The sequence below is a fragment of the Achromobacter sp. genome, from assembly GCF_050285565.1.
GTDB lineage: Bacteria > Pseudomonadota > Gammaproteobacteria > Burkholderiales > Burkholderiaceae_B > Achromobacter.
The window spans coordinates 56,294-112,669 of the sequence record NZ_JBLZXG010000005.1; the positions used below are offsets into that span (position 1 = coordinate 56,294).

A 56,376-nucleotide genomic window follows, 5' to 3' on the forward strand; every position below is an offset into this window, starting at 1 on the left:
GCCGAAGTGATCCGCGACCCGCGCCTGCGCCTGCACCCAGTCCTCCACCGTCAACACCGGGAAGGCCGCGCCCCAAGGCTTGCCGGTGGCCGGATTGATGCTGGCCGGGCCGGTCGAGCCGAAGCACGACCCCAGGTTGTTGACGCCGATGACGAAGAACACGTTGGTGTCCACCGGTTTGCCCGGGCCCACCATGTTGTCCCACCAGCCGACATCGCTGGGGTTGTCCGCCGCCTGGCCGGCCACGTGGTGCGAGGCATTCAGGGCGTGGCAGATCAGCACCGCGTTGCTGCGGGTGGCGTTCAGCGTGCCATAGGTCTCGACCGCCAGCTCGTAGCTGGCCAGCGACTGCCCGCTGAGCAACGGCAGCGGCTCGTCGAAACGCAGGAAGACGGGAGCGACCAGCCCGACGGAACCGGGATCAGCGGCATCGGACTGGGTGGGGGCGGCGGCGGGCAGGGCCGCGGGCGCGACACTGGCCGGATCACCGGCCAAATTCTGGGCAGGAGTGGTCATACGGACCTCTTTAGCTGGATTTATTGGAAGGCGCCCGCAAGCGGATCAGGCAAATCGGCGCCGAAATTAGGTAGTGCGGCAGGAATTCTAGCACTGCTGGCGGCGGGGACGGCAAGCGCACGGGCGCGGCGCCGCGCGGCGGCCGCGCTCAGGCCCCCGCTTCCCAGGGTTCGTGGCCCAGGTACTCGTAACGCTCGGTGTTGACGCGCGAGATGCGCCATTCGACCGGCTGGCGGTTGTACGAATAAGCCACGCGGCGGATCTCCAACAGCGCCGCGCCCTCGGCCACGCCCAGCCAGCGCGCGTGGGCGCGGTCCGCCAGGCAGGTGCGCAGGCGTTCGTCGGTGGCGATGACGTTGACGCCGAACACATCCTGGTACAGCGCATACAGGGTGCTGGCGCGCTCGCGCAGATGCGCCTCGGTCATGCCGGGAAAGCGCGCTTCCGGCAGGCAGATATCGTCGACCATGACCACGTCGCCGTTCAGCGACAGCATGTTGAGGAACTCGAACACGTAGGCGCCGCTCGGCAGGCCCAGCTTGTCGCGCGCCTCGGCCGAGGCCTTGACGCGGCGAAAGCGCAGCAACGCGGTGGTCGGGTACGACTTGTGGCCGTCCTGGCGCAGGATGCGGAAGAACTTGAAAAAGTGGTGGTTGCGGGTGTGCACCGCCACATAGGTGCCGCGGCCCTGGTGGCGCACCAGGATGTTCTCGGCGGCCAGTTCGTCGATCGCCTTGCGCAGCGTGCCGATCGACACGCCGAAACGCTCGGCCAGGTGCTTCTCCGGCGGAATCGCCTCGCCCTGCTTCCATTCGCCTTGCGCCAGCGCGGCAAGCACGGCCTGCTTGACCTGCTCGTACAAGGGACTGCCCAAAGGCACAGTCGATGACAGGCTGGTGTTCATGGGTGCATCGCAATAAATCCGGGCCTCCAGTGTAGCGGCGCGCGCGGCCCTCTCTCAAGTCATGTAATTCATATATATGATTTAGTTGACATGAGAAAAAGCCCGCCCTAAGATTTGCCGGACGTTGTGATCGGAAGCGCCCGCGGCACTCCGCCGGGGGCTCACCCAGGAGAGGAAGACGATGATTCACGCCGTATTGCACGATGCCAAGGACACGGTGGCGGTCGCCGTGGTGGAGGGCCTGACCGCCGGAACGGAGCTCAATGCCTGGATCATGGATGAGGACAAGATCGTCCATGTGCGGGCCTCGCAGGACATCCCCATCGGCCACAAGGTGGCGATGAAGGACATGGCCGTGGGCGACACGGTCTACAAGTACGGCGTGGACATCGGCCGCGTGGTCGCGCCGATTCAGGCCGGCCAGCACGCCCACGTGCACAACATCAAGACCAAGCGCTGGTAAGCCGCCCCCCTCGCCCACACAGGAAACCATCATGTCCGTCATCAATGCTCAGACCACCTTCCAGGGCTACCGCCGCGACAACGGCCGGGTCGGCGTGCGCAACCACGTCATCGTGCTGCCCGTGGACGACATCTCCAACGCCGCGGCCGAGGCCGTCGCCAACAACATCAAGGGCACGCTGGCCCTGCCCCACCCCTACGGCCGCCTGCAATTCGGCGAAGACCTGGAATTGCACTTCCGCACCCTCATCGGCACCGGCTGCAACCCCAACGTGGCGGCGGTGGTGGTGATCGGCATCGAGGAAGGCTGGACCAAGCGCGTGGTCGACGGCATCGCCGCCACCGGCAAGCCGGTCATGGGCTTCAGCATCGAACTGCACGGCGACCACGACACCATCATGCGGGCCTCGCGCTGCGCCAAGGAATTCGTGCACTACGCCACCGCCCTGACCCGCAGCACATGTCCGATTTCGGATCTGTGGGTCTCGACCAAGTGCGGCGAATCCGACACCACCTCGGGCTGCGGCGCCAACCCCACCGTGGGCAACGCCTTCGACAAGCTCTACGCGCTGGGCTCGACGCTGGTGTTCGGCGAAACCTCGGAGCTGACCGGCGGCGAGCACATCGTGGCCGAGCGCTGCGCCAACGACGCGGTGCGCGAGCGCTTCATGTTCATGTTCGACCGCTACCAGGCCATGATCGACCGCTGGAAAACCAGCGACCTGTCCGAATCGCAGCCAACCAAGGGCAACATCGCCGGCGGCCTGACCACCATCGAGGAAAAGGCGCTGGGCAACATCCAGAAGATCGGCAAGCAGTGCCGCGTCGACGGCGTGCTGGACAAGGCCGAGATCCCCGACGGCCCGGGCCTGTGGTTCATGGACTCATCCTCGGCCGCGGCCGAGATGGTGACGCTGTGCGCGGCCTCCGGCTACGCGGTGCACTTCTTCCCGACGGGCCAGGGCAACGTCATCGGCAACCCGATCCTGCCGGTCATCAAGATCTGCGCCAACCCGCGCACGGTGCGCACCATGTCGGAACACATCGACGTCGACACCAGCGGCCTGCTGCAGCGCGAGATCGACCTGAACCAGGCCGGCGACAAGCTGCTCGAATGCATGCTGGCCACGGCCAACGGCCGCTGGACCGCGGCCGAAGCCCTGGGCCACCGCGAGTTCGTCCTGACCCGCATCTTCGAAAGCGCCTGACGGCGTGGCGGCCGGCCAATGCCGGCCGCGGCATTCTTCATCACGGATCGGGCCGGCGCTGTCGCGGCCGCGCCCGATCCCGCAGCACCCATGGCGGCTACGCCGCGTCGCAGTTCCCTCGCAGCACACGCACAAAAGCATGCAGACCCGGGCGCGAGCCGCCACGGCAGCACAGGCGTAAGCATTCCTACCCGGGCGCCACCCCAAGGAGGAAGACAGATGAATCGCGAGCAACACCCCCCTATCGACGACGCCCAGCGCCGCCGCGTGCTGACCGCCCTGGGCGCGGCCGGCCTCTGTGCGCTGGCCCCCTGGCAACGTGCCATGGCGCAGAAAGGCGCATGGCCGGACCGGCCCATCAACTACGTGGTGCCGTTTCCGCCCGGCGGCCTGACCGACGTCGCCGCGCGCCAGGTGGGCAAGGCGTTGAGCGATGCCGAACGCTGGAACATCGTGGTCGAGAACCGCCCCGGCGGCAGCGCCAACATTGGCGCGGCCCATGTATCGCACGCCGCGCCCGACGGCTACACCTGGCTGGCCATCACCCTGTCGCACGCCGCCAACGCCACCTTGTTCGCGGGCAAGGCCGGCTACGACCTGACCCGCGACCTGGTGCCGCTGGCCGGCCTGGCATCCTCGCCCATCATGGTGGTGGTCAACGCCAAAAGTCCCATCAAGAACATGGCCGACCTGGCGCGCGCGGCCGCCGCCAAACCGCTGGCGGCCGGCTCCAGCGGCAACGGCACGCCGCCACACCTGACGCTGGCGCTGTACCAGAAGCTGACCGGCACGCCGCTGATGCACGTGCCTTACAAGGGCGGCGCGCCGTCGCTGACCGATCTCATCGGCGGTCACCTGGACGTGGTGTTCTCGAACTACCCCGAGTCGCTGTCACACGTGAAGAACGGCTCATTGCGGGCCCTGGCCATCACCACGCGGGAGCGCAGCGCTGATCTGCCCGACGTCCCGACGGTGGCGCAAGCGGGCCTGCCGGACCTGATCGTGGAGAATTTCACCGGCGTCATGGCGCCGGCCAACACGCCGCCGGAGCTGGTGCAGCGCATCGGCGAGGCCATCGTCAAGCAGGTCTCGCAGCCCGCCATGAAGCAGGCGCTGATGCAACTGGGCTTCGTGCCGCAGCCGCGCGGGCCGGCGCAGTTCGGCGCTTACCTGCGCGCCGAGGTGGATCGCTGGGCCAAGATCATCCGCGACGCCAACATCCAGATCGCCTGACGCCGGAGCCGACCCATGCATGTGCTTATCTCGGAATTCATGGACGCGCCCGCCGTTGACGCCCTGCGGCAACGTTTCGACGTGCGCTACGCCCCAGACCTGGTGGAACGGCGCGCCGACCTGCTGCGGGCCGCCGGCGCCGCCGACGCCCTCATCGTGCGCAACCGCAGCCAGGTGGACGCGGCGCTGCTGGCGGCCGCGCCGCGCCTGCGCGCGGTCGGCCGGCTGGGCGTGGGGCTGGACAACATCGACCTGCCCGGCTGCGCCGCGCGCGGCATCCAGGTGGTGCCGGCCACCGGCGCCAACGCGCGCGCGGTGGCCGAATACGTCATCGGCACGCTGCTGGCGTTGCTGCGCGGCGCGTATGGCGCCAGCGCCGCGGTGGCCGCCGGCCAGTGGCCGCGCCCGGCCCTGTCGCAGGGGTTGGAGGCGCACGGCCGCACCCTGGGCGTGGTGGGCTTCGGCGGCATCGGCCAATTGACGGCGCGGCTGGCCGCCGGCCTGGGCATGCGTGTCGTGGCCTGCGACGCGGCGCTGGCGGCGACCCATCCGGCGTGGGCCGAGAGCGGGGCCGCGCGGCTGGACCTGGACGAACTGCTGGCCCAGGCCGACGCCGTTACCCTGCATGTGCCGCTGACCGCCACCACCCGCCACCTGCTGGACGCCGGCCGCATCGCCGCCATGCGGCCGGGCGCGGTGCTGATCAACACGGCGCGCGGCGGCATCGTCGACGAGGCCGCGCTGGCGGCGGCGCTGCGAACCGGCCACCTGCGCGGCGCGGCGCTGGACGTGTTCGAGCACGAGCCCCTGCCCGCCGGCAGCGCGCTGGCCGGCGTTCCCAACCTGATCCTGACCCCGCACATCGCCGGCCTGACGCAGGAAGCCAACACCCGCGTTTCCGATATGGTGGCCGCCGGGGTGACAATAGCGCTTACCGGCGGCGCCGAATGAAACGCGGCGCGCCTCGCTGACAGGAAGGATATGGCTCACATCTATCTGGACGAACTCCAACACCTGGCCGCGGCCAGCCTGGCCGCCGCGGGCGCCAACCCCGCCATGGCCGACAGCACCGCCCGCGCGCTGGTCTTCGCCGAAAGCCAAGGCCTGAGCTCGCACGGCCTGTCGCGCGTGCCGTTCTATGCCGGCCACCTGCGCACCGGCCGCGCCATCGGCAGCGCCGTGCCGCGCATCGTGCACGAGCGCGGCGGCGCGGCGCTGATCGACGCCGGCTCGGGCCTGGCGTTTCCGGCTTGCGCGCTGGCGGTGGCCGAAGCCGGCCGCCGCGCGCGCGAACACGGCGTGGCCTTCATCGGGGTCGCCAACAGCCACCACTTCGGCGAGGCCGGCTATCACCTGGAAGCCCTGGCCGACGCCGGCCTGGTGGCGCTGGCGCTGAGCAATTCGCCCGCCGCCATGCCGGCCTGGGGCGGCAAGCGCCCGCTGTTCGGCACCAACCCCATTGCCGCCGTGTTTCCGCGACGCGGTGGCGGCCGCATCGTCATCGACCTATCGCTGTCGCAGGTGGCGCGCGGCAAACTGATGATCGCGGCGCGCGACAACCAGCCGATTCCGCTGGGCTGGGCGCTGGACGCCGACGGCCAGCCCACCACCGACCCCAAGGCCGGACTGGCCGGCAGCATGCTGCCGGCCGGCGGCGTCAAGGGCGCGATGCTGGCGCTGATCATCGAACTGCTGGCGTGCGCCTTGACCGGCTCGCACTTCGGTTTCGAGACGGAGTCGTTCTTCGTCGACGCAGGCGGCCCGGCGCGGCTGGGGCAGGCCTTCATGGCCATCGACCCCGGCGCGCTGGCCGGCAACGACGCCTATCTGGAACGGGTCGAAACCCTGGTGGACGCGATGCTGGAAGACGACGGCGTGCGCCTGCCCGGCGACCGCCGCCGCAAACTGCGCGACGAGGCGCTCAAGCACGGCGTGGAGATTCCGCAAGCGTTGATGGAACAACTGCGCGCGATGGCGGGCGCGGCGTAACCGCCGCCCGCCACCGCCCGGCCGCGACGCGCCAGGCGCGTCGTGGCCGGCCAAGGGCCGTTACTCGGAAGCGGTGAGCGCCTCTTCCGTACGCGCGACCCACTGGATCAGGAACTGCTGCTGGATCTGGTGGCCGGCCGCGTCGGTCGCCGTCAGCACGAAAGACGCGCTGATTTCCGCAGTGGGGTCGCTGACCGTGTCCGGATGCCGGGATATCACGATGTTCACCGCGTCGCGACCGGTCTCGCCGCCGTTCGACATCTTGACGTATTTCATCAATTCAGCATCATCCGGGTCTTCCGGCTCCAGGGTATAGGTGATGTTCCCGACCCCGCCCGACACCCTCGCGAATCCATCGATGGAAACATCGCTATCGCTGTTGGATCTGATTACCGCCATCGTCGACAGCGCCAGGCTCAACCTGGCCCGGACCTCGAGGTTGAAAAAGGCGCCCTGGGCCAACACCCCTGGCACCGCGGGGTCCCAGACCCCGACGCTGAAGGCGTCATGTCCGAGCGCCTCGTTCGCGGTGCCGGTGATGACGCCGGTGTCCGGGTCCATGCTCATTCCCGCCGGCAAGCCGCCCCCATTCATGCGGTACTTGAGCGGCCGCCCACCCGCGCCAGCGCCTTTCACCGGCTGGAACTTGATCGGCTCGCCGACCATGTACGTATTTTCTTTCTCCAGGACGGTCGTCGTCACGGGCTCGTAAACCACGAGACCGAACCGGGCGGTGGCGGTGTGCGCGGGCGTGGCGCTGTCGGTGACCGTGACGGTGTACTTCTCGGGGCTGCCGTCGATCTGCTCGGCGGTCGGCGTACCGGAAATCACGCCGGTCGTCTGGTCCATGGCCAGGCCGGTCGGCAACGGCGGGGCCACGAGATACGTAAGCGGCCCGACCCCGCCGGAGACCGTCACCGGGCTGGCGATGGTGGCGCCCACGGATTGATTGACTGCCATCGGCGACAACGGCGTGGGCGTGGGCGCGGCGGCGAAGCCCGCATCGACCGCCAGGGTGAATTTGGCCTGCGCGGATTGCTTGGGGTTCCCACTGTCGACAACGGTGACGGTGTATTCGCGGGCGGAAGACACCTCGATGACGGTACCGGCAACGCTTTCGATGGCGCCGCTCGACTCATCCATCTTGAGACCGGCGGGCAGGTCGGGCTGCACGCTGAACTGATACAACGGGAAGCCGCCCTCGGCCTTGACCGGCGTTGCCGAGACCGTCTCCGTGGCAAGCACGGATATCGTCGAAACCACGGGGGTCGCGGTGAGCCCCGGCTCGATCCGCAGCGAGAAACTGCCGCTCACAGAATGCGTCGACTTGGCGCTGTCCGACACGGTGTAGGTATAGAGGGTCAACGGGGACGGCGCGGTCACGATTCCCGTGATGTTACCGGTGGCCTCGTCCATGTCCAGGCCCGCGGGCAGCGTCGGCGTCACCGCGTAGGTATACGGGGCCACCCCGCCGAAGGTGAGGGGCGGCTTGTAGTCGACCCGATCCCCGACGCGATGCACCTCTTCGTTGTTGAACACCGACGTCGTCAGCTCCGCGTGGACCTCGAACGGGAAGGTGGCGCTGGCCGAGTGCTCGGCGGCGTCGGTGACCGTGACGGTGTACGTGGTGTTATTCGATTCGGCGGCCGGCTTGCCGGTGATGGCGCCGGTGTCGGCATTCATCGTCAACCCGGCCGGCAAGGGCGGAGCCACCCCGAAGCGCAGCGCGCCGGCGCCCCCGGCGGCAGTCACCGGCGTCATGTCGACCTGGTCGCCCACGACCGCGATCTGCGCGACGGTCGTCGCGGTGGTGGCCGACAGGCCCTCGACGACGCCCAGCGAGAAGCTGGCGGTGATCGCATGATCGGCGCCGTCGGTCACGGTAACGGTGTAGGTGGTGGTGGCCGAGGCCGTGGTGGCCGTGCCCGTGATGGCGCCGGTGGCGGCATTCATTGCCAGCCCGGCGGGCAGCGTGGGCGTTACCTTGTAGCTCAGGTTGCCCACCCCGCCGGCGGCCGTCACCGGGAGGTAATCGACGGTGTCGCCGGCCACGATGCTCCGGTCCGCCACCGCGGGCGTCGCCGCAAGCACGCCATTGACGGCCAGGGTGAAACTGCCGCTGACCGCGTGAGCCGGCGAGGCGCCGTCCGTGACGGTGACCGTGTAGGTGGTGGCGGCCGAGGCGGCCGCCGGGGTGCCACTGATGGCGCCGCTATCCTTGTCCATCAGCAGACCGGCCGGCAACGCCGGGGCGACGGCATAGTGCAACGTACCGACCCCGCCCGTGACCGTGAGCGGCGCCGTCCCGGTGAAGGGATCGTCCGCCAGCGCCGTCAAGTCGGCATGGGTCACGTCGACCCGCAACGCGGGCGCCACGCCCAGCGTGAATGTCGCTTCGATCGGCGGCGCCGACGCGCCGGCGTCGCTGATCCGCACGGTGTAGGCGGTCAAGGGCGATTCGGCCGTGGCGCTGCCCGACAGCACGCCGCTATCGGTGTCAAAGGTCAGCCCGGCGGGCAACGCCGGGGTGATGGCGTAGCGCAGCGGGCCGCTGATGGCGCCGGTGACACCCACCGGCGTGAAGGGCTCGACCGGCTCATCGACCAGCCAGATCCGCGACGTGAGGGCGGCGACAGCCGCCCAGTCGCCGATGACGCTGAGCCGATAGCTGCCCGTGCCCGCCTCGAAGGCAGGCGGGTCGGCGGCCTGGGTGGCGGTAATGGTGACCGTGCCGGGCGCGACGGCTTCGACCGAGCCATCGGCGGCCACCCGCGCGATCGCCGGATCGCTCGACTGGTAGCTGATGGCGCCCTTGCTGGCGGGCTGGTCGCTGCTTGCCGGGTTGGCCAGCACGCCTCCGACCCTGACCGCGAGCGGCGCCAGATCCCGGAAAGTCATGATCGGGGTGGCGCTGATTTTCTCGATCACGACGTTGACCACGTCAAGCCGCGACGAGGCGAAGGTTGCGCCGGACCACGACAGGCACAGAACCAGGCACGCCCCGATCAGGCTGTGGAAAACCAGCTCGGCAAGCGCTTGGAGGGGGTTGGACATCTTCATAGGACGGTTCATTTACGGCCCACAGTGATCTTGACGTTGTAGGAGGCCATGGTGGCGTCGGTGACCCGGGCGACGTACTCGTCGGTCTGCGCGGGCGCGGGCAGCTTGAACAGGTCGACCGTGAGTTGCGCCGGCGCGACCGTGAATTGCGGCGGCGCGGACAGCGTGGCGCCGTTTTTCTGCACGGACTCCAGCGTCAAGCCGCCACTGCCCACGGCCACGACCAGGCGCTGGCCGTCGGCGCTGACGGTGGCGCCCGGCGGCAGGCCGGCCTTCTCGACGAGGACTTCCTGAACGCCGGTGTGATCGACCTTGGCCAGGAAGGTTTGCGGGATATGCTCCGGACGCGAAACGGCCTTGTCGAGCAGGCGCTCGCCCGTGTATTGGCGCAACGATTCGCGCATCGCCAGCGAACTGGCGTCGGCCGTGTAGCGCGCGGGTGAAATCAGCTTCATCAGGTCGACGTAGACCATGACGGTCTTGCTGTTCAGGGCGCCGTCGCGGCCCCGCGACAGGCCGAACGACAGGCGCGCCTTGTCGCCCGACAGGGTGGCGACGAAATCGCGCGACACGCCGTTCGAGACGCGCATGTCCAGCAGGTAATCCTTGTAGACCTCGAACTTCAGCCCCCCCGACAGGTAGGGACGGCGGCGGCTTTCGACGGAGCCATCGCCCATCGGGTAGCGTTCGTGTTCCATGCCCAGCGAGGTGCTGAGCACCAGCGAGGAGAACGGTGCGTATTGCAGGTCCAGGCTGGCGCCGTACAAGCGGCCGGTGGCGATGCGCCGCGGATCGTAGAGCAGGCGGGTGTAGTCGGGGTAGTCCTGGATCACCGTGCGGCTCGACAGGTCGTTCGGGCTATGGGCGCGCGCGCCCCACGCGGACACGCCCAGCGAATGCAGGCCCACCCCCGATTCCGGCGCAAACAGCCGGCGCGCGCCGAGCGTGCCGGCCAGTTGCGTGACCGGCACGCGCGCGCTGCCCGAATCGAAATCGAACGATGGCCGGCCCTTCATCAGCGACACGGCGGCATCGAATTCATATTGCTTGCTGGCATCGACGAAGATGCCGCGGCCGATCAGCTCGCGCTGGAATTCGCCCAGCTGCATGCTTGCGCCCAGCGCGAAGCGGTCGGTGATGAGCTTGGAATATTCGACGCGGCCGATCGGCGCGTCGTCCATGGCGCCGCCCCCGATGCGGAAACGCGAATCGGGCGTGGACAGCGCGAAGGAATCACGGCCCAGCGACAGGCGGCTGTCGCCCATGGGCACGGTCAGGCTGGGCGTGGATGCGCCCGCGCGCGGGCCGGTGGCCGCGGCCATCAGCGGATTGCCGCGCGCCTGGCGGCGCGCCTGCTCGGTCCGGGCCGCTTCCTGCAGGAACGAAGCGAAGGCCCGTTCGAGTTCGCGCTTTTCGGAAGCTTGCGGCGCGGGCAGGTCGGGCAGCCCGGCACGCGCCGGCGCCGGCGCGCACCAGACCGCGGCCAGCGCCAGCAGCAGCATCGACACGCCGCGGACAGGCGCCGCGCGGACTGGCGATCGCTGGTTGCAGGGGCCACACGACGGGCAATGAGGTTTCCGCGAACGGACAGGTTGAGGCATTTTGATTGTTTTCCAACATCGGCCACGGCGAGCTGCCGGTACCGGGAATCACGGGTGACGCGTTGATTCTAGGCAGCAGGCAGCGGCGCATTGCGCCTTCGGGCCGGCACACTAAAACCAAGTGAGTGAATCGACCATCACGGTCAATTGGATAGGCAAAATATCGAAACACCTGGCGTGAAAGAAGCGCGCGCCGCGTAGAATCGGACGACCGGAATGCGCAACCGTCTAATGTCGGAAAACAGGTCGCGGAAATGACACCGAGCATGACATTGCGCCCGCGCGGCGGGCGTGCGCGTGGCGCAAAAAAAAAGCGCGGCCGCCGTTGACCGGCGCCGCGCGGCGGCAGGGCCGCGGCCGGGCTACGCGCCGGCGTGGCTGAACCAGAGCATCAGCGGCGCGAGCAGCAGAAACACCACGGTCGACACCAGCACCGCGCCGGCGGCGGTATCACCCATGGCGGTGTAGCGCTTGGCGTACATGTAGCTGACCACCGCGCAGGGCATGGCCATCTGCAAGGTCAGAGCGCCAGCCAGCACCGGCTCCAGGTCGAGGACCCAGACGATCGCCAGGCCCGCGGCCAGGCCGGTCGTCAATCGCATCAGCGCCACCTTGGCGCCGTCGCGCAGGCCGTTGGCCGGGATCAACGCCAGCGCATGGCCCAGGCTCAGCAGCATCAGCGGCACCGTCACCGCGCCCAGCATGCGGGCCGTCTCGATCAGCCAGGCCGGCACCGGAACATGCAGCAGCCGCATGGCGACCGCCACCACCGACGCCAACAGGATGGGGCTTTTCCAACTGCCTTTGGTATTGACCCCGGGCAACAACCGCACCGCGATGGTGTGCATGACAAATGAGTTGACCGCAAAGAACGCCACCGCCACCGACAGGCCGGCATCGCCGAACGCCAGTTGCGAAATCGGCAGGCCAAGGTTGCCGGCGTTGGGCAGGAATGCCGTGGGCAGCAGCGTGCGCACCGGCAACCGGCCCAGCTTGAGCAGCGCGGCGCAAGCCAGCGCGCACAGCAGCAACGCCAGCAGCGTGGCGGCCGCCACGTCGGCCAGCGCGCGGTCGTCCAGATGGGTGGTGACGAAGGTGTGGAATACCAGCGCCGGCGTGGTCACCGACGTCACCAGCGTGGTGATGAAGGCGCCACCGAACGGCAGGTCGCGCTTGCCCCAGAACACGCCGATGCCGACGCAGGAAAGCAGGGGCAGCATCAGGACGATGGCCGACAAATAGAACTGCGCGATGGCCAGCATCCGTTTATTCCGTCAGAGATTCAAAGTGAGATACACGGCGGCATCGCCGCTTGTCGCGCGCCCGGCGTGATCCGAGCATGGGTTGTCTTTTGCCAGTCGCCCGCGCCGTACCCGTCATGCCCGCCAAATCCGCTTTCGCCCCCCCGCAAGCGTCCGCCCCCGTCCGGCTGTCGCCCCGTGAATCGGCCTCGCTGCACTGGAGCGCCATCGGCAAGACCAGCTGGGAAACCGCCCGCATCCTCGACATCAGCGAAAGCACCGTCAACTTCCATCTGCGCAACGCCTGCCGCAAGCTGCAAGTGCGGGGCCGGCGCGCCGCCGTGGCCACGGCCATCAGGCGCGGGCTGCTGCATCCGGTCACGGCTTGACCACGACCGACCTCAGGAACTCACGCGCCCGTTCCTCGGGCAGGCTGGCCTCGGTGCCCGCCGCCACCGCCTCGATCAGCATGGTGTCCGTGACCCATACCCGCGCCCGCAGCCAGCCGGGCTTGCCCATGGCCTTGCCCTGCACGTCGATGTCCTGCCCATAAGGCGGCCACTCGGTGGGCGGCGGCGCCTGCATGTTGACGTATAGCGAGCGCATCAGCGCCATGCCCAGCGCCTGCCGCGCAACCGGATCGGCGGCGATCGCCGGCGGCAGCGGCGCCGATCCGACGGCGAACACCGCCTCGCCGACCGTGGCGCTGGCCAAGGTGAAATCCAGCGTGTGGGTATCGAGCCGCAGTTTGCGGGTCTCGGTCTGCACCCGGTTCGGGAAAGCCGCGCGCGCGTGGCCGTCGGCCACATCGACTTCGCGCCAGTTGTAACGCGGCGAACAGGCGCTGGCCAGCAGCGCCACCGCCAGAATCAGGCCGGCTTTCTTGAATATGAAACGAAACAGCGATGAAATCGTCATTACCGTAAAGACCTCGCGGTCTTTTCATTTCGAGGACAGCTCCAAATTGTCGCCGATTTCGATGACCCCAGCGCCCGACGGCACCCTCCTGGCCAATCACGTCTGGCCCGCCGCCCCGAATGTGCCCGCGCCGGTAACCGGCCCGGGTACGCCCAGCATCTACCTGCTGCATGGTCTGAGCGAGCACGCCGGGCGCTATGACCGGCTGGCGCGCTGGCTGGCCGCCCGCGGCTGGACGGTGGGCGCCCATGACCATCGCGGCCACGGCCGCTCGGGCGGGCGCCCCGCCACCCTGGCGCACCAGGAAGACCTGGTGACCGACGCCGTGGCCCGTCTGGCCGACTGGACCGCCGCCCAGGGCCGCCCGCCGATCCTGCTGGGCCACAGCCTGGGCGCCCTGGTGGCGGTGCGGATCGCGCTGCGGCGGCTGGCCCCGCTTGACGCGCTGGTGCTCAGTTCGCCGCCGTTCGTGGTCAACGTGCCGCTGTGGGTGCGCCGCACCCTGACCTGGATGTCGCTGCACGCGCCCGACCTGCGCGTGCCCCATGGCCTGGCGCCGGCCCGCATTTCGCACGACCGGGCGGTGGTCAAGGCGTATCGCGCCGACCCCCTGGTGCGGCGCAGCATGACGGGCCGGCTGGCCCGCTTCGTTGACGAAGGTGGCCGCGAATCGCTGCGCGAGGCGCACCTGCTGTCCTGTCGCACGCTGCTGATGGTGGCCGGCGACGACGCCATCGTGGCGGCCGAAGGCAGCCGCCAATTCGCCCAGCGGGCGCCGGCCGAATTGTTGACCTTGCGCTGGTACGACAGCGCCTGGCACGAGATTTTCAACGAAACCGCCCCCATCGCCGACCCGGTCTATGCCGACCTGGACGAGTGGCTGGCGCGCACCGCCGCGCAATTGTCCCTGTCCCCAGTACTGGCTCCCTCGGCAGAGGAGGCCAGCACCCCGTAAAATCCGGCGACAGACCCCATCGAGAAGATTCCGTGACTGATACCGCCGCCCAACGCCTCTCCCGCCTGGAAGCCAACCGCTCGCTCCTGGCCCAGACCCTGCGAGGCATCGAAAAAGAAGGCCTGCGCGTCGACGAGCAGGGCATCCTGGCCCGCACGCCACACCCGGCCGGGCTCGGCTCCGCGCTGACCAACGAACACGTCACCACCGACTATTCGGAATCGCTGCTCGAACTGATCACCGGCACCCACGACAACGTGGACGCCCTGCTGGCCGAGCTGACCGCCACCCACCGCCACGTCTACAGCGTGCTGGACCACGAACTGATCTGGAACCAGTCGATGCCGGCCACCCTGCCGGCCGAGGCCGACATTCCCATCGCCTGGTACGGCACGTCCAACACCGGCATGCTCAAGCATGTCTACCGCCGCGGCCTGGCCGAGCGCTACGGCAAGACCATGCAATGCATTGCCGGCGTGCACTACAACTTCTCGCTGCCCGAGGCGCTGTGGCCGGTGCTCGACACCCAGCCCGGCACCGACCAGGAACGGCGCTCGCGCGGCTACATCGGCCTGATCCGCAATTTCACGCGCTATTCCTGGCTGCTGATGTACCTGTTCGGCGCCGCCCCGGCGTTGGCGCGCGACTTCCTGCGCGATGGCGAGCACGGCTTGCAGCGCCTGGGCGACCACACGCTCTACCTGCCCCACGCCACCAGCCTGCGCATGAGCGACCTGGGCTACCAGAACAAGGCCCAGTCGCAGCTCAAGCTCTGCTACAACGATCTGGATACCTTCCTCGGCCGCCTGTACGACGCAGTCACGCAACCGTGGCCCGACTACCAGAAGATCGGCACGCATCGCAACGGCGAATGGATCCAGCTCAACACCAACGTGTTGCAGATCGAAAACGAGTACTACTCCAGCATCCGCCCCAAGCGCGCCACCGGCCGCTGCGAGCGGCCGATCACGGCGCTGGCCGAGCGCGGCGTGCAATATGTGGAAGTACGCTGCCTGGACATCAATCCCGAATCGCCGGTTGGCATTGACGCCGCCACCAGCCGTTTCGTGGATGCCTTCCTGCTGTTCTGCGCCGCTTCCGACAGCCCCTTCTTCCCCGCCAACGGCTACTGTCAGCGCAGCGCCGACAACTTCGCCACCGTCGTCAAGGAAGGCCGCAAGCCCGGTCTGCAACTGGATCGCGACGGCAAGGCCATCGGCCTGGCGCAATGGGGCCAGGAGCTGCTCGACCAGATCGCGCCCTACGCCGCCCTGTACGACGCGGCGCTGGGCGGCAGCGCGTATGCCGACAGCCTGGCCGCGCAGCGCGCCAAGCTCGGCCAGCCCGACGCGACGCCGTCGGCGCGCCTGCTGGCCGCGCTGACCGACAGCGGCGAATCGTTCCACGACTATTCGCTGCGCCAGAGCCAGACCCATGCGCAGGCGTTGCGCGCCGCGCCGCTGCCGGCGGATCTGGCCGCCGAGTACCGTCAGGCCGCGCTCGACTCCAGCGCCGAACAGCGCCGCATCGAACAGTCGGACGATGTCGATTTCGACACCTACGTCGCCCGTTATCACGCCGCGCTGAAGGCCCCGCGCAAATAAGGCGTATCGTTAGAGTTTTGGATCAGGAGGCTTTTCCATGCGCCGCATTGCAACATTCTTGCTGGCCCTGGCCGCTGGCGCGGCCGGGATCTCCCACGCCGCGCCGCCGCCCATGCAGACCGTCGAATCGGTCGACCTCAAGCGCTATGCCGGCATGTGGTACGAGATCGCCAATTTCCCGATGTTCTTCCAGCGCAACTGCGTGGGCGACACCACCGCCGAATACACGCTGCATCCGGACGGCACCGTGGGGGTCAACAACCGTTGCCGCACCAAGGACGGCGAGATCGACTCGGCCACGGGCACCGCCACGGTGGTCGAAGGCAGCAACAACGCCAAGCTCGAAGTCTCGTTCTTCAAGCCGTTCAAGGGCGACTACTGGGTCATCGGGCTCGACCCGGACTACCGCTGGGCCGTGGTCGGCACGCCTGACCGCAAGTACCTGTGGATCCTGTCGCGCTCGCCGCAACTGCCCAAGGAAGACCTGGACCGCGCCCTGGCCGCCGCCACGGCGCAGGGCTACGCGCTCGACGAGCTGCGCTACACGCCGCAGAAGTAAGGGCGACGGCCTCGGGGCGCGGCGCCGCGCGGCCGTCCCACGCCCTGTGCGCCCGCGTCAGCCCGCGTAATCGCGCGCCAGCCGCACCACGGTCACGCCTGGCTTGAGCTGGCGCAAGGACGGCATCACCAGCGTGCAGCGGTCGTAGGGCGTGACGATCGGCTTGTCGTCGGCCCGGCCAATGACCGCGCCCGCCTGTGCCAGGGTCTCCAGGCCCTGCCACGGTTGCGCGAAAGACACGTCCATCGACGGCGCCACCACCGCGTCGGTCACTTGCAGCACGCGCTGCGCGGCGGCATCCGGTTGCCGCCAGCCGGCCGGAATGTCGGCCTCGTCCAGCACCCCCGATTCGACCAGCATGCGCGCCACCATGTCGCGCGCCACGCCGCGCGCCGCCGGATCGCCATGGAAGCCGCATTCGATCAGCAGCGCGCAGGCGTCGCTGGCCGGATCGCCGAACCGGCCATAGTCGCGCATGCGCACGCCGTCTTTGTGGCCGGCGTCCACGATCACGTGTTGCGGCGCCCGCAGGCGCCGCGCCAACGCGATGTTGCGCGGCAGCACACCGGTCAGCAGCAGGGGCGCGCCCGGTTCGTGCATGGAATGCAGGTCCAGCAGCCAGTCGGCGCGCTCGACCCACGGCCGCAGTTGCGCCGCGCGCCGGCGGTCGCTGTTGCCGGGGTCGTCCAGGCGTTCGGCGCTCCAGACCCGGTTCATGTCCTCGGCCACGAAGCGCGAGGCGTCATGGCACGCCAGGTCGAAGCGGTCGAAGGCGGACAGGTTGCAGAACGCCAGCGTCAGGCGGCCGCGCCGCGGCCGCAGGCCCGCCGCCAGCAGATCCTTGAGCGCCCAGGCGCCGCACAGTTCGTTGCCGTGCACCAGCGCCGACAGCATCAGGGCGCGGCCCGGCACGCCCGAGTCGAAATGCCAGACGCCCGGCGTGTCGGTATTGCCCAGGCGCTCGGCGGCGAGGTCGGGAACGGGAAGCGTGAAATCCATGGTGTTGCCTGCGTTGATGTGCGCAAAAGAGAGAGGGTGAACAGCGCCGGCGCATGCGCTGACGGCCGCCACCAGGCGGCCGTCAGCCTGCGGCGGGCAAAGGTGTTTACTGCGGCTCGATCCTGGCCGCCTTGACCAGCGCGCCATACTTGCGGGTTTCGTCGGCCTGGTAGGCCACCGGGTCCAGGCCCGGCTGCGCCAGCACGCCGCCGGCTTCCTGCATCTTGGCGCGGAACTGTTCCGACTTGAGCGTGCCGGCCAGCGCATCGCGCAGCTTGGCCGCCACCGGCTCGGGCAGGCCGGCCGGGCCGTACAGCGCGAACGAAACGCTGACGTCGACCGACTCGAACCCCGGCGTTTCGGCCAGCGCGGGGATGTCCGGCGCCACCGGCGAACGCTGCTTCTGCGTCACGCCCAGCGCCACGATCTTGTCGCCGCGGACCTGCGGCAGGCCGGAAGACAGCACCAGCATGCCGAAGTCCAGTTGCCCGCTCATCAGGTCTGTCACCAGCGGCGAAACGCCGCGATAGGGCACGTGCTCGGCGCGGGTGGCGGTGGACTGGTTGACCATTTCCCCGGCCAGGTGCAGCGTGGTGCCGACCCCCGAGGAACCGTAGTTGAAGCTGCCCGGCGCCGCGCCACGCAGTTTCTTCAGGTAGTCGGCCGCGCTCTGGACGCCCGAATTCTTGCTGGCCGCCAGCAGCATGGGCTGCGAGGCGATCACGCCGAGCGCGGTGAAGTCCCTGGCGCCGTCGTACTTCACGGCGCTGTTGATCATGCGGGCGATGACCATTTCATTGGTCGAGCCCAGCAGCAGCGTGTAGCCGTCGGGCGCGGCGCGGGCCACGCGCTGCGCGCCGATGGTGCCGCCAGCGCCGCCGGCGTTCTCGACCACCACGCTCTGGCCCAGGCGCTTGGCCAGTTCCTCGCCAAACAGGCGCGCGGTCAGGTCGACACTGCCGCCGGCCGGGTAGCCGACGACCAGCGAAATGGGGCGGTCGGGGTAGCCGGCGGCGGCGGCCGGCGCGGCCGCGGCCAGCGTGGACGCGGCACAGAGCGCGGTCAACGCGCCGCGCAGCGGGTGCGTGATGGACATGATGGGTTTCTCCCTGGGGTGCTGTGGTGGACGGCGGCGCCGTCTCGTTTGAATATCGGGAGACATTCTGCGGCGCGGCCCCAGGCCATGCCGTGCCAAGTCGGCACATAGCCGTGCTGATTCGGTTGCAACCCGCGCCCGGCACGACGCCAGCGGCGGCGGCGGGCCCGGCCGCGTGAGGAAGCGACAGGGCTCAGGCCTTGCGATTGGCCGTGGCTTCCCAGGCCGCCTCGGCCAGGTCCGCCAGCCGCGCGCGCGAGCGGTACAGGCGCACCTCGAACGCGATCTCGTCGCTGCGTCCGCCCAGCGACACCAACGTGCCGCGACGGCAGTCGGCGGCCACCATCGACCAGGGCAGCCAGGCCACGCCCAGGCCCTTGGCGGCGGCGCCGTGCGCGGCGTCGAGCGAATCGCTGCGCACGAACGGGGTCAGCGCGTAGGGGGTGGAGTCGAGGCGGTCGCCGAGGATGCGTTCCATCGACAGGCCGCCGGCGTAGGTGATCAGCGGTACCGCCGCCCCCCCTTCGCTCAGCACGTAGCGCGCGCGGCCCCGGCCATCGGCCTGGCTCACGGGCACCAGCTTGTCGGTGCCCAGCGTCATGTAGCGGTAGCGCACCGGGTTGAGCTGCATCGACAGGGCGGGATGCTCGTAACAGCACAGCAGGTCCACCTTGCCCTGCTCCAAGCGCACCGCCATGTCTTCCATCTTGCCGGTGGAGATCTCCAACTGGGTGCCTTCGGTCAGCACCTTCGGCGCGCGATGGCGCAGGCGCGCGATCCAGTCGGCCACCAGCGTGCGCGCCAGGCTGCGGCCGGTGGCGATGCGCAGCACCGCCTCGCCACCCGCGCCCGAACTGCGGATGCGATGGCGCACCAGGCCCATCTGCTCGACCACCTGGGTGGCGGTCTTGAGCAAGGCCTCGCCCTCGGCGGTCAGGGTGACCGGCACGCGCTGACGCTCCACCAGCGGCGCGCCGGCCCAGGCCTCCAGGGCGCGGATGCGGCGGCCGAAGGCCGGATGCGTGACGTGCCGCGCCTCGGCGGCGCGCACGAAACTGCCGCTCTGCGCCAGCGCGATCAGGTCTTCGAGCAGTTTCAGGTCGGCCATGGCGCGCCCGCGTCCGTGAACGCGCTCAGGCTTGCGCCAGGCCCATCATCGCCAACGTGGCGCGGGTCAGGGCGCTGGCGGGGTCTTCCAGCTCGTTCACCAGGTCGAAGTGGTTGCAGTGCGGCGTGGGGATGCGCGTGGCTTGCAGGCCGGCGCCGGTCCAGGCGCGTTCGAAGGCCTCGGTCTGGTTCTTGAATCCCTGGGTCTCCAGGCCGCCCACCGCCAGCAGCATCGGGCCGGCGCGTTCGGGCAGGTTGAAGATCGGGCTGTGGCGGGCCGCCTGTTCCGGCGTCAGTTGCAGCCAGGTATTGGGCAAGACATCGCACAGCGGCCGCAGGTCGAACAGGCCGCTCAGCGCCAGCGTGCCCTTGACCACGTCGTCCGGCACGCCATAGCTGGCCGGCCAGGCGGGCGCGGCCAGCATCGCGGCCAGGTGGCCGCCGGCCGAGCTGCCGCCGACGTAGATGCGCTCGGGATCGACGCCGTAGGCCGCCGCGTTGTGATACAGCCAGGCCAGCGCCGAGCGCATCTCGCGCACGATTTCCGGCAGCGTCGCCTCGGGCGCCAGCGTGTATTCCGGCACTGCCACCGCGGCGCCGGCCGCGTTGAAGGCCTCGGCCATGACCGGCGCGTCTTCCTTGCGCTGCGCGCGCCAGTAGCCGCCGTGAATGAACACGAACAGCGGCGCCGGGCCGCGGTTGGCGGCGGGCAGGAACAGGTCCAGCCGCTCGTCCTGGCCCATGCCGTAACGCAGGTTCAACAGGCCCGGCCGGCGCGCCTTCACCGCGGCGGCCGATTCGGCGTAGCGGCGCACACAGGCGTCGAAATCCGCCACCGACGCGCGGGCGTTGTATTGCACCTCGCGCTCGGCGATGGTGGGGAAGAAGAGATCGATGTCCGCGTCACGCATGAATGGCCTGCCTGTCGTCCTGGGAAATGATGTGTTCGATGAACTGCGCCGTCTTGCGATAGTGCGCCGCCAGCATCGCCACCGAGCCTTCGACGTCGCGCGACAGCGCGGCATCGAGCAGTTGGCGGTGCTCGTCGTCGACATTGCGCTCGGGGCTGTAAGCCGTGGCGCCAGCGCGCGCCGGGCGCCGGTAGCGTTCGGTCTGCGCGTACAACTGTGTGGACAGGTCCAGCAGCCAGCTTGAACGGCAGGCGCCGATCAGCGCGTGGTGGAAGTCCAGGTGCCGCGCCTCGAGCGCTTCCTCCCGTTCCTGGCTGGGCGGCACGGCCTCGCCGGCGCGCTGCGCGGCCAGCGTCAGCGCATGATACGCGCCCACCAATCGCGCCTCCCAGGCGTCGTCGGCGTTGGCCAGCGAGCGCCGCAGGGCTTCGCAGTCGATCAGGATGCGGGTTTCGCAGGCGTCCCACATTTCTTCGACCGACAGCGGCGCGATGCGAAAGCCGCGCGAGGTGGTGGTGATCACCATGCGTTCGCTGCGCAGCCGGTTCAGGGCCTCGCGGATCGGCGAAAAACTGCTGCCGTAGCGCTGCTTGAGCAATTCCAGGCGCAGCGACTGGCCGGGCGCGAAGGCACCGCTCATGATGTCGCGCCGCAGCAGGCGGTAGACCTGCTCGGACAGCGTGATTTCCTCTACCTCGGTGCTCCCGTCGGCGCCGGGCTCGTCCTGGCGGGAAGCTTTGATTCTTGGCTTCAACGTGCACTCCAGATGTCAGCGGCCTGGGGCCGGGGCCGGCGGGCGCTCAGGCGGCCCATTCTACCCGTGGCCCGGCCGCCCTCAGCCGCGCGCCTCGGGCAAGGGTTCGAAGTCTCCGTCCAGGTCGTCGGCGCACGATTCGGCCAGGTCGTCGTAGCGCGCCGCCTGCAACGGCCGCCGATTCACGCGCAGGTCGAACACGTCGAAGCGGTTGTAGTGGCCGACGATGTCGTGCATCTGGCGCGGCTGGATGCAGCGCGACAGGTCGATGTCGGCGTAGACGATGCCTTCATCGTCGATCAGCGGCTCGCCGATCACGCGGCCGTCCGGCCCCACTATCCCCGAAAAGGCGCTGTTGCGGCGCGCCAGCATCTCGCGCGCTTGCGGATGGCTGGCGCTGATGGCGTCCTGGATCTCGGTGGAAATGGTCGAGCACGACACCACTGTGAACACCTTACCCTCGAACGAATGCGCCGCCGCCCGCAGGCGGATGGCCTCGGCCATGTCATAGTCGGGCGGCGCCACCGGCAGCGAGATATAGCTGGCGACGTGCACCATTTCACCCTGCGCCAGCAGCGAGAACCGCGCCAGCGTGTTGGTGTTCTCGCCGCAGGCCAGGCCGCCGAGCTTGCCGACGGACGTGTCGTAGACACGCAGCGATTCGCCGTCGCCATGAGCCCAGGTCAGCTTTTCGGCCCAGGTCGGCACCAGCTTGCGGTGGCGGCCCAGGATGCGGCCTTCTTCGTTGATGAAGACCATGGTGTTGTAGATCGTGCCCACGCCATGGCGGCTGCGCTCGTTCACGCCCACAACCACGTTGACGCGGTGCTGGCGCGCGGCCTGCGCGATGCGGCGGATCTCCGGCCCGGGCAGTTCGATGGCGCTCTTGCACAGCTTCTCGAACCAGGGACTGCCCTGCACCGGGTTCATCACCCAGCTCCAATAGGGGTAGGCCGAGACGAACACCTCGGGAAAGGCCACCAGACTGGCGCCGTTGCCGGCGGCCTCGGCGATCAGCGCGCAAGTCTTGTCGACAGTGGCGTCGGTGTCCAGGAACACCGGAGCGGCCTGGACGGCGGCGGCCTTGAAAACGGGCAGGTTCAACATGCGTGTGGCTCCTTTAGCGGTCAGATGCCGAGATAACGTTGCGCCAGCTCGGGCTGCGCGGACAGTTCGGCGGGCGCGCCCGACCAGGCCACGCGGCCTTTGTCGACGATGTAGTGGCGATCCACCAGCGTCGCCATCTCGGGCAGGTTCTTGTCGATCACCAGGATGGTCTGGCCCTCGGCCTTCAAGGCCCGCAGGCAACGCCAGATTTCCTGGCGGATCAGCGGCGCCAACCCTTCGGTGGCTTCGTCCAGGATCAACAATTTGGGATTGGTCATGAGCGCGCGGCCCACCACCAGCATCTGCTGCTCGCCGCCCGACAGCGTGCGCGACGATTGCGCGCGGCGCTCCTTCAGGCGCGGAAACAGGGCATAGACGCGCGCCAGGTCCCAGCCGCCGGGCGCGGCGCGCGAGGTCGCCACCAGGTTTTCCTCCACCGTCAGCGAGCCGAACACGCGCCGCCCCTCCGGCACCAGCCCCACGCCCAGCCGCGCCACCGCGCTCGGCGCCGGCCGCGCCAGCGTCTGGCCCCGGAACCGCACCTGCCCGCCGGTGGCCGGCAGCATGCCCATCAGCGTCTTGATGGTGGTGGTCTTGCCCATGCCGTTGCGGCCGATCAGCGAGATCACCTCGCCCTCGGCGGCCTCGAAGGCCATGCCGAACAGCACCTTGCTCGACCCGTAGCCGCCGGTCAGGCCCTCAACCTTCAACATGTTCATCTCCCAGGTAGGCGGCGCGCACTTCCGGATGGCGCCGCACCGCTTCGGGCGCGCCGCTGAACACCACCTTGCCGTAGACCAGCACGCTGATGCGGTCGGCCAGCGCGAACACCGCGTCCATGTCGTGCTCCACCAGCAGAATGCCGTAGTCGCCCTTCATGCCCAGCAGCAGCCGTGTCATGCGCGCCGATTCCTCCGGCCCCATGCCGGCCATGGGCTCGTCCAGCAGCAGCAGGCGCGGCGAGCGCGCCAGGGCCACCGCCAATTCGAGCTGGCGTTTCTCGCCGTGCGCCAGGTCGGCGGTGCGCACGTGACGCCGGTCCGCCAGGCCGACGTGCGTCAGCCATTGCATCGCCTGCGCCTTCAGGCCCGCGTCGCGGCGCGGGTCGGACCAGGCGCCAAAGGCGCGGCCGCCCTTGAGCATGCTGGACAGGATCACGTTTTCCAGCGCGGTGTATTCCTGGCACAACTCGGTGATCTGGAACGAGCGCCCCAGCCCCAGGCGGGCGCGCTCGAAAGCGCGCAACGACGTCACGTCGCGCCCGTCCAGTTCGATGCTGCCCGAGTCCGGCCGGATCTCGCCGCAGATCTGCGCGATCAGCGTCGACTTGCCGGCGCCGTTCGGGCCGATGATGGCGTGGATCTCGCCGGCGCGCACGTCCAGGTCCACGCCGTTGGTGGCCACCACCGCGTCGAACGCCTTGCGCAGCTGCGTCAGGCGCAGCAGGGTTTTCGTCTCGTCCATTCCTGGTGTCGGCTTACTATCGGGATGCCACGGATCCGGCTCCGCCGGTCCGTCGGCATGCCCCCTGGAAGGGGAAGCGCGAAGCGCTTCGGGGGTGGGCTCAATCCGCATGACGCGTCTCCAAGAGGCGGCCGAACAGTCCCTTCTGCCCCCACAGTACGACCAGCACCAGCACCGGCCCCATGTACAGCAGCCAATGCTCGGTCAGCGCCGACAGCATCTGCTCCAGCCCCAGGAACACCGCCGCGCCCGCGATCGGGCCCAGCAGCGTGCCGACGCCGCCGAGGATGACGATCGCCATCAGCTCGCCGGACTTGGTCCAGGCCGCCATGTCGGGCGTCACCAGCCCGGCATAGTTGGCCCACAGCACGCCGGCCAACCCCGTGCCAACCGCCGACAGCACGAAGGCGCTCAGGCGGTACGGCGTGGGCGCCACGCCCAGGTTGATGGCGCGCCGCTCGCTCTGGCGCAGCGCCTGCAGCACCATGCCGAAGCGCGAGTTGGTGACGCGGATGCACAGCAGCGTCCAGGCCGTCAGCAGCGCCAGGCAGACGTAGTAGAACGTCAGCGGGTTCTCCAGGTTGATGCCAGGCAGCACGTTGCGCTGCGCGATCATCAGCCCGTCGTCGCCGCCGTAGAACTGCAGCGACACCAGGATGAAATACACCATCTGCCCGAACGCCAGCGTGATCATGATGAACTGCACGCCGCGCGTGCGCAGCGCCAGGTAGCCGAACAGCCAGCCCGCCAGCGCGCACACCGCCAGCGCGATCGGCCACACCACCAGCGCGGCGTTGCTGCCGGCCCAGCCGAACAGCGGGCCGGCCTCGGTGGTGTGAAAGGCGATGATGCCGACCGCATAGCCGCCCAGTCCGAAGAACATGGCATGGCCGAAGCTGACCATGGCGCCGTAGCCGATCACCAGGTCCAGGCTGACCGCGGCCAGGCCGTAGATCAGGAAGCGCGTCACCACGCCGATCAGGAACGGCGTGTCGGTGGCCGCCGCCGCGCCCGGCAGCGCCAGCAGCAGGATCAGCCCGGCCAGCCCCCAGCGCGCGCGATTCGAAAGTGTCTTTGCCATCATCATCCTCGCGCCGGGAACAGCCCGCCCGGCCTGGCGATCAGCACGATCGCCATCAACACATAGATACTGGCCGACGCCAGGCCCGCCGCCAGCGGGTCCGCCGTGGCCGGCGAGAACACCGCGCCCAGCAACTGCGGCAGGAAGGCCCGCCCCATGCTGTCGACCATGCCCACCAGCAGCGCCCCCGCCAGCGCGCCGCGCACCGAGCCCACGCCGCCGATCACGATGACCACGAAGGTGGTGATCAGGATGCGTTCGCCCATGCCGATCTCCACCGCCAGCAGCGGCGCGGCCATCACGCCCGCCAGCCCGCACAGCAGCGCGCCCAGGCCGAACACCAGGGTGTAGAGCTTCTTGATGTCCACGCCCAGCGCATCGACCATTTCACGGTCGTCGGCGCCGGCGCGGATCAGCATGCCGATGCGGGTACGGTTCACCAGCCACCACAGCCCCACCGCCACCAGCGCGCCGACGGCGATGAACGACAGCCGGATCAGCGGATACTGGAATCCCGGCGCCAGCGTCACCGCCCCTTCCAGGAAGGACGGGATGCCCACCAGCGGCGGCCGCTGGCCGAAGATCAGGCTGACCGCCTCGTTGGAAAACAGCAGCAGGCCGAAGGTCGCCAGCACCTGGTACAGATGGTCGCGCTTGTACAGCTTGCGGATCACCAGCACCTCGACCGACAGCCCGTACAGCCCGGCCCCCAGCAGCGCCGCCAGCACGCCCGCCAGGAACGAGCCGGTGCTGCCGATGGCGTAGGCCGCGCAGTACGCGCCCACCATGTAGAACGAACCGTGGGTCAGGTTCACCACGCCCATGATCCCGAAGATCAGGGTCAGTCCGGCCGCGAGCAGGAACAGCATCGCGCCGAACTGCAGCCCGTTGAGCAACTGTTCGAAGAGCAAGGTCATGACGGCATCTTGCAGAATTGGGCGTAGGCGTCCTTGTCGTCGGACACCAGCTTGCGCACCAGGCGCGGCGACAGGCCGCCGTCGGCGTCCTTCTCGATGCGCATCAGGTAAAGGTCCTGCACCGGATGCTGGTTGGTGTTCATGCTGAACTTGCCGCGCAGCGAGGCGAAGTCCGGCTTGCGCAGCGCGGCGCGGAACTCGGCCTGGCGCGACAGGTCGCCGCCGGTGGCCTTCAGGCCCGCGCCGATCAGTTGCGCCGTGTCGTAGGCCTGCATGGCATAGTCGGTGGGCACGCGGCCATAGGCCTCCTTGAAGGCCTGCACGAAGGCCTTGGACTGCGGGTTGTCGAAATCCTGCGACCAGATGCCGGTGGTGTACGCGCCCTGCGCCGCGTCGCCGGTGGCCTTGATCATGCGCGCATCCATCGAGAAGCTCGGCATCAGCATCGGCACGGTCTTGTTCAGGCCCGCCGCCGCGTACTGCTTGACGAAGTTGATGCCGGTGCCGCCCGGATGGAACTGGTAGACGGCGTCGGTCGCCAGCGACCGCACCCGCGCCAGTTCGACCGAGAAGTCCGACTGGTCCAGCTTGGTGTAGATCTCGGCCACCACCTCGCCCTTGTAGGTGCGCTTGAAGCCCTCGATGGCGTCGCGCCCGGCCTGGTAGTTGGGCGCCAGCAGCGCCACGCGCTTGTAGCCCAGCTCATTGGCGGCCACCCCGCCCGCCGTATGGAAGGCGTCGTTCTGGTACGAGGCGACGAAATAATTCTGGTCGCACTTCTCGCCGGCGAAACTCGACGGGCCAGGGTTCAGGCTGACGTAGAACGCGCCCGACTTGACCACGCCCGGCGCCACCGCCGCCAGCACGTTGGAGAAGTTCACGCCGGTGAACAGCTTGATGCCCGACTGCAACATGCGGTCGGCCGCCTGCTTGGCATTGGCGGGCTTGAGGCCATCGTCCTCGATCACCAACTGCACCGGCACGCCGCCCAGCTTGCCGCCGCCCTGCTTGATCGCCAGGTTGAAGGCGTCGCGTTCGTCTTCGCCGATGTAGCCGGCCGGCGTCGACAGCGTGGCGATGAAGCCGATCTTGACCGGCTCGGCCGCATGCGCCGCGCCACCCAGCGTCCAGGCCAGGCCCGCCGCCCACAGTGTTTGCTTGATCATCTGTTTTCCCCTTGGAGACCGCCGCGCGCGCCGCCGCGCGGCGCGCGCTGGAATTTCGCCTAGACCGCCACCACCGGATGGCGCAGCGTGCCGATGCCTTCCACGCACGCCACCACCACGTCGCCCGGCCACAGCCATTCCTGCGGCTTGCGGCCCGCGCCCACGCCTTCCGGCGTGCCGGTGGCGATGATGTCGCCGGGTTCGAGCGTGATGCCGGCGCTGATGTCCGCGATCAGGAACGGCACCTTGAACAGCATGTGGCGCGTGTTCGAGCCCTGCTTCTTCTCGCCGTTGACCGTCAGCCACAGATCCAGCACCTGCGGATCGGGGATCTCGTCGGCCGTGACGATGCAGGGGCCGAACGGCGCATAGGTGTCCTGGCCCTTGGAATAGATCCACTGGCCGGCGCGGCGGCAGTCGCGCGCGCTCATGTCGAGCATGACGCTGTAGCCGAACACGTACGACAGCGCATCGGCCTCGGCCACGCGCGAAGCGCGGCGGCCCATGATCACCGCCAACTCCACTTCCCAGTCCAGTTGCTGGGTGATTCTGGCGTTGTGCTCGATGGGGTCGCCGGGGCCGATGACGGTGGTAGGCGGCTTGGAGAAGATCACCGGCTGCTTGGGCAGGTCGGCAGAAGTGTCCAGCGTGCGGCTCGATTCGGCCACATGCTCGACGTAGTTCAGGCCGATGCCGAAGATGTTCTTGCGCGGACGCGGAATCGGCGCCAGCAGCTTGACATTCTCCTGCGGCAACGCCGTGCCCACGGGCCAGGCGCCACGGTACGACTCCATCAGCTTGGCGGCTTGCGCCACGGCCACGGGGCCCAGGTCGATGAAGGCCAGCATGTCGTCCGGCAGCGCCACGCCGCCGGCCGCGCCCAACAGGGCCAGGTCGATCACATAGCCTTCGGCCAGCGCGCCCAGGCGGGCGGCGGCGGTGGGATGGGCGCGAAAAGTTACCAAGCGCATAGGAACTCCAGGAAATTCAAGACGAGTTGAGACAGGCGCCCGGCCTGCGCCGGGCGGCGGATGAAAATTCAGTGGGGTGGCGGCCCGCCGCTAGATCAGTTGCTGGTGGCCGTCGTTGTCCTTGACCGCTTCCTCGCGATACAGCGCCAGCGCTCGCATCACCGGCAGGTCGTTGAAGCAGAACAGACAGGCGTCGTCGTTGGACGACAGGTTGGCGTGCTCGTGCACGGCCCACGACGGCACACAGAAGATGTCGCGTTCGGCCCAGTCGTAGCGCTTGCCGTCGATCACCGAAAAGCCGCTGCCCTTGGCCACCTGGTAGAGGAAGCTGCCGGTGTGGCGGTGGGCCTTGGTGTGCTCGCCCGGACGCAGCAGCTGCATGCTGGCGCCGATGGTCGGCATGACCGGACCGCCGGTGGCGGGATTGGCGTATTCCATCAGGATGCCGTCATAGGGGCTGCCCGCCGCCACGCGCGCATGACGGCGCAGCGCTTCGTAGGTCGGCTCCCATTCGTACTTGAACAGCGGCGAGTAAGGCTTGTTCCAGCCGGTCGTCTGCGGCCGCAGCGCGGCGTTGCCCCACAGCGCGCTGGTGTCGTCCACCGGGTGCGTCACGGTCTGGTTCAGGTCCGGATGCACGGCATAGAAGCCCGCCTCGAAGGCGTTGACCAACGGGATGTCCAGCCCGTCCTGCCAGATGCAGGTGGTGCCGTCTTCGGCCACGCCATGTTCGTGCCAGGTGCCGTTGGGCGTGAGCACGAAGTCGTTCGCGCCCAGCGTCATCTTGTGGCCATCCACCACCGTGAAGGCGCCCTGGCCTTCCATGATGAAGCGCAGCGCTGAATGCGAATGCTTGTGCGCCGAGGCCAGTTCGCCGGGCCGCATCACCTGCAGACCCGAATACAGCCAGCCGACCGCGGCGGCGACGTCGCGCCGGCCCGGATTGTTCAGGTAGATCACGCGGCGGCCGGCCTCTTCGGGCGACACCAGCTCGGCCGAGCGCAACACGTGGCCGCGCAGCTCCTGGTAGCGCCACACCACCGGCACCGACGCCGAGCGCGGCGCCCACGGTTCGATCTTGTTGGCGACGGTCCAGAGCGCCCCGGTTTCAAGCCGCGCCAGATCCTGGTAGTAGGCGATGCGCTCCGGCGAATCCGCCACGTTGGCGCGGCCGGCGGTGTCTTCCCGATAGGTGTCGTACCTGTTCGCTTCCATCCCTTGCCTCTTTTTATAAAAATCATAAGATTTTCGAAAATATTAGAGGCGAGGGAAAAATCGGGCAACGATTGCGCGCTAGGGGTTTTCCTGGGGCGGGTCGGCGCCGCAGAAAAAAAGCCGACGGCACCGTCAAAAATACTGTACAAAAACACAGTGCAACGTGCTACATTGCGCTCGCCCCAGAAACGTCGTCCAGGAGACTCCTGTGTCCGAAGCCGCCCACATCGCCCAGACCCATGTCGTCCAATACATCGTCGTTCCCTACCGCGCCGCCGCCAATGGCGTGGCGCCCGGCGAAATCCGCCCCGCCAGCAGCGAGTTCGGCGCCATCCGCATCGCCAATTCCATGGCCGGCAAATTCGCCGGCGTGGCCGCCTACGAAGTCATGATCGACAAGGAAACCGGCGACATGGAATCGCCGCGCCTCCTGGCGCAGATCGGCACGGTGCCGTCGCTCGACGACTGACCCCGCCCCGGCCCGCGCCAATGCAAACGCCGCCGGCGCCGCATCGCGGCGCCGGCGGCGCATGGAGCACTGAACGTGTGCGCATCCCGCCGAAGTTGGGGTGAGCGGACTGAGAGTGGAGCTAGGGAGGTGGCCGCTTTTTTCGCGTCTGTGGCCGGGTAAGACGCCCAGTCCGCTCAATGCAACCGCGGCGTCCCGGCGACGCACATCCCGCGCGCCGCCGGGCCGCAAGCCGCCGCTTAGAAGCGGTGACGCACGCCCACCATGCCGACGGTGCTCTTGACGCCGTCGATGAACGCGAAGTTCGTGGCATACGAACCCAGCGCGTACAGGTTGGTGCGCTTGGACAGGTTGTAGGTGTAGCCCAGGCTGTAGATATTCATGGTCGCATCGTCGCCGGTCAACGAGGTGTTGTTGGCGTCGGCGCGCTGCCACGAGGCCATGATGTTGCCAGCGCCACCGACCGGGGCCGACAGGCCGACCAGGTACGAATTCGACTTGAAGTCCTTGGCGACCACGTTGCTGCCGAAGCTCTTGGCCGTCGGGCTGCCGACGCTGCTGAAGTTGTTGATCGACTGGCCGGTGAACCAGCCGTCACGCGTCTGGCCATAGGCCAGCGCCAGCTTGATCACTTCGAAGTCGTACGAACCGCCGATGATCCACTGCTTCGGCTTCTCGTCCGAACCGAGCTGGTGGGCCATGTTCAGTTGGTCGTACGTCAGGGCCACGTTCAGCGGGCCGTTGACGTAGCGCAGGCCGGTGGTGATGGCGCGGGTGTTGTCGGCGGTCTTGAAGCCGGTTTGCGCGGCGGTCGTGTCGGCCACGTTGAACGAGTAGCCCAAGCCGAACTGCAAGCCGCTGAACGACGGGGTCTGGTACATGACCATGTTGTCGTGGCGAACCGTGTTGGCGGCGCTGAAGGCGGCGCCCACGTTGGCTTGCGCATAGCTGGCGCCGAACGGGTCGATCGCGGAGATGTACTTCGAGGCGATGTTGGTCTGGCGGCCGAATTCCAGCAGGCCCCACGAATCGCCCTTCAGGCCGACGGTGGCCTGGCGGCCGAACAGGCGGCTGCTCTGGCCCGACTGGCCGTTGGCCGAGTTGAAGCCGCTTTCCAGCGTGAACACGGCGCTCAGGCCGTCGCCCAGATCCTCGGCCCCGCGCAGGCCCCAGCGCGAACCGCTGGAAACGCCGTTGGACATGCCGACCTTCGATTCCTTGTAGCCGTCGTTGCCCTTGATGCGCTGAAAGCCCACGCCGGTGTCGATCAGGCCGTACAGAGTCACCGAGGTTTCAGCCTGCGCCACGCCGGACAGCGCGGCGAACAGAGCGGTGACGAGCAGAGTTTTCTTCATTACAGATTCCCGTTGATTGACAAGACATGCACATGCGGAGCGGCACGCCACGCGGGCGGCGACTTCCGCGCATGACCGGAACGGATTCTAGGGACGCTGTATGTCAGTCTTTTTGCGCGCCATCAGCATTAACCCAACGATCGGCCAAAATCAGACATCGTTGTGGCGCGAGGCCGACAGCCGCCCGGACATTGTCCACACGCCCAGGCCTGTCATCGCGGTGTGCTATGAAAGATTGATCACGTTGGGCTCCGCGCGTGTGACCACCGGTCAGGCGGACGACCCCACCGGGCGCGCGCGGTGGGGCGCAAGCTGCAAGAACGCGGGCCGAATGAATGGGTTTCGTATCGAGGTGATAATGCCAAAACCCCCTCCACGCCAATCATGGTGCGTCAATGCCTGAGGCGTATGCGAATCTCGTCAATGGCGCGAGAGACCCGCATTCGCTAACCGGCTCAGATACGACACCGCGCGCCGATGTTGCAGACAACACTCAACACTTGGTGTCGAACTGGCCCTTGGTACACTTAATCTCATCGGACTTCCGGTAGACGGGAATGGGAATACCGGGTGCCTGGTCGTCCTTCTGATAACTAAAGTCAAAATCATCCGACGGCGTCGCGGGCAGCTTGATTCGTACGATAGGAACGAAGACGCCGGTAAGATTATAGTATTTCTTCTGATCGCTCTGTGCGTTCGATTTGCCCGTCGCCGAATCGGCAGTCGTCATGTTTTTGCCCACAAAATAAAAGAACGACTCAATCGGAAACTTAAGCGCCGTGCTCTTCGAGCTACCTTCCTGCGGGGTGGCCGCCCAAGTGCGGATCCGAAGCTCGTTCACGGTGTTAAAAGTCTTTGTGTACTGCTTAGCCTGAAGCACCGTGGTGAAGTCACTGGGTTTGCGCAGGTCTCGCTGCATACTGAAACCACACTGGTGAGTCCAGCCCCACTTTTCGGCGTCTGCGTCGCTCTTGGTGGGGGCGCCATAAGACGTTTGCCATTGCTGGAGTGTATTGACATTGTGGGTCTGGCAATAACCTGCCGACGGTGGCTTGGTCCGGTTGGTTTCGTTACACCCCGCACCGTCACGGTTATCCGTCGCACCGTCAATGGCAAATGCACAAAGCACCCACAATTTCATTTTGTCTGGGGGCGCCTGGTACTTGCCCTCGTTCGGAAATACCGTGAAACCATTGGTCGCGTTCCAGGCTGCCCGCTCGAACTTGGAGTCGGCGCGAATATACGAAAACGACACGCCGCCCGCCGCTCGCTTGCCAGAATCGGCATAGGACTTCGTTTCGGGAATCCACGCCCCGTCCGGCTCCTTTGCCGGGCTGGTCGCGCGAAAAATAACCCCGGTACAGGCGAATTCCGGAGCCGTCGCGGCGTTGGGTGTCGTGCCGTCAGTCGGGCAATTCGGAGTCGTATTGAAGTACCGCCGCCACATGTAGTGCGCCACATAAGGATCCCCTTCCTCGGCCATGGCGGCATTCTGGGCGACCAGCAAGCCGACCAAAAGGGTGATGACAACACTAAGCGTGTGGACTATTCGTGAGAAGCGCAAGTTAGGTCTCTTCATTTCTGGTTTCCGATAAGGGCTTCAGATACAGCGATGGCCAGGAACGAGAAGGCCGTTTGCTGTGGTACGGATTTCAAGGACATACCGCTCTTCAAGCAAGGGACGAGCCTACCCACAGGAAAGGCAACCCGCGAAAGAGGCCCGATGGTCATCGTAGGAATCCGTGCCACCCCCTCGATTTCCAAACTGCGGTTTTATTTTTGAAAATCGGCCCAATTTTCACGTATGGGTGCGTGCTTTAGGCGGGCGCTCTCGCCCTGGAAGCAAACGCCAGAGATTCGAGAGGGCAGAGAACAAGCCTGGATACGAGATGTGAAGCGCCCAGTCCCGCGAAGCAATGCCTGGATTCAAAAGAGAATTACCAAAACTCAAGCAAGCTCCCGCACCAACTTTGCTAGATTTTTCATGCAATTGGGGCACATGACCACAGGTGTCATGGCCCACCTAGCAACCACACTGTGCAGGAGAACGCCATGCAGTTCCTTCCTCGAAATACCAAGGCCCTGTTGAAGACTTGGGCGTGCATTGCCTTGAGTGTGGGCAGCGCATTCGGCGCGGCCAAAGCGGGCACCAACATCCCGGACGTGGCGCCGGAGATGACAGCTCTTTACAACATCTATAACCAGGGGATGTGCCCATACGACGGTTCGAACGACCCCGACCCGGATCGCCCCGCGTTCATGTGTTCCGGCATCCTCATTCGAACAGCGGCGAATGACCCCAACAACAGGTTTTTTGTGTGGGACCTGGCGCCGTCATCCACCGTTGGAATGGGGACTCAGCATACAGGCCAGGGCGGTGTGTCCTTTTCCTGGATTAGGAAGGATATTACGTTCCGCGATCTGGGCAGCAGCGGCTATACCCTCTATCCCAGCCGAGGGCCCTATGCGTTGAAGGCGCGGGGAAAGATAACGCCCAAGGTTCTCTGCGGATTTCCAATGGACGGATGGACCAACTTTCGGGCCGACGCAGGCTGCGGTCCAGCAATAAATACCCAGGCCAACAATGCCCCCATCGCCGGTGGTAACGTTTGTCAGGACGAAAGTATCCTCCAGGGCGCGACCCAGTGGATAGAACACTATGAGAATCCTCCTGCGGGCACACCGCAGTACTTCTGGCAATGTGGGTTCGATCTCTATACGTCAGCAAAACGCCCCGGCGGCTTAAGAAATGGCCAAGCCTTCCAACAATGGATGTATGCGCGCGGGAGGATGGAGCAGATCGAGGGAGATCGAACGTTCCAGAATCGCAATGAGATTCGCATAGCAGACTGGCCAGCAGGTACGGATCCTCGTGCCATACCTATTCAATCCTTCTATTATGTCGAGGGCAATACCGCCGGTCGGGCCGATGCCCAAAAAAGCCAGCAGGTGTACTACCAGAAGACGGGTATCGCTGTGCCGGTAGTCCAGATCAGCGTGCCCACCATGCGGGTCTACTCCGTTCCCTACAACGATCCCCGGATACTGTTCACCTTCAAGCAATTGCCTGGCGACCAAGTGATCTAGATCTATTGGACGACGAGGAGGCCCGAGACGTATCCGACGGTGAGTGGGCCTACCTCAACACGCCATACCAAAGCCATCGAGAGTGCCAACGCGCAACTGCGCCGGGCGGCGGTCGAGACACGAAGCCACTTCCCTAGCGATGAGTCGGCCGCCTGGGCTCACCGCATTCGGCACACTGGTGCTCGCGGTGCGGCCGCGGCGATCGTTCAGCCGGCGAGTCGTCGTTAGCAATTCAAAATACTGAGGCAGAAATCAGAAGTTCAGCATACCGAGGGCATACACCATTGTGGCGGATAGATGCCGGTGCAAGAAGACTTATGCGGAGGGAGCATGGTGGCCGTGCGAGAAGCGGGATTCTACGAGTCGGACAACTACCGCGTGACGCTACGATTTGAGCCGGCAAAGGCCAAGGTGCATCGTAAGAAGGAAGATGACCCGTCCGGTTTGCACCCGACGCCCGCGGAGATAATCTACGCGAAGGCGACCATCACCCCTAAGACGCCGGGCCTGAAAGTGGACGGCTTAACGGTGACATTTGAGGTGACAGAGGGCGACGCCTTTTTCTACGCTGAAGGGGTGGCGCCGGGACATACAGAGCAGAACTGCACTGAAACGACCGACGTTAGCGGCACGGCGTCGGCGGCCTTGATCTGTGAGACGCCGGAAACGGGGTATATGCAGGCCGTGCTGACGTTCAGTCCTTTGGATAAGCAGGCGTCGGACGAGGAGTCCTTTGAGTTTGTCGGGCCTAACCCGAAGTTCCGCAGCGTAGAGGTGAGCGCTGTGAACGCCTTCGCTGACGACACGCCACGCGTGAAGGTGCGAGCTATCGTAGAGGAGGACGGCGAACTCATCGATGAGGCCGAAGTCAAGTTTCGCAACGACGGCCATGCCGCAACGTTTTCCGGCGAGCCAGGCCAGAACGAGGTGGTGCGGCAGGCGGTCAACGGGGTTGCGCAAGCGGTGTTGCAGTCCGCGAAACCCGAATTCGACTATCTGGTGGTTTCGCTCGAAGAGGACCCGCGAGTACGTGAACGTGTGTCGTATCGCTTTCTCGCCAAGCCCACCGTGTCGCTGGTGCTGGAGCAAGATGGCGCGCCCGCCGATGGCAATTCGCAGATCGTTGCGGTGTTTGTCGCTAAAGATTCGCAGACCGGCGAACCGATGGCGGGTGTCGAAGTGCAGTTTGCCCTGACAGGGGCTGCGAAGTTTTTGGACACCGAGAACAAGCCGGTAGTGACGGACGCAAAAGGCGAGGCGCGCGCCCCGTTCGTGAGCCTGAAAAAGAATACGGCGGCCGACGACGCTTCAAAGGTTTCGGTGGTGGTCACCGGAGGCGATCCGCAGACATACGCGCGCGAGGCCCACTACACCTTTAACAACGCCTGGGCGAATGTATCGAAGATTACCGCGACGTTTGGAGGGGTCGGGCCTGCCACAATTTTCAAAAACGGACTGCATCAGGCCGCCTTGGTATTGAACATTACACTGGTCGATGGTGCCGGCGAACAATTGACCGACGACAACTCGCCGGAATTCTCCCAATTTCTGAAGAATGTCTGGTTTATCGATTACTACAGCCGTGAAGAGCTGAGCTGGCTCACGTTCTCTGCGGTGAAAAACCAGTTTTCCGCGCAATTGTATAGCGGCCGTGCATCTGGGGCGGCTATCGATCCGCCCCCCGGTTCGCATGGCATCGAAAATGGTGTAGTCAGACTGACTTACTACGTCTCTTGCTCGGAGCGGACAACTTCCGCGGTGGATATCGGCCAACGGTTTCGGCCGACCGCCGGCTTTGGCGTCAATGTCGCCCCCCCCAAGAACCACGACATTTACAACGCGGATGGAGCCAATGAGCAGGGCGGACTATCGGAGAGGGCCACGCTCACTCTATTATCCGCAATAACCTATACGCCCCAGGATTTGGATTGCCAAGCGACACTCCGAACCAATGCGGACACGAACGACGCAGGGATTACGGATCCGAGCGAACCAGCGCCTGAAGGAAACTGCTCGCGCCAGATTGATTACGCCTTCAGTTTAACCGGGCCAACGGTGGGCAAGTATGGTGCAAAACTCTACGAAGTGCGAGTGGACAAAAATCAGTATTCCGCGCTCAACGGGTATTGTGCGGGGTACAACGGCGAGCATCTGTATACTCATGCGGCCTATTTCTGGCCGATGAATTTGAAGGATCTTGATGGTAATCCGATCGATGGCTCAGGCGCACGCCAATTCCCTATGGGCGAATACGAGGTCTATTCTTATGAGCCCGGCCTGGCGCGCTTCGATGGGGACCTTCAAGGGTTTGCGCTAACCGTATATGGCTATTTTGGATATTGGTATGACAAAAGTCGCAGGCGGACCGCGCGCCTAGACGTCAAGCTGTATGACCAGTATGGCAACTGCGGGAATTTCCATGTTTCCACAGAGGATATGCCTAAAAAATATGGCGAATTCAAATCGTGGAAGCCGGTGAGAGAGGGTTTGAGTGGAACGATCCCAGCTCCGCAGGTCGAACGAAACTCAGGGGATGGGCGTTCCTTCGCGTGGGAGACCAGACTTCGCGGTACTTTCCAACGCGATAAGAATCGCGAAATTCTATATGTCTGCGGCAAGGCAGCCAGTCCGAATCCCACTCCCGACTTGGCCTTTGAGGGATATTATGATCCAGGGGACCGAGTTTCTTGGTTTCGGTTCTGGCCTGGAAAGGGAGAATGGCCCATACACAAAGGCGTATGGGTGGGTGTACGCGATGACTCCGTAGCGCTGGCCCCCTCCTTGCTTGGAACTCAGGCCGACACTCACCGAGTAGGGACCGCCCCGGCTATAGACCCAAACACGATAGAAGGTTGGTGTAAAGTTCAGCCAATTTGGATACGCCAGAATATCGTGATGCAAGCTCTACCGGCGCGCCAGACAGGATACATTTGCACCGATGGCCCCGTTGGACGCTTTGAAAGTGAACTCATCATGAAAAACTACATGCAGGGGGAAGAAAAATTTGAGTTTACCCCTCTCGAATGGAGTTTTATTGAGGTTTGAACCGATGGCCGTAGTTGTCGACCAATGTCAGCGCGCGCAAGCGACGGCCGTCGAATAACTGATCCCTCACAAAGTCCAGCTCCAGATGTCATTGACCGTCTGTGCAACCGACTTCCGTTGACGTCGTTGCGCGGATTTCATAGCGATACAGCGACAGATCGGCGACCAAGCGTTTAGGCGCTTGCATTTCTCTCCCAACTGCCGCAAACGGCGCAGTTCGGCCGGCCCCAGCCCGCCGAACGTCTTCTTCCAGTTGTAGAACGTAGAAGCGCGGCCCCCAGTCACCCTGCCCGATCAGATGCCATCCAGCAGCAGCGCCCGTCGCAGGCATTCGAAGATCTGTTCGACCTGGGCCGGGTTGATGATCAGCGGCGGCGAGATGACGATCATGTCGCCGGACGCGCGCACCAGCACGCCGTGATCAAAGCAATGGCGGGCGACGTCCGCGCCTCGCATCCCGGCCGCGCCAGCCCGCGGCGCCAGGTCAACGGCGCACAACAGGCCTATGCTGCGCACGTCTGTGACATGGGGCAGGCCTTCGAGCGCCAGCGCACTGGACTGCCAGAAGGGGCTGATCGCTTGCACCATGGCGTTGATGTCCAGCTCCTGATGCAAACGCAGCGTCGCCAGGCCAGCGGCGCAAGCCAGCGGATGGGCCGAATAGGTATAGCCGTGCATCAGTTCCACCACGTTTGGCGGGCCGGCCATGAAGGCCTCATAGACACCGCGACTGACGATGACACCGCCCATCGGCACCGCGCCATTGGTCAGGCCTTTGGCCACGGTCATCAAGTCGGGCGTGACGCCAAAGACCTGCGAGGCGAAGTGGCCACCAACCCGCCCGAAGCCGGTGATCACTTCGTCGAAAATAAGCAGCACACCGTGCTGCGTGCACAGCTCGCGCAAACGCTGCAGATAACCGACCGGCGGCGGATAGACGCCGCCCGATCCGGTCACCGGCTCGACGATGACGGCGGCGACCGTGCCCGGGTCCTGGATATCGAGCAATTGCGCGAGGGCTTCCGCATAGCCGGCGCCGTGCTCGGGCTGGCCGGCGCTAAAGCGCATGCTGGCGTCATAAGGCAGCGGCAAATGGCTGACTTCGCCCAGCAGCGGGCCGAAGTCGCGTTTCTGGCGGCCGATGCCGGAAACGGACAAGCCGCCAAAGCCCATGCCGTGATACCCCTTGGCCCGGCCGATGAGCTTGGTGCGGCGGCTGTCGCCGCGTGCCTGATGGTAAGCGCGCGCAATCTTCAAGGCCGTATCGACCGCCTCGGAGCCGGAGTTGGTAAAGAACACATTGGTCATGCCTTCGGGCGCCAAGGCGATCAAGGCATCGGACATGGCCTGGGCGCCCGGGTGGCTCATCTTGAACGAAGACACGAAATCCAGGCGGGCGGCGGCCTGCTGAATGGCCTGCACAATGCTGGCCTGGCCGTGACCGGCATTGACGCACCACAGACCGGCCATGGCGTCCAGAATCCGGCGGCCGTCGGGCGTGCGGTAGTACATGCCCTCGGCGCTATCGAACATCATGGGCTGCTGTTGAAACTGCCGCATGGGCGTGAAAGGCGCCCAGAAGGCATCGGAAACGGAACGGGCGTCGGTCATGGAATCTCCTTGAAGGGTTGAAACGGGGGCCGGCTCAGTGTTGCGCCACGCGGATGCGGTAGCCACCGTCAGGCAGCTTCTCCAGCGGGCAGGCCGCGGCCAGCAATTTGCGCGTGTAGGGGTGCCGCGGTTCGTCGAACAAGGCATCGCGGCTGGCGATTTCGACGATTTCACCCTGGCTCATGACCGCGACGCGATGCGCGATCCGTTCCACTGCCGCCAGATCATGCGAGATGAACAGGCAGGCAAACCCGTATTGCTTCTGCAGGCGCTCGAACAAATCCAGAATCTGCTTCTGGATGGTCATGTCCAGCGCCGAAATCGGCTCATCGGCAATGACCAGCTTCGGCCGCCGCACCAGCGCCCGGCCGATGGCCACGCGCTGCCGCTGGCCGCCGGACAGTTGATGCGGGAAGCGGTCGTGGAACGACGGGTTCAGGCCGACATCGACCAGCGTTTGCGCCACCCGCGCGCGGCGCTGCGCATCGTTCAGGTCATTGCTATGGCGCAAGGGCTCGGCCAGGATCTGCCCGATGCGCATACGCGGATCCAGCGAAGAATAAGGATCCTGAAAGATCATCTGGCATTGCAGGCGGGCGCTACGATTGACGGACTTGCGCATATCCATCCCCTGAAACGCGATGCTGCCGGCGCAAGGCTTGACCAGACCCGCCACCGCGCGCCCCAGCGTGGTCTTGCCGGATCCGCTGCCGCCGACCAAGGCCAGGGTTTCGCCCGGCGCGATCGTGAGATCCACGCCGCGCACCACCCGATAGGCGGCGCCACGCCGCCAGAAAGCGCGCTGGCCGGGATACTCGATGCACACGCCTTTGACCTCGACCAGCGGCGCGTCGGCCTCGGGCAAGGCGGGCAGCGGGCCACGGCGCGGCAGCGCTTCCAGCAACTGACGGGTGTACTCGGCCTGCGGGTTCAGCAGAATGGCGGCTGTCGGCCCCTGCTCGACCGCCAGCCCATTGCGCATGACCACCACCTTGTCGGCGTAGCGCGCCACCAGCGAAAGATCATGGCTGATGAAGAGCACGGCCGTGCCCTGCTCGCGGGTCAGTTCCAACATCAGCTCGATAACGTCCAATTGCGCCAGGCAGTCCAGCGCCGTGGTCGGCTCATCGGCGATCAACAGGGCCGGACGCAGCAGCATGACCGACGCCAACATGATGCGCTGGCGCATGCCGCCCGAGAACTCATGCGGATAGGCCGCCAGGCAACGCAACGGATCCTTGATACCGATGCGTTCGAGCATGGTGAGGCAGCGCTGGCGTATCTCGGCGGCGCTGAGCCGGGTATGCAGCTTGAGGGCTTCACTCATTTGCCGGCCGATAGTCAGGGCCGGATTGAGCGAGACCATGGGTTCCTGGAACACCATGCCGATCTCGGCCCCCCGCAAACGGCGCAAGGCCCTGACATTGCGCGTGTCCAGCATCTGGCCCTTGAAGCGTATGCTGCCGCCGGCCAACTGCATGGGCGCGGGCAACAGGCCGATCACCGCGCGGGCGGCCATGGTCTTGCCGCTGCCCGACTCCCCCACCAACGCCACGATCTCGCCAGGCGCGAGCTCGAAGCTGACATCGTCGACGGCCAGCGGGCCATCCTGACCGGCACGGATCCGGAGCTCCTTGACAGCCAATAGTGGCGCTTTATCGGTCATGCTCACTTCCTCATGCGCGGATCGAGGCGATCGCGCAAGGCGTCGCCAAACAGATTGATACCCAGCAAGGCCATGCTGATCAGCACGCCGGGGAACACGCCCAGCCAGGCGGCCGTGGCGATGTAGGGCCGGCTGGCCGCCAACATGCTGCCCCAGGTGGCGGCGGGCGGCGGCACGCCCAGGCCCAGAAAGCTCAAGGCGCTTTCGGACAGCAAGGCCCAGCCGAACATGCTGGTGGCCAGCACGCACACCGGTGCCAGGCAGTTGGGAACAATATGGCGAACCATCGTATACAGCTCGCCATTGCCGATGACTCGGGATGCCTCGATGAACTCGCGTTCCCGCAGCGACAGCACGCTGCCCCGCACCACCCGCACCACCGACGGCGTATAGGCCATGCCCAGGGCCAGCACGATGCTGTATTGGCTGGCGCCGACCACGGCCATGATGCCCAGCGCCAGCAGAATCCCGGGAAATGCCAGCAAGGCATCGTTGAACATCATCAGGATCCGGTCGGTCCAACCGCGCAGATAGCCGGCCAGCATGCCGATCATGGTGCCGCAGACCAGCGCCACCGTCACCGACAGGAGACTGATCCACAGGCTGGTCGAGGCGCCGATGATGAGACGGCTCAGGACATCGCGGCCGAACTCGTCCGTGCCCAGCCAATGCAGCGCGCCCGGCGCCTGCAGGCGCGAGCCCAGATCCAGCTTCAGCGGATCATACGGCGTCCATACCAGGCCCAACAGGGCCAACGCGGCCAAGCCCAGCAAGAGACCGCCGCCGATCAAGGCATTGAGCGCCGGCCGGCGGCGGCGCCGCGCAGGCGCCGCCGGCAGCGCGATGGCGTGCTCATTCATAGCTTCACCCTCGGATCAAAGACCGGATACAGCAGGTCGACCATCAAATTCACCACCACGTAAATGCTGGTGATCAGCAACAGACACCCCTGCAGGACCGGGTAGTCACGCGCGAAGATCGAATCCACCATGAGCCGGCCTATGCCAGGCAGGGTGAAGACGGTTTCCAGCACCGCGATGCCGCCCAGCAGATTGCCCAGGATCAGGCCCACCAGCGTCCAGGTCGGCGCAAAGGCATTGCGCAAGGCATGGCCCCACAACACCGCCGTTTCCGACAGCCCCTTGGCGCGGGCGTGAGCGATGTACTCCAGCCGCAAGACCTCGATGGTGCTGGCGCGCGCCATGCGGGCAATCGAGCCAAACTCCACCAGCGTCAGCGTCACGACCGGCAAGACCAGATAGCTCAACCCCCGCAAGGGATCGGCGCTGACGCTGACATAGCCAACGATGGGCAGCCAGCCCAGTTTCATGCCGAAGCAGTACAGCAGCAGCAATCCCAGCCAGAAGGCCGGGATCGATAGCAGCAAGGTGGCGCCGGCTACCAGCCCCAAATCCATCATGCTGTTCTGCTTCCAGGCCGCGTAAAGGCCCACCGGCACGGCCAGCAGCACGGCCAGGCCCACCGAGATCAGGACGATGACGGCGCTGACACTGAAGCGCTCGACCAACAGATCCAGCACCGGCTGGCCGCTGCTGATCGACAGGCCGAAATCGCCGCTCAGCACGGCCCGGATCCAGATCAGATACTGGGTCAGGAAAGCCTGACCGAGCCCCAGGGCCTTGCGCATCTCGGCCAGGCTTTGCGCGTCCGCCATATCCCCCAGCATCAGCAATGCCGGATCGCCGGGGATAAAGCGGATCAGGCCAAACACCATGATCGAGATCAGCAGCAGCGTGGGCAGGGCCATACCCAGGCGCTGAACGAAGAATCGCAACATGGCTGGCCTATTTCGCGGTCGCCGCCACAGACACGCCCCACAGGCGTGGCTTGGATATCGGCCAGGTTCGATAGCCCTGGACTTCATCACGGAAGGCACCGATGGCGGTGCCGTTGTAGATGATGACCATGGGCACATCCTGGATCAGCATGCCATGCAACCGATCGAACAGCGCCTGGCGCTTGGCCGGATCGGCTTCGCGCATCGCTTGACGCAGGATGCCAATGGCCTCGGCGTTGTCCCAGACCTTGCGGGCTTCCTTGGCCTTGTCGCCCAGCACCTGCTCGAAACTCAAGGCCGGATCGAAACGCGGCGAATAGGAGAACGACATCATTTGATAGTTGCCGCTCTGGTAGCGTTCAAGCTGCGTGCCCCACTCCAGCGTTTCCATCTGGATATTGATGCCCACGGCCGCCAGCATGGCCTGGCTCAGGATGCCCATATCGAACATCTGCGGATAGCGCTTGTTCACGATCATCCGGATCGGCTGGCCGCGATAGCCGGCGGCGCTCAACAAGGCGCGCGCCTCGGCCAGATCGGTGCGATAGCCTTGGGCGGTGGCCGCGTCATAGTAGGTGCTGCTGCTGGGCACCGCGGAGTTGTTGACCTTGGACAGGCCACTGGACAGTGTGGCCACCATCTGGCCGTAATCCAGCGACAGCGCAATGGCGCGGCGGATGCGCACATCTTTCAGCAGCGGGTCGCGGGTCTGGAACAGCAAGCCGTTGATGGACATGGCGGGGCTGACCTGGATGGTCAGGCCCTTGGCCGGCTTCAAGTCGGTCGCGTCCGTTGCCGTGACGTCGGGCAGCAGATCGACGCCACGCGCCATCAGCGCGGCCTTGGCCGTGGCACTGTCGGGAATCACGATAAAGCGCAGTTGATCCACCAGCGCCTGTTTGTTGCCGGTATAGCCATCCGGCTTGGCCTCGGCCCGCGCGGCGTACCCGGCAAAGCGTTGCAGCTCGATATATTGACCGCGTTGCCACTGCCCCATTTTGAAGGGGCCGGTGCCCACCGGGGCACGCCATGCGCCGTCGGGCGTCAACGAGTCTGGATGCAGAATGCCGGTGCCGCCACAATCGGTTCTGGCCATGGTCGCCAGAAACAGGGCGTTGGGTTGCTCCAGCGTGAAGACCACGGTCATCGGATCCGGGCTGCTGATGTCCTGCACCTTGAGCAGGCCCCGGCCATCAAAGTCGGCCAGGCAGCGCCATTGCGTCTTGGGGTCCAGGTAACGACGCCAGGTCCACAAGACCTCGGTCGCGGTCAGCGGCGCGCCGTTATGAAAACGCACGCCCTCGCGCAATCTGAAGCGGTAGCTGCGCCCGTCGTCGGACACGCTGATCGATTCGGCCAGCATGGGGCCCACGGTAGCGTCCTCGCGGTAGGCCACCAGGCCCTCCACCATATGCATGACGACGGCGTCGGTGTTCTCGTCCCGGTTGACGCCGGGATCGGTGCTGCGGATATCACCGCTGATGCCGACCTGGATGCGTGAAGGCTCGGCGGCGTGGGCGCTGCCCGTCGCCAGGGCCCACGCCAGCGCGGCGTAGCTCAGGGCGGCTTTGACAGTGTTGCGCATGAAGTACTCCTGCTTCGATGGAATGGATGGCCGGCCGGATCAGGGCCACGCCGCGCGTGCTTATCGCTGCACGTGGCGGGCCCGCCGTTGGCGCAACACCGCGGCGAAGAACTTCTGCGCGGCAGGCATGACTTTGATACCCATGTGAGGCACGTTCGGAATCTGCTCAAGCGTCACGTTCACCCCCGCCGCCTCCATGCTGGCGCGCAGACGCGCCAGGCGCTCGGGCCGGGTGCGGCCAGCGTCATTGGCGCCCTCCATGTAGTGCTTGCCGCCGGGGCGATGGGTGATCTCCCAGGTTTCGAGATCGGCCGCGCCCACCACCAGGTGGATGGGTACTTGACGCAAGGCGTCCAGATTCAGCGCCTTGCCAAAGCGCGCCGCCATGTCGGCCACGCCCACCCACCACTTGCGATCGGTATCCAGCAACGTGACCGAACCCGGCGCGCCTATCGACGCGGCCCACAGCCGATCGGGGTGCAGGTAGCAGAAGCGATTGGTGAACTGGCCGCCACCCGAATAACCGAAAAGCGCAAAAGTGTCGAAGTTACGGCCGTACTTCTTGCCGACCTCGGCGACCATTTCCAGCAGGATCCGGTCATAGCGGATATCGCCTTCCAGGATCTGCTTGTAGCCGTCGCCATTGCCATCGCCTTGCACACCCACCGGAAACAGCGGCGCCAGAATGATGCAATCGTTCCAGCGGCCAAATTCCGCAAAGCTGTTGCGATAGGTCTCCATCGCGCGGTTGGAACCGTGGACCACGACCACCAGATCCACCGGGCGCGTCGCCTCTTCGATGGATTCCGGCACGTAAAGGCAATAGGCAAAGCGCTTGTCGCCCGCATGGGAATAGACCGTCGGCAGCCCTTGATCGTAGAGACGTCGCGCGCTTTGGCGCGCCTGCAGTTCAGCCTGGGATTCCGCGGTGGCAGTGCTCATGGTCTACACCATTCAATGAGAAAGATCCGCAGTATCCGCCAGCGCCTGATCAAAGAAAATCTAATTTATTTTTAATCGGGGTAAAGTAAACCTTTACCTGAAACCGACTCGACATGAGCAGCATCCGCTTTCTGAGAACTTTCATTGCTGTCGCGGAGGAAGGCAGCTTTGCTGCCGCTGCCGATCGGGTCGCGCTGACCAGCGCCGCCGTCGGCCAGCAAATGCGCGCGCTTGAAGATGACATGCGCCGCGCGCTGTTCGAGCGCCACCACAGGCAGACGAGTTTGAGCCGCGAAGGGCAGCTCTTGCTGCCGCGGGCCAGGCGCCTGGTGGCCGATTACGAAGCAATGCTGGAAGACCCTGAGCGCGACGTGCGCATGGAAGGCGAAGTCACGGTCGGCGGCATCATTTCGGCCATGGGACTGCTGGCCAATTGCCTGGTGCGGCTGAAGGCCGTCCACCCCAAGGTGTCGGTCACGCTGACCAGCGCGCGCTCGGACGAATTGGCGCCACTGCTGCAGGCCGGTGAGCTGGATGCCGCGGTGGTGGTGACATCGCCCCGACAAGACTTCAAAGGTCTGAGTTGCTCGCGCCTATATGACGAGCCGCTGATCTTGCTGGCCAGTGCGCAGGCCCACGCCCGAACGCCGGACATCCGCGAACTGCTGGCCACTCAGCCCTATATTCGCTATGACCGCAACACCGCCACCGGTTCCAAAGCCGACCGGGTATTGCGCCGCTTGCGAGTCAAGCCGCGGGAAATCCTGGAGCTCAATTCGATTCTTGGCATTGCGGCGCTGGTGCGCCAGCAAGTGGGCGTCAGCCTGGTGCCGTGGCTGCAAAACGTCCATTGGAATGAGGATCCGGCCTTGAAAGTGCTGTCGCTGCCGGGGCCGCAGGAATTACGCAGCATCAGCATCGTGGAGCAAAGCCGCAAGCGCCATCTGACCAGTGAAATCCGCAGGTCGTTGCGCGTCGCCCTGGATTCGCGGGGCATCCGCTAGCGAGGCTAGCGTCCCAGTGGGGACCAGGGGCACAAACAGGCCCAGGGCGGGCCCAGAAAAAAGCAAGCCGTTGATTGGCTGGCGCGCCCGACAGGAATCGAACCTGTATCAAGAGCTTCGGAAACTCTCATTCTATCCATTGAACTACGGGCGCAGCGCAAGGAGGCGGTATTGTACCCAGTTTTGCGCGATCTGCATGAACTGGATCAAATCTTCCGGCAAACTCATCGAAAACCCGTCCTGACACATTGGACGATCGTCCCTGACACCGTTATATAATCCAGCGTTTGCTTGCAGGCGGGCATGGGTTGCCGCCGACTTGTGCAGTACTGATTTTCTGTTGCCGCCGCCAAGGCGCCCCCGGTACCCGTTAGCAGGATTTGGTCATGAGCAACGAGCAGGAACACATAGAAGAGCACTCCTCCCCCATCAAGACCCCGAAGCAACTGATCGTCACGGTCGTTCTGGCCTTCGTGGTGCCCATCGCCATCATCATCCTACTGGTGAACATGGTCGCCTCGGGCGCCAAGGTCGGCGCCGGCTCGGATACGCTATCCACCGAAGCCATCACCAAACGCATTGCCCCCGTCGCGGGATTCGAGCTGGTCGACGCCAACGCGCCCAAGGTCTTCAAGACCGGCGAACAAGTCTTCCAGGCCGTCTGTACGGCCTGTCATACCGCCGGCGTGGCGGGTGCGCCCAAGGTCGGGGACAACGCCGCCTGGGCGCCCTTCATCAACGCCGGCTTTGACGCCATGTTGAACGTGGCCCTGCACGGCAAGGGCGGCATGCCCGCCAAGGGCGGCAACCCGGCGCTGTCGGACTACGAAGTCGCGCGCGCCGTGGTCTACATGGCCAACAAGTCCGGCGGCTCGCTGCCGGAACCGGCCGCCCCCGCTGAAGACGGCGCCAAGAAGGAAGCCGACGCCGCGCCGGCCGCTGCCGCGCCGGCCGTTGCCGCACCGGCCGCCGCAGCTCCCGCCGCAGCAGCTCCGGCTGCCGCCGCACCGGCTCCTGCCGCCGCCGCGCCCGCGCCGCAACAAACCGCCGCGGTCAACCCCGCCGGCGAAAAGCTCTACAAGAGCGTCTGTTTCGCCTGTCACGCCACCGGCGTGGCCAACGCCCCCAAGTTCGGCGACAAGGCCGCCTGGGAGCCCTACATCAAGACCGGCATGGACGCCATGGTCAAGGTCGCGATGCAGGGCAAGCCGCCCATGCCGCCCAAGGGCGGCGCGGCCGACGCCTCGGAAGACGACATCCGCGCGGCCGTGCAATACATGGTGGACGCGGCCAAGTAAGCCACGCGCGTCCTACGCGCCGCGCGACCTCCACGCCGCGCGGGACGAAGAAAAGCCCCTCGATGCATCGAGGGGCTTTTCATTTGGCGCGGCTTCAATCGGCCGCGGACGTCTTCAACAGCGACATGCCCAACTGCACGCGGCGCTGCAACCACAGGCTGGGGCGATAGCGCGGATCGCCCGTGACACGCTGCATGTTCTTGAGGATCTCGAGAATGCGCTCGGCGCCCAGCGCATCGCCCAAGGCCAGCGGCCCCGTCGGGTAGCCCAGGCCCAGCGTCACCGCGCGGTCGATGTCCTCGGGGGTTGCGATCTGCTGCTGCGCGATGTCGGCGGCGATGTTGACGATCATGGCCACGATGCGCTGCGCCACGAAGCCCGGGGAGTCCTCGACCACCGACACCGGCACGCCGTCACCGGCCAGCACCGCGTGCGCGGCATCGCGCCACTTGGCCTCGGTGCCCGGCGACACCATCAGGGTGCGGCGGCGCGCCTTGTCGAAGGCGTGCAAGGTATCCAGGCCGACGCAACGCGCCGGGTCCAACCCCTGCGCCGAGACGGTGGTGGAGACGTCCTCGCCGAACGGCGTGACGATGATGAGCGCATCGGCCGCCGGCGCGGCGCCCGACACCAGCGGCGCGCCCAGCTTTTCCAGCAACGCCGTGGCGCGCGCGTAGCCTTCCCCATGCTTGGGACTGACCCAGATCTTCAGCCCCTGCGGCAGCGTCGGCACGGGCGGTTCAGCGGGCACCTGCTTCTGGCCATCCACGTACTTGTAGAAGCCTTCGCCGGCCTTGCGGCCGATCAGGCCGCCGGCCAGGCGCACGGTGGTGATGGGCGACGGACGGAAGCGCGGCTCGTCGAAGAACTGGCGGTAGATGGATTCCATCACCGGATGCGAGACGTCCAGCGCGGTCAGGTCCAGCAGCTCGAACGGGCCCATGCGGAAACCGGCCTGCTCGCGCATGATGGCATCCACTTGCGCAAAGCTCGCCACCGATTCCTGCGCCACGCGCAGGCCTTCGGTGTTCATGCCGCGACCGGCGTGGTTGACGATGAAGCCGGGCATGTCCTTGGCGCGCACCGGCGTGTGGCCCATGCGGCGCGCCAGTTCGGCCAGCGCGTCGCCGGTCTCGGGCGCGCTGCGCAGGCCGTCGATGACCTCGACCACCTTCATCAGCGCCACCGGGTTGAAGAAGTGATAGCCCGCGACGCGCCGCGGCAGCTTGCAGGCGGCGGCGATGGCGGTGATCGACAGCGACGAGGTGTTGGAGGCCAGGATGCAGTCATCGGCCACCACGCCTTCCAGCGCGGCGAACAGGTCGCGCTTGACGTCCAGGCGCTCGACGATGGCTTCGACCACCAATTGGCATTGCGACATGTCGGTCAACGCGGTGGCGGACTCCACGCGTTCCAGCGCGGCCTGCGCGTCGGCGGCCGTCAGCTTGCCCTTCTGCGCCAGCTTGTCCCAGGTCTGGCGCAGCGACTCGCGCGCGGCGGCCACGGCGTCGGCGCTGGTGTCGTACAGGCGCACCCGCAGGCCGGCCTGCGCCGCGATCTGGGCGATGCCCCGCCCCATGGCCCCGGCGCCCACGACGCCGATGGTTTGAATCTCCGTCATCAACTTCTCCTGCCTGTCATTGGAATGGTGTGTGCGCCGCGCCAGGCGCGGCGAGCGGCTGCCGCCGGCGGATCAGGACGGGCTTTGCGCCAGCGCCTGGATTTCCGCGGCCGACAGCCCGAGCTTTTCGGACAGCACCTGCGCGGTGTGTTCGCCCAGCATGGGCGGCGGGCGGCGGTATTGAACCGGGCTGCCCGAGAACTTCAAGGGGCTGGCCGCCATCGGCACCGTGCCGGCCGTCGGGTGCGGCAGCTCGCGCTTCATTCCGCGCGCCAGCACCTGCGGGTCTTCGTAGACCTGGTCGAGCGTGTTGATCGGGCCGGCGGGGACGCCGACGGCTTCGAGCGCGGCGAGCCAGTGGTCGCGCGCGCCGCTGGCCATGCGCTCGGCCAGCAGCGGCACCAGCGCCTCGCGGTTCTTGACACGCTGCGGGTTGGTGGAAAACCGGGGATCGGCCGACAGCTCGGGCAGGCCGATGGCGCCGCAATAGTTGCGGAACTGGCTGTCGTTGCCCACGGCGACAATCAGGTGGCCGTCGCTGGCGGCGAAGACCTGGTACGGCACCAGGTTCTGGTGCGCGTTGCCGGCGCGGCGCGGGGCGTTGCCGGAGGTCATGTAATTGAGGTTCTGGTTCGCCAGCATGGCGACCTGGCAGTCCAGCAGCGCCATGTCGATGTGCTGGCCCAGGCCGCTGACGGAACGCTCGTGCAGCGCGGCCAGGATGCCGACGGTGGAGTACATGCCGGTCATCAGGTCGGCCACGGCCACGCCCGCCTTCTGCGGACCGCCGCCGGGCAGGTCGTCGCGCTCGCCGGTGATGCTCATCAGGCCGCCCATGCCCTGGATCATGAAGTCGTAGCCGGGGCGGCTGGCGTAGGGGCCGGTCTGGCCGAAGCCGGTGATGGAGCAGTAGATCAGGCGCGGATTCACTTCCTTGAGGCTGGCGTAGTCCAGGCCGTATTTGGCCAGGCCGCCGACCTTGAAGTTCTCGACCAGGATGTCGCTCTGCAAGGCCAGTGCGCGCACCAGCTCGGCGCCGCGCGGCGAGGCGATGTCGAGGGCGACGGAGAACTTGTTGCGGTTGGCCGAGAGGTAGTAGGCGGCCTCGGTGGTGTCGTTGCCGGCCGCGTCCTTCAGGTAAGGGGGGCCCCAGGCGCGGGTGTCGTCGCCAGCGCCGGGACGTTCGATCTTGATGACCTCCGCGCCGAGGTCGGCCAGGTTCTGGGTGCACCAGGGGCCGGCGAGAACGCGAGTCAGGTCCAGGACGCGGATGCCTGTCAGGGGAGCGGGACGTTGCGACATCTTTTATCTTTTCGCCAAAGAGTGGTGGGTCAGTGGGGATATTAGCCGGTGGGGGCTTGGGTGTGTTGGGGTGGTCGGGGCGTGGACGCGATTGGGTTCTTGAGACGCCCTTTGCCGTGGGGCGCGGGGTGCGGGGGGCTACGATTGCGGTCCGGAGCGTTCGCTCCGGACTGCCCCGGGCTCAACCTCGTCCGCCTTCGGCTCCCTACGGTTTCCGCCGGGCGCATCTACACGCCCCCCGCACCCCGCGCCCCACGGCAAAGGGCTGCACTGAAGGCTCATGACAGGCGCTGGGACGGACGGTGTGCTTGGCATTCTGGTGACGACCATCGGGGGGGTGGAGAGGTGGGGCGGGGCCCGCCAAAGGCGGCTGCGCGGGCAGCCTTCTTTGGCGTACATGCTGTTTTGCGTTTGAGTGATGACGCTGCACGTGGGTGGAGGATCTTCACGTTGCATGGGCGCCTCGCGGCACACGATGCATGGCGCCCTGCCCTATTGCTCCAATGATGAGGTTCCGGCATCGGGCGTGGCGGGTGGATGCCCGCCACGCCTTCGCCCTGCCTAGCTGTTGGCCTTGATGACCTCGCGGGCGATGACCAGTTGCTGGATTTGCGAGGTGCCTTCGAAGATGCGGAACAGGCGCACGTCGCGGTAGAAGCGTTCGACGGCGTATTCGGACATGTAGCCGGCGCCGCCGTGGATCTGGACGGCGCGGTCGGCGACGCGGCCGACCATTTCGGTGGCGTAGAGTTTGCAGCAGGCGGCCTGCATGGTGGTGTTTTCGCCGCGGTCGCGCAGGCGGGCGGCGTCCAGAACCATGCAGCGGGCGGCGTAGAGTTCGGCCTGGCTGTCGGCGATCATGGCCTGGATCAGCTGGAACTCGGCGATGGGCTGGCCGAACTGTTTGCGTTCGGTGGCGTATTTGACGGCGTCGCGCAGCAGGCGGTCGGCAATGCCGACGCACAGGGCCGAGATGTGCAGGCGGCCCTTGTCCAGCACCCGCATCGAGGTGCGGAAACCGTTGCCTTCCTCGCCGCCGAGCAGGGCCGAGGCGGGGACACGGCAGTTGTCGAAGACCACGTCGCTGGTGAGCGCGCCGGCCTGGCCCATTTTCTTGTCGGGCTTGCCGATGATCAGGCCCGGCGTGCCGGCTTCGACCAGGAAGCACGAAATGGAATTGGCGCGGCGTTCGGGCGCGGTGCGCGCCATGACCGAGAACAGGCCGGCGATGGGCGCGTTGGTGATGTAGCGCTTGGTGCCGTTGAGCACGTAGTGGTCGCCGTCGCGTTCGGCCGACAGGCGCAGCGCCATGGCGTCGGAGCCGGCATCGGGTTCGGTCAGCGCGAACGAGCCGATCAGTTCGCCGCTGGCCAGCCGCGGCAGGTAGCGGGCGCGCTGTTCGTCGGTGCCGGCCAGGACGATGGCCTGCGAACCGATGCCGATGTTGGTGCCGGCCAGCGAACGGAACGCGGGCGAGGTCTGGCCCAGTTCGAACACCACCTTCACTTCCTCTTCCATCGTCAGGCCCAGGCCGCCGTGGTCGGGCGAGATCGACAGGCCGAACAGGCCCAGCTCGCGCATCTCGGCAACGATGTCCGGCGGCACCTGGCCGCTGGCGGCCAGTTCGTCCTCGGCGGGGATCAGGCGTTCGTGCACGAAGCGGCGCACGGCGTCCAACAACAGGTTCAGGGTTTCGGTATCCAGGGCCATGATCTGAGTCTCTCGGGGTATGCGGGGCGGCGGCGCTCAGGGGCGCATGCCGCCAACCAGTAAATCGAAGTAGCCGGCGGCGATGGTCTCGGCGCTGTCGCCCTGGCCGGGCTTGTACCAGCGCACCATCCAGTTCAGCATCGACAGCACGGCGCGGCCGGTGGCGGGCACGTCCAGGGGCCGGAACGCGCCTTCGGCCACGCCTTGCGCGATCAGGTCGCGCAGGCGCTTCTCGTAGCCGTCGCGCAGGCGGGCGGCGTCCTCGCGCTCGGGCAGCGCCATGCCGGAATAGCCGATCAGCATGGTGACGAACTCGGCGTGGTGCTGCTCGAAGTAGCGCGCGTGGCCCACCATGAAGGCGCGCAGGCGGGCGGCGCCGCCCTCGGCGCGCGCCACGTCCTGGCCCACGCTCTGGGTCAGGCCATTGAGCACGGCCAGGATGATGGCGTCGTAGATGTCCTGCTTGGTGGTGAAGTAGTGATAGATGGCGGCCTTGGACACGCCGATGGCGGCGGCCAGGTCGGACACCGAACTGCCGTCGTAGCCGCTGCGCGCGAATAGCTTGGCGGCCTCGGCCAGAATGCGTTCGCGCGGCGCCGCCAGGGTCGGCGGGCGGCCGGCGCGGGCGCGTTTGGAGACGGGAGCAGCGGAAGTCGCCATGAGGGAGCCTGGTGCGGCGGCGGCGGCCCCGGCAATGCCGGACGGCGGGCGATCCGGTTCCATTGACAGCGGTTCGGCGCTTGCCGTTAAATAAAGATTAATTAATTACCGGACGGTCGGTAGGTAATTATAGGCACATCCCCTCCCGCCATTCAAGCGCGGCCTGGGCGCTCAACCCGAAACCACACGTGACGCCGTTATGCCCCACTCCCTCGTGACAGATCTGTATGGCCAGATGTCCCTGCCGGTCATCAGCGCCCCCATGTTCATCGTGTCCAACCCGAAGCTGGTCATCGCGCAATGCACGAGCGGCATCGTCGGTTCGTTTCCGGCGCTCAACGCGCGTCCGCAGAGCCTGCTGACCGACTGGCTGGACGAGATCCAGGCCGGCCTGGCGTCGTACCGCGAGGCCAACCCCGGCGCCGCGGTCGCCCCGTATGCCGTCAACCAGATCATCCACCAGTCCAACGACCGGCTCGAACAGGACCTGGCGGTGTGCGCCAGCCACCGCGTGCCGCTGATCATCACCAGCCTGCGCGCGCCGGGCGACCTGGTCAAGGGCATCCACGACTGGGGCGGCAAGGTGTTCCACGACGTCACCACCATCCGCCACGCCGAAAAGGCCCTGGAAGCGGGCGTGGACGGGCTGATTCTGGTGTGCGCGGGCGCGGGCGGCCATGCCGGCACGCTCAGCCCGTTCGCGCTGGTGTCCGAAGTGCGCCGCTTCTATGACGGCCCGCTGATCCTGTCGGGCGCCATCACCTCCGGCGCCCAGATACTGGCCGCACTCGCCATGGGCGTGGACTTCGCCTACATGGGCACGCGCTTCATCGCCAGCGAGGAAGCCAACGCCAGCGAGGGCTACAAGGCCGCCATCGTCCAGGCCAGCGCGGCCGACATCCTCTACACCCCCTTCTTCACCGGCATCCCCGGCAACTATCTGAAGGCCAGCATCACGGCCGCCGGCCTCGATCCGGCCAACCTGCCGCAGCCCGACAGCGGCGCCTCCAATTTCGGCTCCAGCCGTGTCAAGCCGTGGAAGGACATCTGGGGCGCGGGCCAGGGCGTGGGCAACATCGGCAGCGTGCAGCCGACACGCCAGATCGTCGACACGCTGCGGCGCGAATACGCCGAGGCCAGGACGCAACTGGCCGCCAGGACCTTCGCATGAGCGCCGGGCTGCGGGTCACGCGCGAAGGCGCGGTGCTGACGCTGGTGATCGACCGCCAGGAGCGTCGCAACGCGCTCGACACGGCCACTTATGCCGCGCTGACCGAACAGCTCGCGCTGGCCAGCGCCGACACCGGCGTGTCGGCGGTGATCCTGGCCGGCGCCGGCGAACACTTCACCGCCGGCAACGACCTGCGCGACTTCCAGGCCGAGCGCGGCGCCGGCGACAGCGCCGGCCTGACCTTCCTGCGCGCGCTGACGCAGGCCGACGTGCCGGTCATCGCCGCCGTCGAAGGCTACGCCATCGGCATCGGCGTGACGCTGCTGCAGCATTGCGACTTCGTCTATATCGGCGAAGGCGCCACGCTGCGCCTGCCGTTCGTGGCGCTGGGCCTGTGCCCGGAAGGCGCCTCCAGCCTGCTGCTGCCGCGCCTGGCCGGCGCCCGCCGCGCCGCCGAATGGCTGCTGCAAGGCAAGGCGTTCTCGGCGCGGGAGGCCTGCGACGCCGGCCTGGCCACCGCGGTCACGGCCAAGGGCGGCGCGCTGGCGGCCGCGCAGGCCACCGCCGCCAGCCTGGCCAAGCAGCCGCCCGCCGCGCTGCGGCTGACCAAGGCCATGCTCAAGCGCCCGGACCGGCAAGCGATCCAGGACACGCTCGATTACGAGGCGCAGCAGTTCCGCGCCCGCCTGCAGACGCAAGAAGCGCAGGCCGCGTTCGCGGCGTTCTTCAAGAAGTAATGCCCCGGCACGGCGCGGCGCTTCGGGCCCCGCCGCGCCGCATGCGCCGCCCGGGCGGGCGCGCCTGGCCAGGCCCTGCCCAACGGAGGACGACTGCCATCCCGTCAGAACGGCGAATCGGGCCGGAAGTTCGGCGCCCGCCGCTCGCGCAGCGACTGCACGCCTTCGCGCACGTCCGGGCCGCCGAATCCCATGAATTCCAGCGCCAGCGACGTATCGAACGTCGGCCCGGCCATGCGCAGCCAGTTGTTCAGCGAATACTTGGTCCAGCGGATCGCGGTCTGCGAGCCGGCCGCCAGGCGGTTGGCCACCTCGAAGGCGCGGCCGATCAGTTCGGCCTCGTCCACGCACAGCGACACCAGGCCGATGCGCTCGGCCTCCTCGCCGGTCACGGTCTCGCACAGCATCAGGTAGTACTTGGCGCGCGCCATGCCACACAGCAGCGGCCAGACGATGGCGGCGTGGTCGCCGGCGGTGACGCCCAGGCGGGTATGGCCGTCGATGATGCGGGCGTCGCGCGCGGCGATCGAGATGTCGGCCAGCAGGCCGGCCACCAGGCCGGCGCCGACGGCGGCGCCGTGCATCGCCGAGACGATCGGCTTGCTGCAATTGATGATGTTGTAGACCAGGTCGCGCGCCTCGCGCCAGACCCGCGTGCGCACGTCGAAATCGTCAGCCATCTGCTGCACCAGATCCAGGTCGCCGCCGCCCGAGAAGCCCTTGCCCTCGCCCCGGATCACCACCACCCGGGTGTCGGGATCGGTGTCGATATCGCGCCAGATGTCGGCCAGCTCACGGTGCATGCGGTCGTCGGCGGTGGACAGCTTGCCCGGCTTGCCGTCCTTGGACCCCATGATCAGCTCCAGCACGCCGTTGGGATGGCGGCGCAGCTTGAGGGACTCGTAGGCGGCATAGTGTTGCAGCGTGATATCGGTCATGGTCGTCTCCGGTGGGGCGGGCGGAAGGCCGCGCGTTTTGGGGCACTATAGTGGATAGCCATGCCTCTCGGCGCCCGCGCCGATTCCGGAGCCTCAACCCATGAACACCCACGCATCCCAGTTTGCCGGCGAGATCCGCCGCGATGACCTGCCGGCGCTGTTCGCCGCGCGCGCCGCCGACAGCCACAAAGGCAGTTTCGGCACCGTCGGCGTGGTGGGCGGCGGGCGCGGCATGGAAGGCGCGGTGCTGTTGGCCGCCCGCGCCGCGCTCAAGACCGGCGCCGGCAAGGTGCTGGCAGGATTCGCCCAGGACACGGCGCCGCTGCCCTGCGATCCGCTGCAACCCGAATTGATGCTGCGCGACGCGCGCGCGCTGCTGGAAACCGACTGGGGCGTGACCGCCTGGGTCGCCGGTTGCGGCATCGGCACCGGCGCGGCCGCGGCCAACATCCTGACCGAGCTGTTCGTCTTGCGCCGCGGCGCGGCGCTGGTGCTGGATGCCGACGGCCTGAACCTGCTGGCCCACCGGGCCATCCAGCCCAACTGGGACGATGGCCCGGTGGTGCTGACGCCGCACCCGGCCGAGGCCGGCCGCCTGCTCGGTGTCGAGACCGCCCGGATCCAGGCGGATCGGCCCGGCGCGGCCCAGGCGCTGGCGCGGCGCTTCGGCGCCTGGGTAGTCCTCAAGGGCGCGGGCACGCTGGTCTGCGATCCGGGCGGCCGCTGGCGCCGCAATGCCAGCGGCAACCCGGGCCTGGCCACGGCCGGAACCGGGGACGTATTGGCCGGCATGCTGGGCGCGCTGCTCGCCCAGCGCCTGCCGCTGGAGCAGGCCGTGGCCGGCGCGGTCTGGCTGCACGGCGCGGCGGCCGACGCCCTGGTGGCGCGCGGCATCGGGCCGATCGGGCTGACGGCGGGCGAGCTGGCCGATGCCGCCCGCGCCCTGCGCAACGGCGCCCGGGCGAGCTAAGTCCCCGTGGCACAAACATTTTTACAACATACTAGGGTTTTCCCTTAAAAACGCGTTGCTTTTAATTTAGGGTTATCCCTATAATGGTTTACCCCAAGACGAAACGGACTGGAGCAAACCATGAGCGAACTGACCCTGAACCACACTGCCCGCCTGACCGACGCGCTGGAGCGCGACCTGCTCCGCGGCGCCCTCGAAAACCAACCGAATTCCCACCCGCTGACCAGCCTGAAGAAGGCCGGCAAGGCGATCGCCGCCGCGGTCGCTGGCGTGTTCGCCTTCATCGACGAAGTCAACGAATCGATGAACAAGGCCCGCGCCGCCAGCTCGCGCTTCTCCGGCTCGCAGTGGTAAGACCAGCCGTGCCGG

The 56,376-nt window shown here is 66.7% G+C and carries 50 protein-coding genes, 1 tRNA gene, 1 pseudogene and 1 riboswitch (1 of these 53 running past the window's edge); of the genes and pseudogenes, 18 read left to right on the forward strand and 34 right to left on the reverse strand.

The window, feature by feature from the left end; all coding sequences use genetic code 11:
* Positions 1 to 516 carry the start of a homoserine O-succinyltransferase MetX gene (gene metX, locus ACN6O8_RS11550; RefSeq protein WP_427991189.1) on the reverse strand. Its footprint begins 756 nt before the window's first position, so the window shows 516 of its 1,272 coding nt (coding positions 1–516); it begins with the start codon at positions 514 to 516; its stop codon lies off the left edge, out of view.
* Positions 506 to 587, reverse strand: a riboswitch (SAM riboswitch). Its footprint overlaps the gene before it by 11 nt.
* A 77-nt stretch (positions 588 to 664) precedes the next feature.
* Positions 665 to 1,420: a GntR family transcriptional regulator gene (locus tag ACN6O8_RS11555; RefSeq protein ID WP_427991190.1), complete on the reverse strand. Its 756-nt coding sequence runs from the start codon at positions 1,418 to 1,420 to the stop codon at positions 665 to 667.
* A 181-nt stretch (positions 1,421 to 1,601) separates the two neighbouring features.
* Here ACN6O8_RS11555 and ACN6O8_RS11560 point away from each other — a divergent pair, with 181 nt between their 5' ends.
* From ACN6O8_RS11560 to ACN6O8_RS11580, 5 genes are all read left to right on the forward strand, one after another.
* A complete protein-coding gene (locus ACN6O8_RS11560) occupies positions 1,602 to 1,883 on the forward strand; it encodes a UxaA family hydrolase (RefSeq protein WP_049070913.1) in 282 nt (93 codons plus the stop codon).
* A 31-nt stretch (positions 1,884 to 1,914) separates the two neighbouring features.
* Positions 1,915 to 3,090: a UxaA family hydrolase gene (locus ACN6O8_RS11565; RefSeq protein ID WP_427991191.1), complete on the forward strand. Its 1,176-nt coding sequence runs from the start codon at positions 1,915 to 1,917 to the stop codon at positions 3,088 to 3,090.
* A gap of 219 nt (positions 3,091 to 3,309) precedes the next feature.
* Positions 3,310 to 4,323, forward strand: coding sequence for a Bug family tripartite tricarboxylate transporter substrate binding protein (locus ACN6O8_RS11570; RefSeq protein ID WP_427991192.1), 1,014 nt, complete (start codon positions 3,310 to 3,312; stop codon positions 4,321 to 4,323).
* Between the two features lie 15 nt (positions 4,324 to 4,338).
* Positions 4,339 to 5,274: a hydroxyacid dehydrogenase gene (locus ACN6O8_RS11575; protein WP_427991193.1), complete on the forward strand. Its 936-nt coding sequence runs from the start codon at positions 4,339 to 4,341 to the stop codon at positions 5,272 to 5,274.
* Positions 5,275 to 5,304: 30 nt separating this feature from the next.
* Entirely contained in the window at positions 5,305 to 6,312 is a 1,008-nt protein-coding gene (locus ACN6O8_RS11580; RefSeq protein WP_427991194.1) for an Ldh family oxidoreductase, read from the forward strand.
* 60 nt (positions 6,313 to 6,372) lie between these two features.
* Here ACN6O8_RS11580 and ACN6O8_RS11585 read toward each other — a convergent pair whose 3' ends face one another.
* The 3 genes from ACN6O8_RS11585 to ACN6O8_RS11595 form a co-directional block, all read right to left on the reverse strand.
* On the reverse strand, positions 6,373 to 9,372 hold the full coding sequence (locus tag ACN6O8_RS11585; protein ID WP_427991195.1) for a putative Ig domain-containing protein: 3,000 nt from the start codon (positions 9,370 to 9,372) through the stop codon (positions 6,373 to 6,375).
* An 8-nt stretch (positions 9,373 to 9,380) separates the two neighbouring features.
* Complete coding sequence (locus ACN6O8_RS11590) at positions 9,381 to 10,880, reverse strand: hypothetical protein (RefSeq protein WP_427991196.1); 1,500 nt, start codon at positions 10,878 to 10,880, stop codon at positions 9,381 to 9,383.
* A 455-nt stretch (positions 10,881 to 11,335) separates the two neighbouring features.
* Complete coding sequence (locus ACN6O8_RS11595) at positions 11,336 to 12,235, reverse strand: AEC family transporter (RefSeq protein WP_427991197.1); 900 nt, start codon at positions 12,233 to 12,235, stop codon at positions 11,336 to 11,338.
* Between the two features lie 116 nt (positions 12,236 to 12,351).
* Between ACN6O8_RS11595 and ACN6O8_RS11600 the strand changes: the two genes are divergently transcribed.
* Entirely contained in the window at positions 12,352 to 12,603 is a 252-nt protein-coding gene (locus tag ACN6O8_RS11600; RefSeq protein ID WP_427991198.1) for a helix-turn-helix domain-containing protein, read from the forward strand.
* Here the strand turns inward: ACN6O8_RS11600 and ACN6O8_RS11605 are convergent.
* Complete coding sequence (locus ACN6O8_RS11605; RefSeq protein ID WP_427991199.1) at positions 12,593 to 13,132, reverse strand: hypothetical protein; 540 nt, start codon at positions 13,130 to 13,132, stop codon at positions 12,593 to 12,595. The two genes, ACN6O8_RS11600 and ACN6O8_RS11605, sit on opposite strands and share 11 nt — an antisense overlap.
* A gap of 61 nt (positions 13,133 to 13,193) precedes the next feature.
* Here ACN6O8_RS11605 and ACN6O8_RS11610 point away from each other — a divergent pair, with 61 nt between their 5' ends.
* The 3 genes from ACN6O8_RS11610 to ACN6O8_RS11620 are packed head-to-tail and all read left to right on the forward strand — an operon-like array spanning position 13,194 to position 16,250.
* Complete coding sequence (locus ACN6O8_RS11610; protein WP_427991200.1) at positions 13,194 to 14,087, forward strand: alpha/beta hydrolase; 894 nt, start codon at positions 13,194 to 13,196, stop codon at positions 14,085 to 14,087.
* A gap of 32 nt (positions 14,088 to 14,119) precedes the next feature.
* Positions 14,120 to 15,691 (forward strand): glutamate--cysteine ligase, encoded by a 1,572-nt coding sequence (gshA, locus tag ACN6O8_RS11615; RefSeq protein ID WP_427991201.1) that lies wholly within the window; start codon positions 14,120 to 14,122, stop codon positions 15,689 to 15,691.
* 37 nt (positions 15,692 to 15,728) lie between these two features.
* Positions 15,729 to 16,250, forward strand: a complete 522-nt coding sequence (locus tag ACN6O8_RS11620) for a lipocalin family protein (protein ID WP_427991202.1) — start codon at positions 15,729 to 15,731, stop codon at positions 16,248 to 16,250.
* 57 nt (positions 16,251 to 16,307) lie between these two features.
* Here the strand turns inward: ACN6O8_RS11620 and ACN6O8_RS11625 are convergent, their stop codons facing one another.
* The 13 genes from ACN6O8_RS11625 to ACN6O8_RS11685 form a co-directional block, all read right to left on the reverse strand.
* On the reverse strand, positions 16,308 to 17,249 hold the full coding sequence (locus ACN6O8_RS11625) for a succinylglutamate desuccinylase (protein WP_427991203.1): 942 nt from the start codon (positions 17,247 to 17,249) through the stop codon (positions 16,308 to 16,310).
* A 106-nt stretch (positions 17,250 to 17,355) separates the two neighbouring features.
* Positions 17,356 to 18,345: a Bug family tripartite tricarboxylate transporter substrate binding protein gene (locus ACN6O8_RS11630; RefSeq protein WP_427991204.1), complete on the reverse strand. Its 990-nt coding sequence runs from the start codon at positions 18,343 to 18,345 to the stop codon at positions 17,356 to 17,358.
* A gap of 193 nt (positions 18,346 to 18,538) precedes the next feature.
* A complete protein-coding gene (locus ACN6O8_RS11635; protein ID WP_427991205.1) occupies positions 18,539 to 19,453 on the reverse strand; it encodes a LysR family transcriptional regulator in 915 nt (304 codons plus the stop codon).
* Positions 19,454 to 19,478: 25 nt separating this feature from the next.
* Positions 19,479 to 20,363 carry an alpha/beta hydrolase gene (locus ACN6O8_RS11640; RefSeq protein WP_427991206.1) on the reverse strand — a complete coding sequence of 295 codons (885 nt, stop codon included), beginning with the start codon at positions 20,361 to 20,363 and terminating at the stop codon, positions 19,479 to 19,481.
* On the reverse strand, positions 20,356 to 21,117 hold the full coding sequence (locus ACN6O8_RS11645; protein WP_427991207.1) for a GntR family transcriptional regulator: 762 nt from the start codon (positions 21,115 to 21,117) through the stop codon (positions 20,356 to 20,358). The genes ACN6O8_RS11640 and ACN6O8_RS11645 overlap by 8 nt, the downstream gene beginning before the upstream one ends.
* Positions 21,118 to 21,198: 81 nt before the next feature.
* Entirely contained in the window at positions 21,199 to 22,224 is a 1,026-nt protein-coding gene (locus ACN6O8_RS11650; RefSeq protein WP_427991208.1) for a carbon-nitrogen hydrolase family protein, read from the reverse strand.
* Positions 22,225 to 22,244: 20 nt separating this feature from the next.
* Positions 22,245 to 22,937 carry an ABC transporter ATP-binding protein gene (locus ACN6O8_RS11655; RefSeq protein ID WP_076408642.1) on the reverse strand — a complete coding sequence of 231 codons (693 nt, stop codon included), beginning with the start codon at positions 22,935 to 22,937 and terminating at the stop codon, positions 22,245 to 22,247.
* On the reverse strand, positions 22,924 to 23,688 hold the full coding sequence (locus ACN6O8_RS11660) for an ABC transporter ATP-binding protein (protein ID WP_427991209.1): 765 nt from the start codon (positions 23,686 to 23,688) through the stop codon (positions 22,924 to 22,926). Before ACN6O8_RS11660 ends, ACN6O8_RS11655 begins: the two co-directional genes overlap by 14 nt.
* Before the next feature lie 100 nt (positions 23,689 to 23,788).
* Positions 23,789 to 24,775, reverse strand: coding sequence for a branched-chain amino acid ABC transporter permease (locus ACN6O8_RS11665; protein ID WP_427991210.1), 987 nt, complete (start codon positions 24,773 to 24,775; stop codon positions 23,789 to 23,791).
* The gene (locus ACN6O8_RS11670) at positions 24,772 to 25,686 is read right to left on the reverse strand and encodes a branched-chain amino acid ABC transporter permease (protein ID WP_427991211.1); all 915 of its coding nucleotides are present in this window, start codon (positions 25,684 to 25,686) and stop codon (positions 24,772 to 24,774) included. Before ACN6O8_RS11670 ends, ACN6O8_RS11665 begins: the two co-directional genes overlap by 4 nt.
* Positions 25,683 to 26,852, reverse strand: a complete 1,170-nt coding sequence (locus ACN6O8_RS11675) for an ABC transporter substrate-binding protein (protein ID WP_427991212.1) — start codon at positions 26,850 to 26,852, stop codon at positions 25,683 to 25,685. Before ACN6O8_RS11675 ends, ACN6O8_RS11670 begins: the two co-directional genes overlap by 4 nt.
* A 59-nt stretch (positions 26,853 to 26,911) precedes the next feature.
* A complete protein-coding gene (locus ACN6O8_RS11680) occupies positions 26,912 to 27,823 on the reverse strand; it encodes a fumarylacetoacetate hydrolase family protein (protein ID WP_427991213.1) in 912 nt (303 codons plus the stop codon).
* Positions 27,824 to 27,913: 90 nt separating this feature from the next.
* Positions 27,914 to 29,038 carry a cupin domain-containing protein gene (locus ACN6O8_RS11685; protein WP_427991214.1) on the reverse strand — a complete coding sequence of 375 codons (1,125 nt, stop codon included), beginning with the start codon at positions 29,036 to 29,038 and terminating at the stop codon, positions 27,914 to 27,916.
* Positions 29,039 to 29,246: 208 nt separating this feature from the next.
* Between ACN6O8_RS11685 and ACN6O8_RS11690 the strand changes: the two genes are divergently transcribed.
* Complete coding sequence (locus ACN6O8_RS11690) at positions 29,247 to 29,507, forward strand: hypothetical protein (protein WP_427991215.1); 261 nt, start codon at positions 29,247 to 29,249, stop codon at positions 29,505 to 29,507.
* Positions 29,508 to 29,746: 239 nt separating this feature from the next.
* On the opposite strand, the gene ACN6O8_RS11695 is transcribed toward ACN6O8_RS11690, so the two are convergent.
* The gene (locus tag ACN6O8_RS11695; protein WP_427991216.1) at positions 29,747 to 30,862 is read right to left on the reverse strand and encodes a porin; all 1,116 of its coding nucleotides are present in this window, start codon (positions 30,860 to 30,862) and stop codon (positions 29,747 to 29,749) included.
* A 493-nt stretch (positions 30,863 to 31,355) separates the two neighbouring features.
* Positions 31,356 to 32,441, reverse strand: a complete 1,086-nt coding sequence (locus ACN6O8_RS11700) for a hypothetical protein (protein WP_427991217.1) — start codon at positions 32,439 to 32,441, stop codon at positions 31,356 to 31,358.
* 473 nt (positions 32,442 to 32,914) lie between these two features.
* Here ACN6O8_RS11700 and ACN6O8_RS11705 point away from each other — a divergent pair, with 473 nt between their 5' ends.
* Together ACN6O8_RS11705 and ACN6O8_RS11710 are read left to right on the forward strand one after the other, a co-directional pair.
* The gene (locus tag ACN6O8_RS11705; RefSeq protein WP_427991218.1) at positions 32,915 to 33,949 is read left to right on the forward strand and encodes a hypothetical protein; all 1,035 of its coding nucleotides are present in this window, start codon (positions 32,915 to 32,917) and stop codon (positions 33,947 to 33,949) included.
* Positions 33,950 to 34,279: 330 nt separating this feature from the next.
* Entirely contained in the window at positions 34,280 to 36,994 is a 2,715-nt protein-coding gene (locus ACN6O8_RS11710; RefSeq protein WP_427991219.1) for an Ig-like domain-containing protein, read from the forward strand.
* 148 nt (positions 36,995 to 37,142) lie between these two features.
* Here the strand turns inward: ACN6O8_RS11710 and ACN6O8_RS11715 are convergent.
* From ACN6O8_RS11715 to ACN6O8_RS11745, 7 genes and pseudogenes are all read right to left on the reverse strand, one after another.
* Positions 37,143 to 37,264, reverse strand: a pseudogene (locus ACN6O8_RS11715) (IS3 family transposase); the annotation flags it as partial.
* A 24-nt stretch (positions 37,265 to 37,288) separates the two neighbouring features.
* Entirely contained in the window at positions 37,289 to 38,605 is a 1,317-nt protein-coding gene (locus ACN6O8_RS11720) for an aminotransferase class III-fold pyridoxal phosphate-dependent enzyme (RefSeq protein WP_427991220.1), read from the reverse strand.
* Positions 38,606 to 38,639: 34 nt separating this feature from the next.
* On the reverse strand, positions 38,640 to 40,271 hold the full coding sequence (locus ACN6O8_RS11725; protein WP_427991221.1) for an ABC transporter ATP-binding protein: 1,632 nt from the start codon (positions 40,269 to 40,271) through the stop codon (positions 38,640 to 38,642).
* A gap of 2 nt (positions 40,272 to 40,273) precedes the next feature.
* A complete protein-coding gene (locus ACN6O8_RS11730; protein WP_427991222.1) occupies positions 40,274 to 41,131 on the reverse strand; it encodes an ABC transporter permease in 858 nt (285 codons plus the stop codon).
* Positions 41,128 to 42,069, reverse strand: coding sequence for an ABC transporter permease (locus ACN6O8_RS11735; RefSeq protein ID WP_427991223.1), 942 nt, complete (start codon positions 42,067 to 42,069; stop codon positions 41,128 to 41,130). Before ACN6O8_RS11735 ends, ACN6O8_RS11730 begins: the two co-directional genes overlap by 4 nt.
* Positions 42,070 to 42,076: 7 nt before the next feature.
* On the reverse strand, positions 42,077 to 43,654 hold the full coding sequence (locus ACN6O8_RS11740; protein ID WP_427991224.1) for an ABC transporter substrate-binding protein: 1,578 nt from the start codon (positions 43,652 to 43,654) through the stop codon (positions 42,077 to 42,079).
* A gap of 60 nt (positions 43,655 to 43,714) precedes the next feature.
* Entirely contained in the window at positions 43,715 to 44,596 is an 882-nt protein-coding gene (locus ACN6O8_RS11745; RefSeq protein WP_427991225.1) for an alpha/beta hydrolase, read from the reverse strand.
* A gap of 113 nt (positions 44,597 to 44,709) precedes the next feature.
* On the opposite strand from ACN6O8_RS11745, the gene ACN6O8_RS11750 reads away from it, so the two are divergent.
* The gene (locus tag ACN6O8_RS11750) at positions 44,710 to 45,600 is read left to right on the forward strand and encodes a LysR substrate-binding domain-containing protein (RefSeq protein ID WP_427991226.1); all 891 of its coding nucleotides are present in this window, start codon (positions 44,710 to 44,712) and stop codon (positions 45,598 to 45,600) included.
* A 79-nt stretch (positions 45,601 to 45,679) separates the two neighbouring features.
* On the opposite strand, the gene ACN6O8_RS11755 is transcribed toward ACN6O8_RS11750, so the two are convergent.
* Positions 45,680 to 45,754, reverse strand: a tRNA-Arg gene (locus ACN6O8_RS11755).
* Positions 45,755 to 45,986: 232 nt separating this feature from the next.
* Here ACN6O8_RS11755 and ACN6O8_RS11760 point away from each other — a divergent pair.
* Complete coding sequence (locus ACN6O8_RS11760; protein WP_427991227.1) at positions 45,987 to 46,898, forward strand: c-type cytochrome; 912 nt, start codon at positions 45,987 to 45,989, stop codon at positions 46,896 to 46,898.
* Positions 46,899 to 46,992: 94 nt separating this feature from the next.
* Here the strand turns inward: ACN6O8_RS11760 and ACN6O8_RS11765 are convergent, their stop codons facing one another.
* The 4 genes from ACN6O8_RS11765 to ACN6O8_RS11780 all read right to left on the reverse strand — a co-directional run bounded on the left by ACN6O8_RS11765 (position 46,993) and on the right by ACN6O8_RS11780 (position 52,191).
* The gene (locus tag ACN6O8_RS11765; protein ID WP_427991228.1) at positions 46,993 to 48,522 is read right to left on the reverse strand and encodes a 3-hydroxyacyl-CoA dehydrogenase; all 1,530 of its coding nucleotides are present in this window, start codon (positions 48,520 to 48,522) and stop codon (positions 46,993 to 46,995) included.
* Between the two features lie 69 nt (positions 48,523 to 48,591).
* Positions 48,592 to 49,821 carry a CaiB/BaiF CoA transferase family protein gene (locus tag ACN6O8_RS11770; RefSeq protein ID WP_427991229.1) on the reverse strand — a complete coding sequence of 410 codons (1,230 nt, stop codon included), beginning with the start codon at positions 49,819 to 49,821 and terminating at the stop codon, positions 48,592 to 48,594.
* A 561-nt stretch (positions 49,822 to 50,382) separates the two neighbouring features.
* The gene (locus ACN6O8_RS11775; RefSeq protein ID WP_076408659.1) at positions 50,383 to 51,531 is read right to left on the reverse strand and encodes an acyl-CoA dehydrogenase family protein; all 1,149 of its coding nucleotides are present in this window, start codon (positions 51,529 to 51,531) and stop codon (positions 50,383 to 50,385) included.
* Positions 51,532 to 51,567: 36 nt separating this feature from the next.
* Positions 51,568 to 52,191, reverse strand: coding sequence for a TetR/AcrR family transcriptional regulator (locus ACN6O8_RS11780; RefSeq protein WP_427991230.1), 624 nt, complete (start codon positions 52,189 to 52,191; stop codon positions 51,568 to 51,570).
* A 199-nt stretch (positions 52,192 to 52,390) separates the two neighbouring features.
* Between ACN6O8_RS11780 and ACN6O8_RS11785 the strand changes: the two genes are divergently transcribed.
* Both ACN6O8_RS11785 and ACN6O8_RS11790 read left to right on the forward strand, forming a co-directional pair.
* Entirely contained in the window at positions 52,391 to 53,362 is a 972-nt protein-coding gene (locus tag ACN6O8_RS11785; protein ID WP_427991231.1) for an NAD(P)H-dependent flavin oxidoreductase, read from the forward strand.
* Positions 53,359 to 54,099, forward strand: coding sequence for an enoyl-CoA hydratase-related protein (locus ACN6O8_RS11790; protein WP_427991232.1), 741 nt, complete (start codon positions 53,359 to 53,361; stop codon positions 54,097 to 54,099). The genes ACN6O8_RS11785 and ACN6O8_RS11790 overlap by 4 nt, the downstream gene beginning before the upstream one ends.
* Before the next feature lie 104 nt (positions 54,100 to 54,203).
* On the opposite strand, the gene ACN6O8_RS11795 is transcribed toward ACN6O8_RS11790, so the two are convergent.
* Entirely contained in the window at positions 54,204 to 55,037 is an 834-nt protein-coding gene (locus ACN6O8_RS11795) for an enoyl-CoA hydratase/isomerase family protein (protein WP_427991233.1), read from the reverse strand.
* 100 nt (positions 55,038 to 55,137) lie between these two features.
* On the opposite strand from ACN6O8_RS11795, the gene ACN6O8_RS11800 reads away from it, so the two are divergent.
* A complete protein-coding gene (locus tag ACN6O8_RS11800) occupies positions 55,138 to 56,007 on the forward strand; it encodes an NAD(P)H-hydrate dehydratase (protein ID WP_427991234.1) in 870 nt (289 codons plus the stop codon).
* 120 nt (positions 56,008 to 56,127) lie between these two features.
* Positions 56,128 to 56,361: a hypothetical protein gene (locus ACN6O8_RS11805; protein WP_427991235.1), complete on the forward strand. Its 234-nt coding sequence runs from the start codon at positions 56,128 to 56,130 to the stop codon at positions 56,359 to 56,361.
* Positions 56,362 to 56,376: the final 15 nt, after the last annotated feature.

Bases quoted from the DNA above. Each gene is read 5' to 3' on its own strand.
- ACN6O8_RS11555 (WP_427991190.1), bottom strand. From the start codon at position 1,420: ATGAACACCAGCCTGTCATCGACTGTGCCTTTGGGCAGTCCCTTGTAC.
- ACN6O8_RS11560 (WP_049070913.1), top strand. From the start codon at position 1,602: ATGATTCACGCCGTATTGCACGATGCCAAGGACACGGTGGCGGTCGCC.
- ACN6O8_RS11565 (WP_427991191.1), top strand. From the start codon at position 1,915: ATGTCCGTCATCAATGCTCAGACCACCTTCCAGGGCTACCGCCGCGAC.
- ACN6O8_RS11570 (WP_427991192.1), top strand. From the start codon at position 3,310: ATGAATCGCGAGCAACACCCCCCTATCGACGACGCCCAGCGCCGCCGC.
- ACN6O8_RS11575 (WP_427991193.1), top strand. From the start codon at position 4,339: ATGCATGTGCTTATCTCGGAATTCATGGACGCGCCCGCCGTTGACGCC.
- ACN6O8_RS11580 (WP_427991194.1), top strand. From the start codon at position 5,305: ATGGCTCACATCTATCTGGACGAACTCCAACACCTGGCCGCGGCCAGC.
- ACN6O8_RS11585 (WP_427991195.1), bottom strand. From the start codon at position 9,372: ATGAAGATGTCCAACCCCCTCCAAGCGCTTGCCGAGCTGGTTTTCCAC.
- ACN6O8_RS11595 (WP_427991197.1), bottom strand. From the start codon at position 12,235: ATGCTGGCCATCGCGCAGTTCTATTTGTCGGCCATCGTCCTGATGCTG.
- ACN6O8_RS11600 (WP_427991198.1), top strand. From the start codon at position 12,352: ATGCCCGCCAAATCCGCTTTCGCCCCCCCGCAAGCGTCCGCCCCCGTC.
- ACN6O8_RS11605 (WP_427991199.1), bottom strand. From the start codon at position 13,132: ATGACGATTTCATCGCTGTTTCGTTTCATATTCAAGAAAGCCGGCCTG.
- ACN6O8_RS11610 (WP_427991200.1), top strand. From the start codon at position 13,194: ATGACCCCAGCGCCCGACGGCACCCTCCTGGCCAATCACGTCTGGCCC.
- ACN6O8_RS11620 (WP_427991202.1), top strand. From the start codon at position 15,729: ATGCGCCGCATTGCAACATTCTTGCTGGCCCTGGCCGCTGGCGCGGCC.
- ACN6O8_RS11625 (WP_427991203.1), bottom strand. From the start codon at position 17,249: ATGGATTTCACGCTTCCCGTTCCCGACCTCGCCGCCGAGCGCCTGGGC.
- ACN6O8_RS11630 (WP_427991204.1), bottom strand. From the start codon at position 18,345: ATGTCCATCACGCACCCGCTGCGCGGCGCGTTGACCGCGCTCTGTGCC.
- ACN6O8_RS11635 (WP_427991205.1), bottom strand. From the start codon at position 19,453: ATGGCCGACCTGAAACTGCTCGAAGACCTGATCGCGCTGGCGCAGAGC.
- ACN6O8_RS11640 (WP_427991206.1), bottom strand. From the start codon at position 20,363: ATGCGTGACGCGGACATCGATCTCTTCTTCCCCACCATCGCCGAGCGC.
- ACN6O8_RS11650 (WP_427991208.1), bottom strand. From the start codon at position 22,224: ATGTTGAACCTGCCCGTTTTCAAGGCCGCCGCCGTCCAGGCCGCTCCG.
- ACN6O8_RS11655 (WP_076408642.1), bottom strand. From the start codon at position 22,937: ATGTTGAAGGTTGAGGGCCTGACCGGCGGCTACGGGTCGAGCAAGGTG.
- ACN6O8_RS11660 (WP_427991209.1), bottom strand. From the start codon at position 23,688: ATGGACGAGACGAAAACCCTGCTGCGCCTGACGCAGCTGCGCAAGGCG.
- ACN6O8_RS11665 (WP_427991210.1), bottom strand. From the start codon at position 24,775: ATGATGATGGCAAAGACACTTTCGAATCGCGCGCGCTGGGGGCTGGCC.
- ACN6O8_RS11670 (WP_427991211.1), bottom strand. From the start codon at position 25,686: ATGACCTTGCTCTTCGAACAGTTGCTCAACGGGCTGCAGTTCGGCGCG.
- ACN6O8_RS11675 (WP_427991212.1), bottom strand. From the start codon at position 26,852: ATGATCAAGCAAACACTGTGGGCGGCGGGCCTGGCCTGGACGCTGGGT.
- ACN6O8_RS11680 (WP_427991213.1), bottom strand. From the start codon at position 27,823: ATGCGCTTGGTAACTTTTCGCGCCCATCCCACCGCCGCCGCCCGCCTG.
- ACN6O8_RS11685 (WP_427991214.1), bottom strand. From the start codon at position 29,038: ATGGAAGCGAACAGGTACGACACCTATCGGGAAGACACCGCCGGCCGC.
- ACN6O8_RS11695 (WP_427991216.1), bottom strand. From the start codon at position 30,862: ATGAAGAAAACTCTGCTCGTCACCGCTCTGTTCGCCGCGCTGTCCGGC.
- ACN6O8_RS11700 (WP_427991217.1), bottom strand. From the start codon at position 32,441: ATGAAGAGACCTAACTTGCGCTTCTCACGAATAGTCCACACGCTTAGT.
- ACN6O8_RS11705 (WP_427991218.1), top strand. From the start codon at position 32,915: ATGCAGTTCCTTCCTCGAAATACCAAGGCCCTGTTGAAGACTTGGGCG.
- ACN6O8_RS11710 (WP_427991219.1), top strand. From the start codon at position 34,280: ATGGTGGCCGTGCGAGAAGCGGGATTCTACGAGTCGGACAACTACCGC.
- ACN6O8_RS11720 (WP_427991220.1), bottom strand. From the start codon at position 38,605: ATGACCGACGCCCGTTCCGTTTCCGATGCCTTCTGGGCGCCTTTCACG.
- ACN6O8_RS11725 (WP_427991221.1), bottom strand. From the start codon at position 40,271: ATGACCGATAAAGCGCCACTATTGGCTGTCAAGGAGCTCCGGATCCGT.
- ACN6O8_RS11730 (WP_427991222.1), bottom strand. From the start codon at position 41,131: ATGAATGAGCACGCCATCGCGCTGCCGGCGGCGCCTGCGCGGCGCCGC.
- ACN6O8_RS11735 (WP_427991223.1), bottom strand. From the start codon at position 42,069: ATGTTGCGATTCTTCGTTCAGCGCCTGGGTATGGCCCTGCCCACGCTG.
- ACN6O8_RS11740 (WP_427991224.1), bottom strand. From the start codon at position 43,654: ATGCGCAACACTGTCAAAGCCGCCCTGAGCTACGCCGCGCTGGCGTGG.
- ACN6O8_RS11745 (WP_427991225.1), bottom strand. From the start codon at position 44,596: ATGAGCACTGCCACCGCGGAATCCCAGGCTGAACTGCAGGCGCGCCAA.
- ACN6O8_RS11750 (WP_427991226.1), top strand. From the start codon at position 44,710: ATGAGCAGCATCCGCTTTCTGAGAACTTTCATTGCTGTCGCGGAGGAA.
- ACN6O8_RS11760 (WP_427991227.1), top strand. From the start codon at position 45,987: ATGAGCAACGAGCAGGAACACATAGAAGAGCACTCCTCCCCCATCAAG.
- ACN6O8_RS11770 (WP_427991229.1), bottom strand. From the start codon at position 49,821: ATGTCGCAACGTCCCGCTCCCCTGACAGGCATCCGCGTCCTGGACCTG.
- ACN6O8_RS11775 (WP_076408659.1), bottom strand. From the start codon at position 51,531: ATGGCCCTGGATACCGAAACCCTGAACCTGTTGTTGGACGCCGTGCGC.
- ACN6O8_RS11780 (WP_427991230.1), bottom strand. From the start codon at position 52,191: ATGGCGACTTCCGCTGCTCCCGTCTCCAAACGCGCCCGCGCCGGCCGC.
- ACN6O8_RS11785 (WP_427991231.1), top strand. From the start codon at position 52,391: ATGCCCCACTCCCTCGTGACAGATCTGTATGGCCAGATGTCCCTGCCG.
- ACN6O8_RS11790 (WP_427991232.1), top strand. From the start codon at position 53,359: ATGAGCGCCGGGCTGCGGGTCACGCGCGAAGGCGCGGTGCTGACGCTG.
- ACN6O8_RS11795 (WP_427991233.1), bottom strand. From the start codon at position 55,037: ATGACCGATATCACGCTGCAACACTATGCCGCCTACGAGTCCCTCAAG.
- ACN6O8_RS11800 (WP_427991234.1), top strand. From the start codon at position 55,138: ATGAACACCCACGCATCCCAGTTTGCCGGCGAGATCCGCCGCGATGAC.
- ACN6O8_RS11805 (WP_427991235.1), top strand. From the start codon at position 56,128: ATGAGCGAACTGACCCTGAACCACACTGCCCGCCTGACCGACGCGCTG.